This window comes from Lentilactobacillus parakefiri (genome assembly GCF_002157585.1).
Taxonomy (GTDB): domain Bacteria; phylum Bacillota; class Bacilli; order Lactobacillales; family Lactobacillaceae; genus Lentilactobacillus; species Lentilactobacillus parakefiri.
In genome coordinates this window covers 26,377-84,047 of the sequence record NZ_BDGB01000029.1, presented here as the reverse complement: position 1 = coordinate 84,047, position 57,671 = coordinate 26,377, and the positions used below count along the sequence as shown (strand labels likewise).

Annotated in this window: 35 protein-coding genes, 1 pseudogene and 1 other annotated feature (1 of these 37 running past the window's edge); of the genes and pseudogenes, 22 read left to right on the top strand and 14 right to left on the bottom strand. The window is 44.3% G+C overall.

Annotated features, from left to right (window positions below; all coding sequences use genetic code 11):
• From aroF to LPKJCM_RS02230, 3 genes are all read left to right on the top strand, one after another.
• Positions 1-540, top strand: the 3' portion of a protein-coding gene (gene aroF / locus LPKJCM_RS02240) for a 3-deoxy-7-phosphoheptulonate synthase (RefSeq protein ID WP_057961600.1). It extends 477 nt beyond the left edge of the window; only the last 540 of its 1,017 coding nucleotides appear in the window; its start codon lies beyond the left edge, outside the window; the stop codon is at positions 538-540.
• On the top strand, positions 537-1,616 hold the full coding sequence (gene aroB, locus LPKJCM_RS02235) for a 3-dehydroquinate synthase (protein ID WP_057961601.1): 1,080 nt from the start codon (positions 537-539) through the stop codon (positions 1,614-1,616). Before aroF ends, aroB begins: the two co-directional genes overlap by 4 nt.
• A gap of 145 nt (positions 1,617-1,761) precedes the next feature.
• The gene (locus LPKJCM_RS02230) at positions 1,762-2,544 is read left to right on the top strand and encodes a hypothetical protein (protein ID WP_057961602.1); all 783 of its coding nucleotides are present in this window, start codon (positions 1,762-1,764) and stop codon (positions 2,542-2,544) included.
• Positions 2,545-2,577: 33 nt separating this feature from the next.
• On the opposite strand, the gene LPKJCM_RS02225 is transcribed toward LPKJCM_RS02230, so the two are convergent.
• Positions 2,578-3,303 (bottom strand): winged helix-turn-helix transcriptional regulator, encoded by a 726-nt coding sequence (locus LPKJCM_RS02225; protein ID WP_225364088.1) that lies wholly within the window; start codon positions 3,301-3,303, stop codon positions 2,578-2,580.
• Between the two features lie 188 nt (positions 3,304-3,491).
• Between LPKJCM_RS02225 and LPKJCM_RS02220 the strand changes: the two genes are divergently transcribed.
• The 6 genes and pseudogenes from LPKJCM_RS02220 to phoU all read left to right on the top strand — a co-directional run bounded on the left by LPKJCM_RS02220 (position 3,492) and on the right by phoU (position 8,878).
• The gene (locus LPKJCM_RS02220; RefSeq protein WP_057961604.1) at positions 3,492-4,385 is read left to right on the top strand and encodes a phosphate ABC transporter substrate-binding protein PstS family protein; all 894 of its coding nucleotides are present in this window, start codon (positions 3,492-3,494) and stop codon (positions 4,383-4,385) included.
• Positions 4,386-4,747: 362 nt separating this feature from the next.
• Positions 4,748-5,671, top strand: a pseudogene (gene pstC / locus LPKJCM_RS02215) (phosphate ABC transporter permease subunit PstC).
• Positions 5,668-6,555, top strand: coding sequence for a phosphate ABC transporter permease PstA (gene pstA, locus LPKJCM_RS02210; RefSeq protein WP_057961605.1), 888 nt, complete (start codon positions 5,668-5,670; stop codon positions 6,553-6,555). Before pstC ends, pstA begins: the two are co-directional and overlap by 4 nt.
• 9 nt (positions 6,556-6,564) lie before the next feature.
• A complete protein-coding gene (pstB, locus tag LPKJCM_RS02205) occupies positions 6,565-7,359 on the top strand; it encodes a phosphate ABC transporter ATP-binding protein PstB (protein ID WP_057961606.1) in 795 nt (264 codons plus the stop codon).
• An 11-nt stretch (positions 7,360-7,370) separates the two neighbouring features.
• Positions 7,371-8,126, top strand: coding sequence for a phosphate ABC transporter ATP-binding protein PstB (gene pstB, locus LPKJCM_RS02200; RefSeq protein WP_057961607.1), 756 nt, complete (start codon positions 7,371-7,373; stop codon positions 8,124-8,126).
• Between the two features lie 14 nt (positions 8,127-8,140).
• Positions 8,141-8,878 (top strand): phosphate signaling complex protein PhoU, encoded by a 738-nt coding sequence (phoU, locus tag LPKJCM_RS02195; protein ID WP_057961608.1) that lies wholly within the window; start codon positions 8,141-8,143, stop codon positions 8,876-8,878.
• A gap of 75 nt (positions 8,879-8,953) precedes the next feature.
• Here phoU and LPKJCM_RS02190 read toward each other — a convergent pair whose 3' ends face one another.
• The 4 genes from LPKJCM_RS02190 to LPKJCM_RS02175 form a co-directional block, all read right to left on the bottom strand.
• Positions 8,954-9,868 carry an NADP-dependent oxidoreductase gene (locus LPKJCM_RS02190; RefSeq protein ID WP_057961609.1) on the bottom strand — a complete coding sequence of 305 codons (915 nt, stop codon included), beginning with the start codon at positions 9,866-9,868 and terminating at the stop codon, positions 8,954-8,956.
• Between the two features lie 258 nt (positions 9,869-10,126).
• A complete protein-coding gene (locus LPKJCM_RS02185) occupies positions 10,127-11,506 on the bottom strand; it encodes a hypothetical protein (protein ID WP_057961610.1) in 1,380 nt (459 codons plus the stop codon).
• Between the two features lie 208 nt (positions 11,507-11,714).
• On the bottom strand, positions 11,715-12,494 hold the full coding sequence (locus LPKJCM_RS02180; protein WP_057961611.1) for a hypothetical protein: 780 nt from the start codon (positions 12,492-12,494) through the stop codon (positions 11,715-11,717).
• 250 nt (positions 12,495-12,744) lie between these two features.
• The gene (locus tag LPKJCM_RS02175) at positions 12,745-13,926 is read right to left on the bottom strand and encodes an MFS transporter (protein WP_057961612.1); all 1,182 of its coding nucleotides are present in this window, start codon (positions 13,924-13,926) and stop codon (positions 12,745-12,747) included.
• 243 nt (positions 13,927-14,169) lie between these two features.
• Between LPKJCM_RS02175 and LPKJCM_RS02170 the strand changes: the two genes are divergently transcribed.
• The gene (locus LPKJCM_RS02170) at positions 14,170-15,375 is read left to right on the top strand and encodes a PTS transporter subunit EIIC (protein ID WP_057961613.1); all 1,206 of its coding nucleotides are present in this window, start codon (positions 14,170-14,172) and stop codon (positions 15,373-15,375) included.
• A 587-nt stretch (positions 15,376-15,962) separates the two neighbouring features.
• Positions 15,963-16,208, top strand: coding sequence for a hypothetical protein (locus LPKJCM_RS13015; RefSeq protein WP_165758558.1), 246 nt, complete (start codon positions 15,963-15,965; stop codon positions 16,206-16,208).
• 99 nt (positions 16,209-16,307) lie between these two features.
• Here LPKJCM_RS13015 and LPKJCM_RS02160 read toward each other — a convergent pair whose 3' ends face one another.
• Both LPKJCM_RS02160 and LPKJCM_RS02155 read right to left on the bottom strand, forming a co-directional pair.
• Positions 16,308-18,056 (bottom strand): thiamine pyrophosphate-dependent enzyme, encoded by a 1,749-nt coding sequence (locus LPKJCM_RS02160; RefSeq protein WP_057961615.1) that lies wholly within the window; start codon positions 18,054-18,056, stop codon positions 16,308-16,310.
• Positions 18,057-18,437: 381 nt separating this feature from the next.
• Entirely contained in the window at positions 18,438-19,139 is a 702-nt protein-coding gene (locus tag LPKJCM_RS02155) for a hypothetical protein (RefSeq protein WP_057961616.1), read from the bottom strand.
• Between the two features lie 622 nt (positions 19,140-19,761).
• Here LPKJCM_RS02155 and LPKJCM_RS02150 point away from each other — a divergent pair.
• From LPKJCM_RS02150 to LPKJCM_RS02120, 6 genes are all read left to right on the top strand, one after another.
• Positions 19,762-33,117 (top strand): hypothetical protein, encoded by a 13,356-nt coding sequence (locus tag LPKJCM_RS02150; RefSeq protein WP_057961617.1) that lies wholly within the window; start codon positions 19,762-19,764, stop codon positions 33,115-33,117.
• A 117-nt stretch (positions 33,118-33,234) separates the two neighbouring features.
• A complete protein-coding gene (locus LPKJCM_RS02145) occupies positions 33,235-37,464 on the top strand; it encodes a phage tail family protein (RefSeq protein WP_153188452.1) in 4,230 nt (1,409 codons plus the stop codon).
• A 224-nt stretch (positions 37,465-37,688) separates the two neighbouring features.
• Complete coding sequence (locus tag LPKJCM_RS02140; RefSeq protein WP_057961619.1) at positions 37,689-38,387, top strand: TetR/AcrR family transcriptional regulator; 699 nt, start codon at positions 37,689-37,691, stop codon at positions 38,385-38,387.
• Between the two features lie 350 nt (positions 38,388-38,737).
• Complete coding sequence (locus tag LPKJCM_RS02130) at positions 38,738-40,504, top strand: phosphatase PAP2 family protein (RefSeq protein WP_057961620.1); 1,767 nt, start codon at positions 38,738-38,740, stop codon at positions 40,502-40,504.
• A 56-nt stretch (positions 40,505-40,560) separates the two neighbouring features.
• Positions 40,561-40,810: a binding site (T-box leader), on the top strand.
• Between the two features lie 176 nt (positions 40,811-40,986).
• The gene (gene brnQ / locus LPKJCM_RS02125; RefSeq protein WP_057961621.1) at positions 40,987-42,369 is read left to right on the top strand and encodes a branched-chain amino acid transport system II carrier protein; all 1,383 of its coding nucleotides are present in this window, start codon (positions 40,987-40,989) and stop codon (positions 42,367-42,369) included.
• An 80-nt stretch (positions 42,370-42,449) separates the two neighbouring features.
• A complete protein-coding gene (locus LPKJCM_RS02120) occupies positions 42,450-43,664 on the top strand; it encodes a cation:proton antiporter (RefSeq protein ID WP_057961622.1) in 1,215 nt (404 codons plus the stop codon).
• A 92-nt stretch (positions 43,665-43,756) separates the two neighbouring features.
• Here the strand turns inward: LPKJCM_RS02120 and LPKJCM_RS13400 are convergent, their stop codons facing one another.
• The 3 genes from LPKJCM_RS13400 to LPKJCM_RS13390 form a co-directional block, all read right to left on the bottom strand.
• Complete coding sequence (locus tag LPKJCM_RS13400) at positions 43,757-44,467, bottom strand: ABC transporter permease (RefSeq protein WP_225364087.1); 711 nt, start codon at positions 44,465-44,467, stop codon at positions 43,757-43,759.
• An 18-nt stretch (positions 44,468-44,485) separates the two neighbouring features.
• Positions 44,486-45,586, bottom strand: coding sequence for an FtsX-like permease family protein (locus tag LPKJCM_RS13395; protein ID WP_225364086.1), 1,101 nt, complete (start codon positions 45,584-45,586; stop codon positions 44,486-44,488).
• Between the two features lie 80 nt (positions 45,587-45,666).
• Positions 45,667-46,506, bottom strand: a complete 840-nt coding sequence (locus LPKJCM_RS13390; protein ID WP_225364085.1) for a hypothetical protein — start codon at positions 46,504-46,506, stop codon at positions 45,667-45,669.
• Positions 46,507-46,557: 51 nt separating this feature from the next.
• Here LPKJCM_RS13390 and LPKJCM_RS02110 point away from each other — a divergent pair, with 51 nt between their 5' ends.
• The gene (locus tag LPKJCM_RS02110) at positions 46,558-47,130 is read left to right on the top strand and encodes a TetR-like C-terminal domain-containing protein (protein ID WP_420844006.1); all 573 of its coding nucleotides are present in this window, start codon (positions 46,558-46,560) and stop codon (positions 47,128-47,130) included.
• Positions 47,131-47,150: 20 nt separating this feature from the next.
• Here LPKJCM_RS02110 and LPKJCM_RS02105 read toward each other — a convergent pair whose 3' ends face one another.
• Positions 47,151-47,633: a nucleoside 2-deoxyribosyltransferase gene (locus LPKJCM_RS02105; protein WP_057961624.1), complete on the bottom strand. Its 483-nt coding sequence runs from the start codon at positions 47,631-47,633 to the stop codon at positions 47,151-47,153.
• A gap of 212 nt (positions 47,634-47,845) precedes the next feature.
• Between LPKJCM_RS02105 and LPKJCM_RS02100 the strand changes: the two genes are divergently transcribed.
• From LPKJCM_RS02100 to LPKJCM_RS02090, 3 genes are all read left to right on the top strand, one after another.
• Positions 47,846-50,356 (top strand): DUF5776 domain-containing protein, encoded by a 2,511-nt coding sequence (locus tag LPKJCM_RS02100; RefSeq protein ID WP_057961625.1) that lies wholly within the window; start codon positions 47,846-47,848, stop codon positions 50,354-50,356.
• An 88-nt stretch (positions 50,357-50,444) separates the two neighbouring features.
• On the top strand, positions 50,445-50,900 hold the full coding sequence (locus tag LPKJCM_RS02095) for a GNAT family N-acetyltransferase (protein ID WP_057961626.1): 456 nt from the start codon (positions 50,445-50,447) through the stop codon (positions 50,898-50,900).
• Positions 50,890-52,092 carry an MFS transporter gene (locus tag LPKJCM_RS02090; protein ID WP_057961627.1) on the top strand — a complete coding sequence of 401 codons (1,203 nt, stop codon included), beginning with the start codon at positions 50,890-50,892 and terminating at the stop codon, positions 52,090-52,092. The genes LPKJCM_RS02095 and LPKJCM_RS02090 overlap by 11 nt, the downstream gene beginning before the upstream one ends.
• Positions 52,093-52,201: 109 nt before the next feature.
• Here LPKJCM_RS02090 and LPKJCM_RS02085 read toward each other — a convergent pair whose 3' ends face one another.
• Entirely contained in the window at positions 52,202-53,362 is a 1,161-nt protein-coding gene (locus tag LPKJCM_RS02085) for a histidine phosphatase family protein (protein WP_057961628.1), read from the bottom strand.
• Positions 53,363-53,496: 134 nt separating this feature from the next.
• Between LPKJCM_RS02085 and LPKJCM_RS02080 the strand changes: the two genes are divergently transcribed.
• Positions 53,497-54,564 carry an exonuclease/endonuclease/phosphatase family protein gene (locus tag LPKJCM_RS02080; protein ID WP_057961629.1) on the top strand — a complete coding sequence of 356 codons (1,068 nt, stop codon included), beginning with the start codon at positions 53,497-53,499 and terminating at the stop codon, positions 54,562-54,564.
• 110 nt (positions 54,565-54,674) lie between these two features.
• Here the strand turns inward: LPKJCM_RS02080 and LPKJCM_RS02075 are convergent, their stop codons facing one another.
• Together LPKJCM_RS02075 and LPKJCM_RS02070 are read right to left on the bottom strand one after the other, a co-directional pair.
• Positions 54,675-56,027, bottom strand: coding sequence for an aspartate aminotransferase family protein (locus tag LPKJCM_RS02075; RefSeq protein WP_057961646.1), 1,353 nt, complete (start codon positions 56,025-56,027; stop codon positions 54,675-54,677).
• Positions 56,028-56,043: 16 nt separating this feature from the next.
• On the bottom strand, positions 56,044-57,498 hold the full coding sequence (locus LPKJCM_RS02070) for an APC family permease (RefSeq protein WP_057961630.1): 1,455 nt from the start codon (positions 57,496-57,498) through the stop codon (positions 56,044-56,046).
• Positions 57,499-57,671: the final 173 nt, after the last annotated feature.

Here is a 57,671-nt window from a genome sequence, read left to right as displayed (position 1 = left end):
CAAGACCATGTGGCAATGGTTGAACAATACACCGATATTTTCCAAATTGGTGCCAGAAACATGCAGAACTTCTCACTCTTGAAGGCGGTCGGCAAAACCCAGACTCCAGTAATGCTAAAACGGGGAATGTCTGCTACGATTGATGATATCTTAAATGCAGCTGAGTACATCGCCGCCGGTGGCAACCACAATATCATCATTACTGAACGGGGGATTCGGACATTTGATAACAAATACACCCGCAATACCTTAGACGTTGGTGCAGTTCCAGTGCTTCAAAAGCTGACTCACTACCCAGTCATTTTGGACCCAAGCCATGCCGCCGGCCACACAGAGTTTGTGACCCCTGAAGCATTAGCCGGAGTTGCCGTTGGTGCTAGTGGTTTGGTAGTTGAAATTCATGATGATCCTGCCCACGCTTTCTCAGATGGCGCTCAAGCACTCAAGCCGGATGAATACCTTGCGATGGCTCAGCAGGCATTTGCGATTCGAAAAGTGATCACAACCCCTACCCAAGAAAAAAGTGAGGTTAAATTATGAAAATAATCAAAGTTGCGTTACCGGATCATTCATACAATGTCGAAATTGCCCGCGGGATCCTTGGCTGCACCGGCCAACTGGTTTCCAGTGTTTGGAGCAAACGCAAAATTGCCCTAGTCAGTGATAGTAACGTTGCGCCGCTCTACCAGGCCCAAGTTGCTGAAGCACTTGAGGCAGTTGGCTTCACTGTCCACGAGTACCAATTTCCAGCCGGTGAAGAATCAAAATCCCTGGCCGTTTTGGCTGACCTTGCCCGGCAAATGGCCACTGATCGTTTTAATCGGGATGACGGCGTGATTGCCTTGGGCGGTGGTGTCACCGGTGACTTAGCCGGCTTTCTGGCAGCCACCTACATGCGTGGCATCAGTCTGATCCAGATGCCAACATCATTATTGGCCCAAGTTGATAGTTCAGTCGGCGGTAAAACGGCTGTGGACTTGGACACCACCAAAAATATCATCGGTTCATTCTACCAACCAGACTTGGTAATTATTGACCCGAATACTCTGAAAACCTTGAAGACCCGCGACCTAGTAGAGGGATACGGTGAAATCGTTAAGGTAGCTGCGCTGTCGGATGGTGACCTGTGGAACTTAGTGAAATCAATCGACTCACCTGACGATATTTTAACCAACGCCGAAGAATTGAGTATTCATTCGATTCAATACAAAACAGATATTGTCATGGGTGATGAAAAAGAAGGCGGCCTTCGCCAGCTGCTTAACTACGGCCATACCATTGGCCATGCGGTTGAAGCACTTTCAGACGGTGGCTTACGTCACGGGGAAGCTGTCAGCATTGGCATGATTGCCATGCAGCAGATTTTTGAAGATAAGGGTCTTGCCGTGACGGGGATTACCCAGGAATTACGTGAACGACTAGAGGCGGTTGGACTGCCGACTACCTCCGATTTATTGGATTCTGACCAGGTTTTTGAAAAAATCAAAAATGATAAGAAGAATCGCGACGGCCATTTGAGTTTGATTTACATTCATACCATTGGTGGACCGGTCATCAAGTCAATCCCGAGTGATCAGGTCAAAGACTTCTTGGCAATTAAAACTGTTAAGGTATAATGTTTCATGTGAAACAATTGAAATTTAGATTAATCCATAACTGAGCATCAGTGCTACTCAGGCGCTGGTGTTCTTTTTGTGCCCTTTTTCAAAAAAGCGTAAACTAGTACTAAGATGATTTCTAAATATAGGAGGAGTGATCACAATGGCTAAACCGCGTCCACGCGAACAAACATATGAATTTACGGACAAACCCTCCTACCGTGAATGGCTGATTGAGACTGTTCGGGCGGCGCTGCCCGATGGCCTGGAACTGGCTGCCAGCAACTATGCCCGCTCCACGGCCAGTTCATACTGGCTGATTAAAGGTTATGACGATCATGATCAAGTCTTTTGGTTGACACTTCGGATTGCCACTCATCGACTTTGGCTGCAGAATGCCCACCAGATCGAGGTATTGTGGGAAGAGCCAGGAACCTTTGGTGATTTGTTCAATGCGGTATCAGCTAGTCTTCACCCAGTGGCCGTCCAAAACGCAAAGTTTACGCTGAGTTCCAAAGACATCGCTGTGTTAAATCTACTGATTGCCCTTGAACACCATAAACTAATCTGGTTTATCAAAATGGTTCCAGACATCGCCAAGGCACATAAAGATAAGCTATTTGATTTAAAGAGCGATTTCCTTGATTGTCAGCTGCTGCTTGGTGATCGAAACAACGCGAACAACCTGCTGCTGCCAATTGAGGTTCCTGCATTTCAGCATCAGTTAGCTACATTTTTTGGCGAAAATCTTCTTTTCTCACAATTTACCAAACACTCCCTGCTCAAACTACTACCCACCAACCAATGGATTCAACCGATGCTTGATGAACAAGGAAATGATGGGCAATGGGCAGATGAAATCCAAAATGCCTATGGCCAAGATTTTGTGGAACAGTGCAAGCGTGAGTTGAAGCACCAAGCAAAGGTGTATAAGAAAACCACTTAGCCTCTGACTGGCTAAGTGGTTTTTGATATCAGATTAATGGACCTGTGATTTCTGTGTTCCCTTATTCTTAAATAAGTACCCAAATCCCCGGATGGTTGTTAACATCTGGGGATTTTTTGGCTCAATTTCGATCTTTTTTCGCAGATTACTGATATGGGTGTCGATAATCCGCAAGGTGGCACCGGTTGTGTTGCCCCACACGGCCGAAGCAATCTGGGTCCGGCTGAGAACAGTGTTGGAATTGCTGACAAAGAATAGAAGCAATTTATATTCGATTGGACTTAAATTGAGTTTCTTGTGACCATTATTGACCTCAAATTTGCTTAGATCAATCTTCAAGTGGCCAACGACCAGACTTTCCGATTCCTGACTCTGCTGAGTTAATTGGAGATTATCTTTGTTTTGATACACCCAGATCTTTTGGACAATTCTGGCAACAATTTCACTGGTTGGTTCACCGCAAATGTAATCGTCTAGGTGATAATCCAGAAAATAGGAACGAACCGTTTCAACCGACCGTGGCCGTTTATCCAATAACAGAATTGGGCCGGCAATTTGGCTTCGGAGAATTGCAAGTTCAGAATAGTTTACCGGCAGTTTAGTGGTTGTTAGGTCCCAGACGATACCGGAAACTTGTTGAAGCAGGTGGTCAAGTGGTTCAAATGAAATTCGGGTATTAATTTGGAAGGCGGCAAGTTGCTTCTCAAGCTTATCTGCCAGTTTTAAGTTTTGGCTGATCAATAAGATTTCCAATGGCATCTGGTTTTCCTCCATTATTAGCTAAATTGTTTACATCTTAAGTTATGCCATACTTTTGGATAAAAATGGTTAGTTTTACGTTACTTTTACATAAACGAAACTCGATATTTACATGCCGTTGTTATATTAACAATGTACTTAAATGAGTACGAAAAAAACTTGGGTTTTCATTAGGAGGAAATCGAATTATGAAAAAAAGATCCTTTTTTTCAACTATTGTAGCAGTAGCAGCTGTCGGGGTTTTACTTGCGGGGTGTGGTTCATCAAGCAGCTCAAAGTCAAAAAAGACCTCAGCTGATTCGAATGTCAAGATCACGGCTGTTGGGTCAACGGCTTTACAACCATTAGTTGAACAAGCGGCAAGCAATTATCAAAAAGCAAATAAGAGCGTTAACATTTCTGTTCAAGGTGGCGGTTCTGGAACTGGATTAAGTCAAGTTCAAACCGGCGCGGTCCAAATTGGGAATTCAGATATCTTCGCTGAACAGCAAGACGGTATTAAAGCCAAGGAATTGGTTGATCACCAGGTTGCTGTTGTCGGCATGACACCCGTTGTTAATAAAGATGTCAATGTCAGCAATTTGACCATGGCCCAATTAAAGGGCATCTTCACTGGTAAGTATACCAACTGGAAGCAGGTTGGCGGTAAGAATGAAAAGATCACCGTTGTCAACCGTGCTCAAGGTTCAGGTACCCGGGCCACATTTGAATCGGCTGTCCTTGAGGGTGCTAAAACAGTTAAGGCGCAAGAACAAGATTCAAACGGAACGGTTCAAAAAATTGTCTCAAGCACACCAGGAACCATCAGTTATTTGGCCTTCTCATACGTTAACAGCAAGCTCAAGGCATTGTCAGTTAACAACGTAAAGCCAACTGATGCCAACGTTACCACGAACAAATGGAAGATCTGGTCATATGAACATATGTACACTAAGGGCCAACCTAACAAGGCAACGAAGAAGTTTCTGAATTACATGGACTCAAGCAAAGTTCAAGACAGCTTAGTTCAAAAACTTGGTTACATTAGTATTCACGATATGAAAGTGACTAAGAATGCAAGTAACGCGGTGAGTGAAAAGTAAGAGCGCGACGAGGGCCGGGAGACCCGGTTTCCAAGGGGACTTTGATTGAAGTTCCTGGTTTTGGAACTTTAAGCAAAGTCCCCTTGGAAGTTAGGGTCTGGCCCGTCGGAGCGTATTTCAAAGGCAGAAGGGAGCACATAAGAATATAACAATCGTGCTTCTGGCCCATCGCGAAGTAGGATAGGCAAGGCTTCCCCAGCCGTCGGAGAGAAATTCACTAGGTAATCTTCCGCACAGCACCATCAACTCTACAAACTAAACAGAAAACCAACGAAGGCTGAAGGCAAATCAAATGCCTTCAGCCTTCCTCAAGTTAAAGTACTCATTTAAAATTCATTTGACTAAATTATAGGAGGTTAATCATGGATGAAATCAAACATGATCTTCAAAACCCATCAAAAGCAACGCATGAAGACCTATTCGGTCGGGGGATTACGTATTTCTGTATCGGCTTTGTCAGCTTGCTGGTTATCTCAATTCTGTACTTTATTACCACTCGTGGGTTAGCAACCTTCACCACCAACCATGTCAGTTTATGGAAGTTTTTGTCGGGCACCAACTGGAATCCTGCTATGCTCGACAAACACGGCAATCCACAAATCGGTGCGCTGCCAATGATTGTTACTTCCTTTAGTGTCACAGTGCTGGCGGCAGTGGTTGCAACCCCGTTTGCACTGGGCGTGGCCCTATTCATGACCGAGATTGCCCCAGAGAGAGGGACCAAAATTCTCCAACCGGTCATTGAACTGCTGGTTGGAATTCCTTCCGTTGTTTATGGCTTCATCGGGCTCTCGGTTATCGTGCCATTAATTCGTCATTCGTTTGGCGGCACAGGCTTCGGAATTCTCGCCGGAACCTTGGTATTGTTCGTGATGGTTCTGCCGACCATTACCTCACTGTCAGTTGATAGTATTAAAGCTGTACCGATGTTTTACCGTTCTGCCTCATTGGCATTAGGCGCCACCAGGTGGTAAACCATTTATAAAGTGGTGCTGCGATCGGCCACCCCGGGAATTTTGACGGCTGTGATCTTCGGGATGTCACGCGCCTTTGGTGAAGCCCTTGCCGTTCAAATGGTCATTGGTAACGCTGTTTTGATGCCCCATGGGTTATTGACGCCATCATCGACTTTGACCAGTCAATTAACGACTGGAATTGGGAATACTACGATGGGGACCCTGCCAAATAACGCTTTGTGGTCGTTAGCCTTGATTCTGCTGCTGATGTCATTAGTCTTTAACATCTTGGTCAGAGTGATTGGAAAGCGAGGGAGCCTGAAAAAATGAATTCTAAAACGAGTAATAACATTGCAACCGGCGTGATCTATTTTCTGGTTGCCGGTGTCTTGGCGATTCTGGTCTTTCTACTCGGCTATATTTTGATTACGGGAATTCCACATGTATCTTGGCATTTTCTAACCTCGGCTGCACAATCATTCGCAGCCGGCGGGGGGATTCGCGATCAGTTGTTTAATTCGCTGTACCTATTAGTCCTTACATTAATCATTTCGTTTCCAATTGCGCTGGGCTCTGGGATTTATCTGTCGGAATACGCCCCTGATAACTGGGTAACCGGCGTTATTCGAACTGCGGTTGAAGTCTTGAGTTCGTTGCCATCGGTTGTTGTCGGATTGTTTGGCTTCCTATTATTTGTGGTTAATTTCCACATGGGTTTCTCAATTTTAGCTGGTGCGATTGCTCTGACATTCTTCAACTTGCCGCTGTTGACTAGAAGTATTGAAGAATCGCTGCAGGATGTATCTGAATTACAACGTGAGGCCGGTTTATCACTTGGTTTATCACGTTGGAAAACCATCACTGGGATTGTCCTGCCAGCTGCGCTTCCTGGGATTTTAACACGGATTATCTTGAGTGCCGGCCGAGTATTCGGTGAAGCCGCTGCCTTGATTTATACCGCTGGACAAAGTGCACCGACGGTCAATTACGGCGATTGGAATCCGATGGACAGTGCCAGTTTCCTGAACTTTATGCGACCTGCTGAAACACTCGCAGTGCATATTTGGAAGGTTAACACTGAAGGGGTTACCCCTGATGCAGCGGTGATTTCAAGCGGCACATCGGCCGTATTGATTGTTGTGATCTTACTATTCAACTTATTGGCCCGAATGCTGGGACGTTGGTTGTACAAGCGCATGACAGCAACGAAGTAGGAGATTATTATGCAAGAATATGATTATAATCAAACGCACATTATCGATATTCCGTTAGAAAAGGCGATGACGACGGAAAATCTGCAGGTGTTTTATGGTGATAACCACGCCATGCATGACGCCAGCCTACAATTTCCCAGACATCGCATTACCGCTTTGATTGGGGCTTCCGGCTCCGGCAAATCAACGTATTTACGCTGCTTGAACCGAATGAACGACCGGATTGCTAACGTTCAGGGAAAAATTATGTATCGGGGCATAGATATTAACTCAAAAAAAATTAACGTCTACGAAGTTCGCAAGCATATCAGTATGGTATTTCAGCGCCCGAATCCGTTTGCCAAATCAATTCGTGAAAATATCACCTTTGCCCTTAAACGCAACGGTATTAAGGATAAGCAGGAACTAAACAAACGGGTTGAAGAAAGCCTAAAGGCCGCGGCACTTTGGGATGAGGTTAAAGACGATCTCGATAAAAGTGCCTTGGCTTTGTCAGGCGGACAGGCGCAGCGGCTTTGCATTGCCAGATGTGTAGCGATGAAGCCTGATATCCTCTTATTGGATGAGCCGGCCAGTGCGCTTGACCCAATTTCAACCGCTAAAATTGAAGACACCCTCATGGAACTCCGAAAGAATTATTCGATTATCATCGTGACCCATAATATGCAACAGGCTTCGCGGATCGCGGACTACACCGCATTTTTCCATATGGGGCATGTCTTGGAATACGACGTGACTGAAAAAATATTCACAACACCACAAATAAAAGCTACCGAAGATTATATCTCCGGGAACTTCGGTTAGGGGGCTGGACAATGCCAAAGATCATTACAAGTAAGGATGTCCATTTAAGTTATGGACCCAAAGAAGCGCTTCATGGCATCAGTTTGGACTTTGAGGAACACAATATCACGGCTTTAATCGGCCCATCCGGCTGCGGGAAATCCACCTATCTGCGCTGCCTTAATCGGATGAACGATTTGATTAAAGGAGTTAAGATTACCGGCTCAATGAAACTTGGCGATGAGGATATTTATGCGCCGGGAACCGACATTGTTGACCTGCGAAAACGGGTTGGCATGGTGTTCCAGCAACCTAATCCGTTTCCATTCAGCGTTTATGAAAATGTTGCTTACGGACTACGATTAGCTGGGGAAAAGGATAAGCACGTCTTGGATGAGCGGGTTGAAACCAGCTTGAAGCAAGCGGCAATCTGGGATGAGGTTAAGGACCATCTATATGAAAATGCCCTGTCCTTCTCAGGTGGTCAGCAGCAGCGAATCTGCGTTGCCAGAGTGCTGGCCGTCCAGCCGGAAGTGGTGCTGTTAGATGAACCAACCAGTGCGCTGGATCCAATTTCAAGTGCCAAAATTGAGGATACGTTGTTAAATATCCGCAACCAATACACGATTATTATCGTGACCCATAATATGCAGCAGGCCTCGCGAATTTCAGATAAGACCGCCTTTCTCTTGAACGGTGATCTGGTTGAATTCAGCAAGACCGAGAAGATGTTTATTCATCCCGATAGTGAAAAGACCAGTGATTATCTGAACGGAAAGTTTGGCTAGGAGGAATAGAGACGATGAGAGAATTATTTGACGACGAGTTAAAGAAGCTTCACGGCCGGTTCGTGGAAATGGGCCTGACCATTAGTGAACAAATTTATAAGTCCACCACCGCATTTATTGAGCACGATAAGAAAGCCGCTCAAGAGGTTATTGATGCTGATGAGGAGACCAATTCAGATGAAATGAAATTGGAAAAACAGGCCTTGAGTTTGATTGCCCTGCAACAGCCGGTTGCGACCGATTTTCGAGTTATTATCAGTATTTTAAAAGCCAGTTCTGATTTGGAACGAATCGGTGACCACGCGGTTAGTATGGCGCGGGAAACAATTCGAGTGAAGGGCAATTCACGGATCCCCAAGGTGGAAAAAGCGATTGCCAAGATGACCGAAGAGGTCCGGAGCATGCTGGAGAGCGCATTGGATGCCTACGTGAAGAGTGATGCCGATGCTGCAAAGAAGTTATCGGATAACGACGTCAAAGTCGATGAGCAGTATTTGCTGATTAGGGATGAAATCACTGAGGCAGTCCAGTCGGATACCGCTACAGTCACTGCCAGTTCCAGTTACTTCATGGTGATTAAGCTGCTTGAACGGATTGGTGACCATATCGTTAACTTGGCAGAGTGGATTGTCTATTCGGCTGCCGGCCAGATTGTCGAACTCAACCCCGGGAAATCAAATCCGGAGTTGGTTGATAAGCTTTATTCTGAAGCGATTGTGAAGGATAAAGATAGAGATAAAAATAGTAAATAACCTTGATAAGAGAACCAGCCCTTCATAACTGTGTCGTGCAGCTGTGAGGGGCTGGTTTTGTGTAACTATTACAATCTACTTGGCAATAATAATCCGCCCAGCATGCTTAGAATCCAGCAATTGATGGCCCTTAATGACGCCGTCCAGAGTAAATGGGAATTTGTAACCAATGCGAATCTCGAGCTTGCCTGCTGCCATCAGTTTCAACATGGCATTCAAAGCATCGTCATCCGAAATTTCCTGGGTGGGATGAATGTGATTGAAGTGGATCGTCTTATCGGTTGGGGCATCGTTATCAGCAACGCTAGCCACGATGCCGCCATCCTTGACGATCTTGACGTCACTTTCGGCACCATTGCCGTTTAATGCGGCATCAATGACAACGTCAGCGGTATTTGCCAAGACTTCTGCTGGATCGTCGTGATCATAAGCAACGTATTCATCAATTCCCAACGATTTGACATAGGCTTCATTCGCGCTGGAACCAATGCCGATTACCTTGGCACCCGCGTCCATGGCAATTTGGGCGGTAAGTGAACCAACACCACCGGAAGCGCCTTTCACGACGACGGTTTGGCCAGGCTGTACTTTGCCAAATAAGTGAACACCTTTATAGGCAGCCAGACCAGGGGTCACAATCCCAGCCGCAGCCATATAAGGCACGCCACTAGGAATTAAGACGGTGTTGGAATCCTCGCCAATGGAATATTCAGCGTAAGAATGGTGACCGTGAGCCACTACCCGATCGCCAATATCAAAGCCAGTGACGTCCTCGCCAACTTTTTCGACAAAGCCGGCAACGTCTCTTCCGGGGATGATTCGATGGTCGACTGGCTTGAATTGACCGGCCCGCTGTAATGCCTCAAAGTTATTTAAGTTGAAGGCTTCTGTTTTGATTAAGATCTGATTGGGTTTAATTTCGGGGGTTGGCACTTCATACTCCTGAAATACCTCAGGACCGCCATTTTTTTCGTAACCGAATGCTTTCATCAAAATCGCTCCTTTGTTTGTATTTATACAAACTTAGTGTAATTCATATGCATGTGAAAGCAATTAATTTGAATGTGGGTTGTCTGGTTTGGCTGTTAAATTTATTCACGATATGTTCCCCAACAATCAAATGGTTAATTGTGTGTGATAGTATATTGGGAACCTTGGGTGTTTTCACCCAAAAATCGGAACAACATAGTAAAAATAACACCTTCAGTTCAGCCTGGCGTTGAACGAAGGTGTTTCAATCCGAAAATGCTATTTAGTAAATGCATCATAATAACTAACTGGCTTATAAAGATAGGGTAGAACCGTTGCATCATTGCCAGAGAAGGTGTGGATATCATGTGGATTTTCAGGTGCTACCCAAGTGTCATAGGCATCTGATTTGGTGACCAGCTTAGCGAAGGTCAAGATCACTTGGCCATTTGGCGTGGGTTGGTTTGAAAAGAACATTGCTTGGTATTGACCATGCCACTTCCCATTTTCGTAGTGGTACTGGTAAAAGCCTAGGGTGGTGACGTAGCGGTAATATTGGGATTTGGATGGGTTCATTTGGCCCAACATCTTTTGATCGTATTTACCGTAACTGACATTATTTTGAAAAGTTGCCGGGTAATACCAGATGCCGTCCTTAAACGTCGGTTGGGTATTCGATAGCTTGAGTATGTTACTGGTCGGGACATAACGTAACCAGCGATCCTGATCGACTAATGATAGGTTATGGTCAGGGCCGAAGTCGTTGCCATAGATGTGGGTAATGGGCCCGTTTGCAGCGGCTGAGAACTCGGCGTTTGGATCTGGAAAGTCAAACTGGCGGCCGCCAAATGGGATGACCGAGGTTTTGTTGACATCGTATGTGGCAATCGGCTTGCCACCGTTAGGGAGTTTGGCCAGATCTAGGACTGAGGCAAATGAATTGATCTCTTCCCAATTATTGCCGGTTGCGCGGTCGTTTAAAATATCGATCATTGGAACGCGAACCGACTGACCGGCCTTGGTTTTGGTTCGGCGCATCACAATCCGTGCCCCGTTATGGTTGCCATAGTTCAACATTTTCGGCAGATATGGCCGGTCCTTTTCGAGGTAGGTTAGAACCTTCTTTTGGTCACTGAACGATGGTGTCTTGGTAAATGCTTGCAAGTGTTCCTTGTTGATGGTGCCATTAATCCGGTTAGCATAAGAATAAATCCCAGAAGCGTCCCAGTAACCGGGCTTGTTCCCCTTAACGTAACGCCGGTTGGCCAACAGGACGTTCAGGGTTGGGTAGCGGTAGAAGCCGCCCTTATAGTATTTTCCTTGGATTAGCTGGCCATGCCAGACGTAACCCTTAATCTTTTTGTTGGCACTTTGGACGTCGTAATAACTGCCAAAGTAGTTACGGGTCTTGATGGTGACCCGCTTGGTGGCATACAGATTTGTCCGCGGATAGTTCTTCAAATTATGTAACTTCCTGTTATATTTTGCATTCCACACGTAAACATTTTTATTGGTGTTCGGTAAAAATGACGTTTTTTTGAATGTCTTATTGGTAGTAATGGTAACTTTGGCGGCTGCCGATGGTGCGGTTTGGCTACAGAAAATTGACGCCGTCAACAAGGATGCGAGCGTGATGGCGAACGTTAGTGATTTGTACACGATAATCCCCCTCTCTTTATAGGTAGTGCCCAAAACCTCAAATTGTTCCAAGATTAGCTGAAAGTAATTGATTGTGGACTTTGAAAGCATAGAAACTTAGTGATTACTTTCCACACAATTATAAAGGCAGAAGTAAAATGTTTCAATGAGGCGTACGATTTCCGCTTCCCCTTCCGAAGAACCTAAGTGGGTGGGACAATCGTTAATTTTATTTGGTTCCAATCACAAATCCTTGATGCATATCGCCGGTATCATATTGATCGGACCACTGGAAGTTAGTGAGATAGATGCCAATGATGTATTCCCTTTGTCGATTAGCAGCAGTATAGCCGTTGGCCGCTAGAATTGCCTTAATTTTTGCTAACCGCTGCTGGTTGGTTAAACGGTTTTTGACATTCAAAAAGTCATCCATTGCTTTGAAAGTGGCTACATTGTTAACAACCTTATCCTTGGGTTCACGAAATAACGCATACCGACTCAATGGCTTGGAAACGGTACTATTGGGAAATAGTGCCAAAATATCACGGGTTAGCTGCTGGTATTTGGATTGCTTGATAAACTGAGTGTATTCTGCGTTAGTGGCGTTATCGAGGCTAATGCTTCTAACTTTGGTAAAATTAGGGTTGTACCCTGGTTTGAGGTAGCCTCGCCAAATCCAACCAGTAACTGATTTCTTGGTTTTAGTTGGGGAAACGGCACCAACTCGGTAGTAAACGGCATTCTTATGATTATGACGAAGCACAACCGTGCCGGTCGAATGCCAAGAAGTGTTTGGATAGTTCTTAATGTTTGCTAATTTTTTAGTGTGCTTAGTGGTCGTCCAAACGTAAGCGTTCTGTTTTGGATTAGCTGCATGATACATTTTACCAACCCCGGCAGGAAATGAGCTCTTGATAACCGTGTAACCAGAACTGGCATGAGTAGTTGGATTAGACAGCATAACTATCCCTAATCCTAGACTAAGTAACAACAAAGACCATTTTTTCATCTGTATCCTCCTCCCATTTACCTCAGTATACCTGATTAAGAGCTGAATTTGAAAATTATTGGTTATTATGGTTCAGACGTTTCAGTTCCATGTGGTAAATTAGGTTAATGGATAATTCAAGTTTAGATTAAAGCAGTCCCTGATATCTATCTGATAGATACGAGAGACTGCTTTAATGAGTTTTAGAGGATGTGATAAGTTAAATCCAGAAACATAATTATGATCAAGAACAGCCAGTACCAAGCCAGTGTCAGACCTTCATCGACGAATGCTTCCTGATAGCCCGGTTAATCAAAATTAGCGACCCGAGCGACAGAACAGCAAAAACGACCGATCCAATACTGATTCTATCAAGGCCAACGATGCCCACTAAACTTGAAGCCGTGGCGGACCCCAGTGAAATACCGAAGTTAAAGAAAATCGAACTCAGGGATGAGGCAAAGACCAGCGACTGTGGGTATTCTGATTCTGCCAGATTCAAGAAATGGATCTGAACCGGTGAATTGATGATTGTCACAATCAACGTCAGGATGAGCATGATTGCTAGACCGGCAATTTTACTGTGCAGGGCAAATGGGAAGACTGCCAGCAAGAGGATATCGGCAACGTAAAAGAGCGGTACCTTTTGCAGGCTGTTGGGCTTTTCTGCCAGCATGCCAGATAGTCGATTACTGATGATACTCATAATCCCAATGATGAATAGCAGCCAGTTCAAGCTCTGGGTACTGAAGCCCATCGACGTGGTGAGCAGCGGACGAATATAGGTGTAGTAGCCGTACATGGTTGCGGCTGTGAACAAGACCAGGAAAACACCGTAGTAGATTCGGGGATCCAGCAGGATGGTCAGCTGGTTTTTAATGGTACTCTTAGTCTGCTTGACCTTTTTGGGCAGAATGTGTGCTAATAATAGGAAGGTTAAAATACTGATGACCGAAAGTCCCCAGAAGGTGTAACGCCAGCCAAAGCTCGTGCTGACGGCAACGCCAATCGGCACCCCAAACACAGACGCGATGCTAAAGCCGGCAAATATCCAGGAAACTAACGATGCTCGCTTATCCCGTGGGGCAATCGTGCTGGCGAAAGTCATGATCAGTGAAATAATGGAACCAGCTGTGGTTGCGGTGATAATTCTGGAGGCCATCATCGTCAAGTAGCCAATTGAAAGGGCGCTGAGGGTGTTGCCAATCAGAAAGATAATCATCAAAGTCAGCAGTGTCTTGTAGCGACTGTAACGACTGGTCAGAATGGTCACAAATGGCGTACTGATGGCGTAAACCATCGCAAAAATGGTGACCAAGTAGCCCATGGTCGAGATGGGCGTGTGAAATTGGGCCGATAAATCCGGCAGAATCCCGACGACAATGAATTCGTTGCACCCCAACATAAAGGCAACGAGGATGAATACTAATGATTGAACTTGATACTTAGTCACTTGCAAACCCTCCAACAGTTAAATTGTTTCATGTGAAACTTCCTCTCAAATCATAGCACAAGAACCCCTTGGATGTGGGCATAATCTTAAGTTAAGACAGATTTTTTGATCATGGTTATCTTCCCATGAAAATGGTGATGAAAACACTTGTGGAGACATGCTTAAGCAAGAAATCCCGGAAATATCCTTGCATCTGTGTTGAAAACCCGTAGAATGGTTCGAAGTGACTATTTTTAGGAGGATATGCATTTGTTTATTAGAATGATCAAAAAGACTCAAAAAGGATTTATCAGCTTTATCAATCTGTTGGCTGATATCTTTGTTCCAATTATTCCCGCAATCGTGGCGGCTGGCCTGTTTATGGCACTGCACAACGTTTTAGTAGCGCCCCACCTATTCATGAGTGCTTCTTTGGTTACAGCTTATCCTCAGTTTAAAGGATTTGCGGCGTTTATTAATGTCTTGGCCAACGCACCCTTTGCATTTTTACCGGTCCTAATTGGCTTTTCAGCCACCAAGCGCTTTGGTGGGAATCCGTATTTAGGAGCTGCCATGGGGATGATGATGGTATCGCCGGCGCTTGTGAGTGGCTATGATGTGAGTACCGCGGTGGCCAATCATTCACTTGAATACTGGCATATTTTAGGGATGCCGGTCGCGCAAGCAGGCTACCAGGGATCCGTGATTCCAATGCTGGCGGTGGCCTGGTTGTTGTCGGTCATTGAAAAACAGTGTCATAAACGGCTTCCAGAAGCACTTGACTATACATTTGCACCACTCATTACGATTCTATTGACTGGGCTTTTAACCTTTGTGATTGTTGGCCCGGTTATGCGGGATGTCAGCGATGGCTTAACCAACGGCTTGTTGTGGCTGTACCAGACTTCGGGGGCCTTTGGAACTGGCGTCTTAGGCTTGTTCTATGCACCTTTGGTCATCACTGGACTGCATCAGAGTTTTCCAGCAATTGAGACTCAATTAATTGCCAACGTGAAACAAACCGGCGGGAGTTTCATTTTTCCAATTGCGTCAGTATCCAATATTGCTCAGGGTGCTTCAGCACTAGCGGTTTTCTTTTTAACTAAGGATAAAAAACAGCGGGGACTGGCATCATCGGCTAGTATGTCCGCTTTACTGGGAATCACGGAACCGGCAATGTTTGGGATTAATCTTAAGTTAAAGTTCCCATTTATCGCCTCAATGATCGGTTCGGCTGTCGCCTCAGTATATTTGGGACTCACCCATGTTTTAGCAGTCTCACTGGGCTCTAATAGCGTTTTGGGATTCATTAGTATTGCAACCAACGCTATCCCGGCATTTCTGATCAGTTGCGTAATCGCATTTGTCGTCAGCTTTTCACTGACTTACGTTTATGGCCGCCGTCAAGAGGTTAGCGACCTGCTGCGACAGGATGACGTGGAAGCTGGTGAGGCGGTTGTGGCTCACTGATTAGTCAGAGATTAGCTGGAGTCAAATTAATCAATTTAATAAAGCCCCCCTCAATTTAAGTGGTTATCCATTGGCTTGATTCATCAGCCACTTAGTTGAAGGGGGTTATTTGTATCTATATTGAAATGTAAGACTCTTGACTGCATCTATATAACCGGAATAACGGTCTCTTGACATCCCTTTTTAGGGAATATTGCATTTAAAAATGAAGAGTGCAACAATGAGTATTGGATGTATAAATGATCGATTATTGTATATCCAGTGAACGACGAGGGGAAGGAAAAAAGATGAAAAAAGTTTGTAAGGTAATGATAGCCATGGGACTAATTTTTAGCTTTCTATACTTTAGTCCTGCGGTAGCAAATGCTGAAACTGTTGTAAATTATGGTACGATTGCTCGCTCAAGCAAGAATGATCATATCAACTTTCAGTTTAGATTCAATAAACGACTTAGTCATGTCTCAGATAAGTTGCATAAGACACTGTCAAGTGTGGCGGTGTATGACACAAGAATTCAAAACGAGAGTAATCATAACATCCGATTCTACTTTTCGAAGCTCTGGTTTGCTAATTTGACGGGGTATCGGTTGTATGATCGTCCCGTGTTTCATCCTGCAAAATCAGTGCTGGTTAAAGCACACACGACCAAGGTGGTAACGAATAGTTTTCGCGATACTTTGGATGCGTCATACAGTTACTTTGTTCCTAAAAAGAAGCAACAGTACGTAATTCAATACTTTAATAAGAACAATCATTATCTTGGTAAAATTAATGATCTCCATCATCAATTAACTCAAGTCGGTTGGGATCCAACTTGGGCATGGGCTAATTAATTACTGAAAATGATTAATCATCAACTAAAGCCACCAGTGGATTTATCGTCCACTGGTGGCCTTTTATGGTTAATGAGTCCTTATTGAATTCAAATGTTTTTAACGGTTGTTTTCTTCCTTAAGAAGGGTTGAAAAGGCTGGCTGATCAAATAGGTTCGATTGTTTGGTATACGTGTCGATGGTTGCTTGATCAAACTGGTCAGGATCGATTGGCATGAAGCTGGTATCAACCGGATCCTGGTTCTTAACCTTGGCATCAATCAAAATTGGTTTGGTATTGCCGCTAGCTTGTAATTTTTTAATTTTTTCGAAGGCTTCCTTCAGCGATTGCCGATCAGATACTTGAATGCCAATTGCACCCATGTCGTCGGCAAAACCGGCCCAGTTGGCACCAATGAAGTGGATACCGTACGGCTCTTGGTTGGCAGTAATCTTTTCATGTTGAATGTAACCGAATGCACCGTTTTCCAGAACGACGTTGATAATTGGCAGCTGGTACTGCACCTGAGTCAGCAGATCCTGCATCACCATTGAGAAGCCACCATCACCGGAGATGCTGAAGACTTGGCGATTTGGATAACTTAATTTGCCGGCGATACTGGCTGGTAGGGCATAACCCATGGTCCCGAACCAAGCGGACATACTGAACTTTTGGTCGTGGTTAAACGGCAGCTGGCGGATGGCCCACATTAAGTTGTTACCAACGTCGAGGCCGAACACCGCGTCATCAGAACTATTTTCCTTAATAGCGCGAATAACGGCTTCTGGTGCGAGGCCATCCTGATCGTCATCAGCGACCTGATTCAACCAGGCATCCCAGTTCTGCTTGTCCTTTTGAGCAGCTTTGAGGAATGGGGTTGAAGCGATTGGTGCTTTTTCATTTAATTTGGCGAGGAACGGCTTGGCATCGGCGAGGACAGTCAGGTCAATGTCATGTTGCTTCCCCAAATCTTCAACGTTGTTGTTAATTTGAACGAACTTAATGCCTTTTGGTAGGAAGCGGCTAAACGGGTAGTTGGTTCCTGCCAGGATGATTAGGTCGGCTGCCTGGGTTACCTCAAAGGCTGGCTTGGTTCCCAGGCGCCCCCGAGATCCCATGAAGTTTGGATGGTCTGTTGGCATGACGCCGGTTGCCGGAGCAGTGGTGAGCACCGGGACACTGAAGCGTTCAGAAAATTGGACGACTTCATCACGAGCATCTTTCAAGCCCAGTCCTGCCCATAAGACAGGGTGCTTGGCTTGTTTAAGCAACTCATAGATCTGGTCGACAGCGGCTTGGTCCACGCTGATGGTTGTCGCTGGCTTGAGCACTTTTGCCGTTTTGTAAGGTTCAAAATCAATCTCTTCGCCTGATAGGTTATCCGGAATAATCACAACGGCGGGACCCTTTGTCCGGTAGGCGTAGCGGATCGCTTCATACATCACGTAGGGAATTTGTTCCGGGTTGGTGACTTGTTTGTGGAAATCAGTCAGGTCAACGAACAGCGGATCCTGATCCATTTCTTGGAAGAAATAGGTGTTCATGATCGGGGTTGCCGACTGACCGACAATGGCGACAACCGGTGCGTGATCCATCTTGGCATCGTACAAGCCGTTGAACAGATGGGTTGCGCCAGGACCGGCGGAGCCAAAACTGATGCCGACCTTACCGGTTAATTTGGCGTCGGCGGTTGCGGCCAAGGAGCCGACTTCCTCATGGCGAACCTGAATGTATTTAATTTTGTCGCGTTCTTGATAGAGACCGTCAACCGTATTATTGATTGAGTCGGCTGTGATCCCATATAAATGATCAATATCCCAACTTACAAGTACTTTGGCCAACGCTTGGCCAGCTGTCATTTTTGCCATGAATGAATCACTCCTAAATCTAAAATGTAATGCTTACTTTTTATAAGTATGTTTAAAAATATAACGCAACTTGGAACTGAGTGCAACTGGTTAGTTCACAAGCTTAAAGCTTTGGCATCGGCTGTGGTCGGTACTGGTATTGAAATAGCGCCAGCTGCCAATAGTGATCCCGTTGCAATAAAACTGTTAAATGTTTGTTCATAGTTATCGCCTCTTGACGACATTACATTATAGAACAGAACAATGTCGGGAGCTAATGGAACAGAATGTTTCATGTGAAACATCGGTGTGAATTAAAGCTACCAGTGGATTGATCGTCCATTGGTAGCTTTTTATGGTCCTTATTCTGATTATGAAGCGAGCAGCCCACACTACTTTTAGTTACTTAACGTTGTAATTAAAGCCCTTAATAATCTGTTTAACACTCTTCTTAACGGCACTGTTAACCTTGTTGCGAATTCGTTTTTGAACCGTCTTATTGGTTTTTGGATTTGAGACATTCTTGCCGGCTGCCTTTTCCTTTTGGTACTGCTTTTGAACGGACTTTTCGAGCTCAGCCGTATACTGTTTTTTCAGGCTTTTAGCAGCGTACTTATTGGCATAGGATTTAGCCGGTGACTTGCTGGTCTTAGTAAATGTATAGGCTTTGCCATTGGCACTTGGAACCCGGGCACCGTTGTGGTAAGCCAGGTGAACGCGATAGGTGGTGTCACTCAGCTTAACGAGGGGGAAATAATAGACTTGTTTGAGCAGCTTTCCCTTAGTGCTGACGAATTTGTATTGGGAAGTGAAGGTTCGCCGGTCCTTACTAATGTTGTTAAGAGTCGGCATCCCAACCTGTAGCTGGGGCTTGTTAAAGTCACCGAATACCAGGACGGTTTGAACGCCCTTGCTGGTTTTGAGGTACTTCCAGTGAAAAGCAAATTGGGCTTTATCACTTTTAAAGTAGCCGGTAGGGCCGCTGATTTCGTCTTTAGAAAATGTGTCGGCTGCCCGTGCTGGGCTTGCTGCAGCCGATAGTGTGAATAGGATAGACGCCGCTGCCAGTGTGCCGGTTAGGCGTTTTAAATCATTGCGTTTCATAATGAGTTCCTTTCGTGTAATAAGTTAACTTCCTATTATAGTGTAAACTACTTTGTCATTTGCGAACACGGGTCGGAGATAAGTATTTTAACTTTGCACACTTTAATCAAATGTGTGTATTACAAAGCTAAAACCCAGGTGTTACGCTAATTATAGCTAGTAAAGCATCGTGGATTATAAATCTTCGACGCTTAATAGCTGTTCGACGCTCACCTAATTAGACATTACCGGACGTGGCAGTTCAGTAATGAATGGCTTGGCAGCCTGATCTAATGACGGCGAGGGATTGATCGTAATCGCTGAATGATTGAAGTTACTTGGAGCGGGCGGCACCGTTTCAGCCAATGCACGTTGCGTCTATGTGGGCGGCACCACATAGACAGCACCAAAGGGGATCTGTTGTGGGCGGCACCACAGTGGATAAGCACCGTTTGATCTACAGTGGCCGGCAGCCACAATAGATCGTCAAGGTGAATCAATTTGCAGATTTCAATCATGCAACAGGCAGAGTTACATAAAGGGGGCATGATAATTAAGTATTGATGATTCGATACAAAATTGTCACATGAATTTTCAAGTTACAGGTTCTGATTTAGAGGAAAGGATGTGAAACATATCCGCCATGAAAAAGAACAGCAAGCGTGGCTTACGTTTGGTGGCTGGCATTTCGACAGTCATCTTGATGTCACCGCTGTTTGCTAATTCTTCTGTTCAGGTGATGTTAGGCAATGAGTTAAATGCTCACGCTGCTACTAACGCGAAGAAACCCGAGGGAGACAAGTCAGTTCATCAGGCATTTACGCCAAAACGTAAGAGCCAACGTGCAATTGATGCTTCCGTCAAGTATTCGCACAAAGTACCAGTGTTGAAAGTTTCCTTAAAGCCTACCAGCGCCAACTACTTCAAGAAGGGTGATCAGATTCACTTCAAATTTAGTAGTAAGAATGTTAACTTGAAGAATTTGAGAGCAAGTTATCAAAAGTCGTTACCATTCTCTTATAAACGGGTGAGTGATCACGAATTGATTCTGACTTTCAAGAAGTCATTAAATTCCGGGTTGTACGGACAAGCATATGCGATCCCAACCAAGAATAAGAAAATGACGACCAAAGTCAAAGGATTCTTCGATAACCATAAAGTGGCTATTAGCAATGATCAGATTCATTCATTTAAATTAGCCGCTCGAGCTCACAAGACTGGTTCTTCAAATACTGGCACTCAACAGAATGCTACCAACCAGCAAAGTACCAATAATACTTCGACTCAGCAACAAGCAACAACCAGTCAAAGTACGCAAGGTACCACAGCTAACACGCAGCAGGCTGCAACGAGTCAAACAGCATCTAACAACTATGCGGCTACAAGTCAGCAAAGCAGTACTAAGAGCCAAGAAGCTCAAAGAGGTGACAGTACCGCGACAACTGCAAGTCGACAAAGTTATACCAGCTCTTCAGCAAACAACTCTGGTCACCAGAGTTACGTAAGTACACAAGGCAAAGCTGTTGCAAAATCGTCCACTGCGGGCACGGTTTCAACTACTTCGACTGAAGCAAATCAGCCGCAAGCAAGTAAAGCTTCTGAGTCATCAACGACTCAGACGACCACTCCTGCACAGACGACCACAACTGATACCAATTCTTCGTCTGATCAAGCACAAACTGCTCAATCAACTTCTACGAATTCCAATCAGACGACGACTCAGGCATCAGATGCAACAACGACTTCTTCTGCAGATACGCAAGCTGCTGCCAATGATCAATCGAACGTCACCACGAATAGTGATGGTTCAATTTCTCAATCTCAGCAGCAAAATGTCAATGCTTCAGATGCATACAACGCCGTTTTATCACGGACCCAAATCAAGCAGGGTTCAACGACAAAAGGTTATGTTTCAACCCCAGTTCCAGCTGCCAGTGATCCACAGACGACATATAACAAGTACGCTAGTCAACAGACCACGACAACTTCAACCAATGGGCAGGCATCTGAAACCGCAACAAATAGTGGGGTTCAAACGACCACTACAACTTCTTCAAATAACCAAAGTAGTCAATCGAGCACAACACCAACAACTGCTCAAGCTAATTCCACTGGAACGGTGAACGCAGCTGCTGATGATCAGACGACTTCGACTACCACAGATTCGAATACAACTACTTCTAACCAAAGTAGTCAATCGAGTACGACACCAACAACTGCCCAAGCCAATTCCACTGGAACGGTGAATGCAGCTGCTGATGATCAAACTACTTCGACTGCAGCCAATACCTCAGATCAAAACTCTCAAGGTGAGGCCATTTACAACGCAGTCAAGAATAATGTTTCAGATCAAACATCCGCTTGGGCTACGACCAACGAACAGGGCGAAATCATCAAATCCTATCCTTGGATTCTTAAAGATATCGCCTCAAAGATGGCAGCTAACCAAGATACTAAAGGTCAAGTTTGGAAGTATGCGGTTCCTTTGACTTCCGGCAAGACGGCACTCGTCACAATTGACGGCCGCTCGAGCACTGCGAAGGCTGATGAGGGAACATTACTTGCATCCATGCCAGCATTGTTGAAATCCTTGGGGAGTTCATCGAAGACCGGGATGTTTGATGAAGCAGTTGATGTTGATATTTTGAAGCAGTCACAATACTACAAGGATCTTCAAACTGAGCAGAACAATTTAAAAAATGCTTCTACCAGTGATGCTTATAAGACCGTTGTAGACTCAACCATTTTCAGTAAAGATAATGGTTCTGTGGATACTTCATCATACACAACCGCACCGACTCCAACCGCAAGCGATCCAGAAGCAACTTATGCAAAGCTTGCAGCTGACCAGTCAAACGGCAGTGATCAAACATCTTCGACAACTTCTGAAGATTCACAAGGAACTCAGATTTTTGATAATATCAAATCTCAAGTTGCAGACCAGACTGGCTCATGGGCCAACACCACTGAACAAGGCGAAATCGTCAAGGATTATCCTTGGATTTTGAATGACATCGCCAAGAAGATGGCAGTTGCCGGAGCAAACGACAATCAGGTATGGAACTACAAGATTCCTTTGACTACAGGTAACACAGCGTTGGTAACAATCAATGGTCAAGCGGATGCAACTAATCCAGCATCGTTGACCGCGACAATGCCACAATTACTTAAGTCACTTGGATCATCAGCAACACCAGGAATGTTCGATGATGCTGTTGATTCAGATATTCTTCAAAATTCTGATTACTATAAGAATCTTCAAGAATCCAGCAAGGAACAACAAAGTCAAAGTACCGCTTCAAATACCGGCAGTTCATCAATGTTCAGTCTTGCCAATATCTTCAACATTGGCGGAAATCCGATTACGAACGTTGTGAATGTCTTTAATCCATTGTCAGTTCTCCCTGGATTAATTGGTACTTTTATTGCTATTTCAACGATTGGTGCTCTAGCTGCCATTCCGGTTGTTGGTTCGATCGTCGCTTCAACTGTTTCAACAGTTTCAAACATTGTTAAAGTTACTAAGTCAATTGTTAACGTTGCCTTGAAAGCAGTTCCGTTTATCGTGCCATTAATCGTTATCCCAGCCATGCTAACTGTTACTGGAATGATCATTAACGCACCACTGATTATTGGTGGTTTACTGATTGCCAAGCCAGTCATTGATGCTGTCGCAACCATCGGAACTGTTGTCACTATTGGAAACATTATTGGAACAATCGGTACTTTAGGAACCCTTGGAACCATTGGCGGTGCAATCGCCCTTGGAACCACGATGTTTGGTACCGCAGTTGCTGCCGGTGTTATCGCCGCTGCAGTTCTTCCAACAATTCTCAAGACGATTAGTAACATTGCGAATGCCGTTTCTGCCATTGCAAATCTTGGAACCTTGATTACTGGCTTCATCATCGGCTCAATTACGGCAACCGCTGTAACAATGTCTGTTCTTGGTCATCTAGCCTTTGCTGCGCCATTACTGGGAATCGTTTCAGCAGTCGTTAGCCCTGTTGCTAACCTGTTGAATACCATTTTCTCGGCTGTATCAGCACTGGCTGTCTCAGTTCTCACAGGAAATCTTTTGAACCTTGGCACTGGTTTAGCAAACGTGCCGTTTTTGGCCGGATTTGCGATTGGCGCTTCGCTTGTCACTTTGATTTTGACAATCCTTGGTCGTCAGTTGTTTAGTTCCGCCACATCAGCGATTAACAAATTTATTCAGGGTGCAAAAAACGTCATTCAAGCACTTGCTTTGGGAGCAATCATCCCAGCGTTCATTATTGCACCAACCCTGATTAAGATTGCCATGGCTTTCTTAGCACTCATTCCACTTGCTGGTTGGGCCTTGAAGAAATTCTTTGACAATATTAAAGCAGGCCTGAATACCTTGAAACAATTTATTAATGTGATCTTCATTGCTGCTCCATTAACAGCAATTGCTACTACAGTAGCTACAACAGTTACAAAGGCTATTAATAAAACAGGTAGCCTGGTTTCGACAACTCTTGGACCACTGTTCGTTCGTCTGGTAGTTGGTGCTTTGACACTGGTTACGTTACCAGTGACGATCGCTTTAGGTGGCCTCCCATTCGTTGTTATCAACATTGCTAACCGTTTGTTCCGCGACTTGGTTACGGGAACGGCTGAACTCGTCGCTAAAGTTAGTTCTTTAGCCGCTAATGTTGTTACTAATATTGAAAGTCAAATTCAACAGGTCATTAAGACCGTTGTCAGCCCCGTTGTTAACGGTGCGGCACTCCTTAACGGATTGTTGTTTATAATACCAGCGATTACTGGTATTAAGATTTTGACGTCACCAATATTGGCAATATTGAGTTTACCGCTCACTATTTTGACGAACATCTTAGTACCAAGTATCGCAAATTTACTGTTACCTGCAATTGCCGTAATTGGTACCGGTCTGGCATTACCTGTCATAACTGGATTGCTTGGCCTGCCAATTGCGATGTTGTTAGGAACAGGATTGAATAACATCGTTTCATCGATTATTAACTTGCCACTGCTTCTTTTGGGGAACAGTTTACTCAGCTGGGTTCCGGCATTATTGGCTGGTTCAGTTGCAGTTATCGGTTCACTTTTGAAGAATGCTTTGTCAACGCTCTTTAATGGCTTGATCTCATTCGGATTGCCACTGTTGCTTTTGCCACTTGAATTGATTGGTTCTGCTATCTTAGGACTGATCTTGCCATTTGGTTTGAAGTGGCTGGCACTCACACCAGTTGTTCTCCCAGTCATTATTGCACTGGGCTCACAACTCAAATGGGTATTTGATGCGATTAAAAATGTCCTTGGAACAATTGTTTCAGCTGTTAAATCAGTTATTAACACTCATTTGTTATTAGTTGCCTTGACCATTATCCCAACTTTGCTTAGTTCGATCTTCAACACCTTATTTGGGTTTGGTCCACTGAGTGTCATTGGTGATTTGATCAAGACCGTCAACAAGATGTTTGTGAACAACTTTATGCTGCCACAATTTGTTGCGTTCGTGGTTAAACTAATTGCAAAAGGATTCAACAACCTTATTAAATTAATTAATAATGGTCTCTTTAATACTATCTCGAACTTGTTGAAAGGGTTGTTCCACTTCAAGGGAATTACCGGCTTACTTGGTTTGTTACTGGATATTCCGGCTATGATCTTTAGTGGAATCCTTAACAATATCGTTCCTGATATCATCGGCACTTTGGCCGGACTTGCAGTCTTGGCATTCAATCTGCTGATTGCAACACCATTAATCTTCTTGGGCGGGCTCACTGGGTCGATTGGCCGGTTGATTTTGCTGTTCTTCTTGAACCCAATCGTTCAGATTGCAAATGATTTGATCAGCTGGTTGCCAGCACTTGCTATTGGAACATTAATGAACATCGTCAGTTTACTTAACGGCGTGATTACTCAGGGCCCAATTGGCTTATTCTTGTTTGGTGTTCCACTGTTGTTGAACGCCGGATTGTTGCTTGCCAATTTGCTGGCAATTCCAGCATTCCTGATTAATTTAGCCGGTAACTTGTTCGGTCTTACCAACTTAATGTCATTAATCTTCCCATTGATTGCTGCATTATTGTTAGGTGCCGGACTTAGATTGACGTCATTTATCACCACCATCTTGAACACAATTGCCATCGTCGGCCAATTGATATTGAGTGGATTAACCTTACCACTTTGGCTTGGAATCCCTGCTCTTAACATCGTTCGCAAGCTGGCACTCTTCTCAACTATTTTATTAGCATTGCCACAAGCGATCTTTGGCTTACTTGGTAAACTTGGTTCAGGACTCATCAAGACGATCTGGAATGCTTTGACTTCCTTACCGTCAACCTTACTGAAGGCATTACTGTCATTTGGTGCAAACGCCATCTCAACGTTCATCAAAGATACACTGTTTGCCCTTGGGACTGGTCTTCTTGGCTTACTGGTTCTTGGTGGATTCAACCTTGCCGGTAGCGTCATCAAGACACTTCTTCAATTAGCGAAGTTCTTCTTGGTAACCTTACCGCTGACAATCGGTGGTTTGATTTTATCAATCATCGGTCTGTTGGTTATTAACGGTTTGTTGGGACTGGGTCTGACACTTATTTCCAGCATTTTGTTAAACGGTTTGGTATCAATTATTACGATTGCTTTGATTGCTTTGCCCGCCGTGGTATCACAATTTGTTACCCTTGGCGTTCAAGCATTCTCATTGGCTGCCGTCTTAACCTTAAACTTCTTTGTTGGGTTACTTAAGATTGGTAACCGCTTAGTGATGGACTTTATCCTCGGATTCTTGAATATCTTGAATTTTGCGGTTAAAGCTATCGCAGCACTGCCGACATTGCTGAATGCGTTGGCAACCATTGTCACCGCAATTCTGCCTGTCCCCGGCCACTTGTTGCTTGCTGGTCTTCTGCTTGCATTAACTGTGGGCTCATTGCTTGCTAAGTTAATTGCACTGCCACTGGATCTTTTGACTAACGTTTTGAACATTGTGAAGATTGCTCAATTGTTATTAACAATTCCAACAATCATTGCTAAGTTCATTGGGGCGGTCATTATTAGCTTACTTGCAGGTGGATTAGCCCAATTATTATTACTTCCGCTTGTATTGTTGCAACAAATGATTACAGGAATTCTTGGACTGGGTCTCAAAGCTTTGAACAACCTGGCTTTGCCACTTATCTTCGGTGCGATTGGCTTGATTCTTTCAATTGCGATTCCGAATATTTTGCTAGGAATTCGTGTGTTGGGTGACTTGTTGAAGAACAACCCACTTCTTGGATTGATCTTATTGGCATTACCCGGGCTTATCCCAGGATTGAATCTGATTCTTGGCATTGCTGGAATCCTTTCAGTCTTTGGATTAGCTAACAATGTTCTTAAATTACTACTTTCTCCAATCACTGCAGTTTTGAACTTCCTTAAGAACGGAATTATCACCTTATTGGCATTTGGTGCTTTAGCTTTGATCGGCGGCGGCATCAGTCTGCTAGTTGGTCTTCCATTGCTTGGTCTTATTAACCTAGCTATTAAAGGGTTATTGGACTTAGCTAAATTACCTTTGAAGATCTTTAACGGCATTGCCCTTAACTTAATTCCAGCCCTTATTGGCGGTGCAATTACTGGATTGATTAGATTATTAACCAATGGCGGTTTGTTTGGCGCCCTCAAGTTGTTGGGAATTATTCCAGCAATCTTGATTGGGTTGTTGACTGCGTTAATTCCAGTTATTAACGGAATTACCGTACCGCTGGCGTTACTTGCTGCTTTTGTTGAATTACCACTTACGTTAGTTGAAGGTCTCATTAACAATGTCAACTCCGTGCTACTCGGTTTGTTGGCCGGTCAAGTAGTTAAGGGAATTCTCAACTTCATCGGTGGAATTATCAAAGCACTTGCACCAATCTTAGGTGGTTTATTGGCCATTATGCTGCCAACACTTTTGATTGGTTTGACAGCCAATATTGTTTGGATTTGGTTCTTAGCACCGATTCTTTTGAACCTTGCTGTTGATCCAATGACTGACTTCGTTGGCTTCATCATCATGATTTACACCATGTTTGTTCAACCAGCTCTATACATTGTCTTCGGAGTGATAACCGTTCCATTGACGTTATTCTTCTTTGTTGGCATGTTTGCAAACTGGTTGAATCCACTACGATTTATTTTCCAAACCATTTCTGACTTTGGTATCTGGTCCCTGATCGGACTGGGACTTGGTAGCTTTATTGCCATCGAGCTTTTGAAGTTATCAGTCGTTGTAAGCTTAATTCCAGGCTCAGGCTTAATTGCCTGGCTTGCATTAACCGCTGCTGAGATTGGTTTGGTTGCATTAGTTGCTCAGTTTGTCTTAAATACAGTTCCATCGATTATCTATGGATGGTTAATTGTCGTTGGGCTTGTTGCAGTTGGGGCAGTTGTTATCTTCCTCCAAGAATTCTTAAATCTTGGTATTGGCGTACCTTCTTATTTGAGTTATTGGATCTTATTGCCATTAGCTGCAATCCTTGGTGTTGCTGGCATCCTGATGTTCTTGACACTGATGCTTGCCTTTGATGCAATTGCTGTCTTAACTCAGTTACCATTGATTGTCGGTAACCTATCAGTTGGCTTATTAGCTGCATTTGTTGCCAACCCAATTGCCGGTCTATTAGGTAACATTGTCTTCGGAGTGATCGGTGCAGCGTCCATTGTTGCATTTATCGCCGGAGCATTCATGGTTGGGCAAACCTGGCTGGCTGATATTTTCCCATTTAGTTTGTTCCTCTACTATCTCATTATGGAAAATCCTATCTGGGAACTTGGTCAATGGGCTGGGTTATTCCCGATTATCGGTTGGCTTGCTGCATTAGTTGACGATATTCTCTGGATGGCTGTTGGAACCTGGATTCCTGGAATCTTTGCGATCTTGAACTATACACTCTTCATTTTGACCGCAGTTCCGTTGGACTTCTCGGCGATCATCGGCGTGTCATTGCTCTTAGCAACGGGGATTAATGGCTTATTATTATTGCCGATTCTCCTCATTGGTGCTGCAGTGGTTCTTGGACTAATCGCACTTCCAATCGTCATTCGTTACGGTTTGCAAATGCTGCCTGACTTGTTATATGGCGTTGGTGTCAATATTGTCTTCAACTGGTTCTTAGGACCGTTGGCTCTTAAGTTAGCGGTTGATTCACTTGCTGACTTTGTTGGATTTATCATCATGCTGTACACCATGTTCACCCAACCAGTTCTCTACTACGCATTTGGGATTTTCTTAATCCCCGCAACTATCCTGCTGTTTAACGGGATGTTTATCAATTGGCTCAATCCACTGAAGGATATCTTTAGCGGAATCTCAGCCTTTGCCAAATTGGCATTGCCAGTCCTTGCAGTACTTGGAATTTTGGCAATTGATGGGCTTCAGTTATCAGCTGGTCTTATCAGCATCATTCCAGGAGTTGGATTGATCTCCGTTCTGACTTTAGGTCTTGCTAAATTAGCCTTAATTGGCCTAGTTGTTGCGTACGTTATCAACACGATTCCGTCAATGCTCGCCGGAGCCGCAATTGTCTTTATCGTTGTTGGCATTGGTGCGATTGTCATCGTGCTTCAAGAAGTATTAAATATTGGTATTAACGTACCATCATACCTTAGCTACTGGGTATTGCTACCAATGGCAGTTATCTTAGCAGTTACTGCGATTTTGGTTACATTATCACTGATGCTTCGGGATGACTTCAATATCACTTGGTTGGCATTACCATTTATTGTTAACAATTTGGGACTTGGACTATTAACTGCCTTTGTTGCAAATCCACTTGCCGCAGCAATTGCTGCATTTAACTTCGGCATTCTTGGAGCTGCTTCAATTCCAGCATTCCTTGCCGGATCATTTATGATTGCTCAAACTTGGCTTTCATCAGTGTTCCCAGCTGAATTGTTTATTTACTACCTGATTATGCAGAACCCAATTTGGGAAATGGCTAACTGGATTGGCCTGTTCCCAATCATTGGTTGGATTGTTGCCTTAATCGTTGATGTAATCTGGATGATCGTGGGTACTTGGGTACCTGGTATGTTTGCTCTCCTGAATTACGCAATCTTTATCGCAACAGCCGTTCCAACGACGTTCTCTGCGATTGTTGGGGTTTCACTCATGTTGTCGTTAGGGCTTACTGGATTACTCTTCCTGCCTATCAATTTAATTGGCGGTGCAATTCTACTTGGTGTACTTGCAATTCCAAGTATTATCAAGACGGTTGCCGGTTTAATTGGTAGCCTAATTTATGGAATTGCTGTTAACATCATCTTCGTTTGGTTCTTAGGACCGATCGCACTTGATTTAGCAGTTAATCCAATTGCCGACTTCATGGGGTACGTCATTCAAGTTTACACGATGTTTGAACAACCACTTCTTTACTGGGTATTCGGTGCAATTAGTATTCCAGTTACTGGATTACTCTTTGCTGGAATGTTCTTGAATTGGTTGAACCCACTGAGAATCTTGTTCCAAGGCTTAACTGCTTTTGCCAAATTTGCATTGCCAGCAATCTTACTCCTCAGTTTCGGAGCGGTTATTGGCCTTCAAATTTCGGATCTCCTCGTCAGTGTGATACCTGGCATGGGATTATTAGCTGGTCTTGGTCTGTTTAATGGGATTGTTGGACTGATTGCCTTAATCGCGATCTACGTGATTAACGTCATTCCTTCAATTCTTGCATTAGGTGCGATTGTCTTCTTGCTTGTGGGAATTGGTGCAATTGTCATCGTCCTTCAAGAAGTCTTGAACATTGGCATTAACGTTCCGTCATTCTTGAGTTACTGGGTACTCTTACCAATGGCTGCTGTGCTAGGGGTTGTTATTACTCTTATCACACTGCCGTCGATGTTGGTAGGCGACTTGTTGGCAACTCTCATTGGATTACCATTCATTGTTGGCAACCTTGGTCTTGGACTACTTGAATCATTCTTAGCAAATCCACTGGCTGCAGTCTTAGCTGCTTTGACCTTCGGAATTCTCGGAGTTGCTGCCATCCCGGCATTCTTCATTGGAACCTTTATGATTGCCCAAAGCTGGCTTTCATCAGTCTTCCCAATGGCGGAATTCCTCTATTATCTCGTTATGAACAATCCAATTTGGGCAATGGCTAACTGGATTGGCCTGATTCCAATAATTGGTTGGATTGTTGCTTTGATCGTTGACATCTTATGGATGATCGTGGGCGTTTGGGTACCAGGAATGATGTCATTCTTGAACTACTCGATCTGGGCTCTAACAACCATTCCGATGGTATTTTCAATGATTACCGGCGTTTCCTTATTGCTTTCCCTTGGACTTTTGGGAATCTTGGCTGCTCCAATTTTGCTGATTGGCGGCGCAATTCTTCTTGGATTGTTAGCTATACCAAGCATTATTCAATCAGTCGGTAAAGCAATCTTTGGACTCGTTCACGGGATCGCTGCTCTTATCATCTTTACTTGGTTCCTTGGACCAATTGCTTTAGACCTTATGGTTAATCCAACTGCTGATGCAATCGGATTTATCATCATGCTCTATACCATGTTTACTCAGCCAGCGTTCTACATTGCATTTGCAGGCCTGACCGTTCCGGTAACGTTCTTATTCTTTGCTGGTGCGTTCATGAACTGGTTGAATCCATTAAGATATCTCTATCAAGGAATTACCTTCTTTGCTAAATTTGCATTACCAATTCTTGCATTACTTGGTCTTGCTGCCATCGATGGCCTCCGTCTTTCAATGCTTTCGTTGAACTTGTTCCCAGGCCTTGGATTGATCGGCTTCATCGCTTTGACACTTGCCAAGTTAGGGTTAATCGGCTTGATTGCACTGTTTGTCATCAACGCCATTCCATCCGTCCTCGCGGGAGCATTCATTGTCTTCATCGTCGTCGGAATTGGTGCGATTGTCATTGTGCTTCAAGAAGTTCTTAACCTTGGAATTAACGTTCCATCATTCTTGAGCTACTGGGTACTCTTACCAATGGCTGCGATGCTGGCTGTCGGGATTATCCTGATTACCTTGCCATCCATGCTCGTTGCTGACTTCCTGGCAGTTCTGATCGGATTGCCGTTTATCGTTAACAACTTGGGGCTTGGCTTGATTAGTGGATTGCTCGTCAACCCGCTGGCCGCCATCTTAGCTGCCTTTAACTTTGGTGTCATTGGGTTAGCATCGCTTCCAGCATTCCTTGCCGGAACCTTCATGATTGCCCAAAGCTGGTTAAAGTCAGTATTCCCAATTGAATTAGCGATTTACTACGTGATTATGGAAAACCCAATCTGGGGTCTCGCTAACTGGATTGGCCTGTTCCCAATCATTGGTTGGATTGTTGCCTTAATCGTTGATGTGATTTGGATGATCGTTGGTACCTGGGTACCGGGAATGTTTGCGCTACTGAACTACGCCATCTTTATCATGACGCAGGTTCCACTGACATTCTCAACGGTTATCGGAGCGGCAGAATTCTTGTCACTTGGTCTAATCGGCTTGCTTGGTTTGCCAATTCTTCTAATCGGTGGTGCTGTTTTGCTGGGGATCCTTGCATTACCAGCCATTGCACTAGGAATTGCCAGACTTGTGCTTGGCACCATCTATGGTATCGGAGTCAACATTGTTTGGACCTGGTTCTTAGGCCCAATCGGATTATCACTTGCTGTTAACCCAATTGCTGATTTCGAAGGATTTATCATCATGGTTTACACCATGTTTGTTCAACCAATCTTGTACTGGGAATTAAGCGGCATCTTCATTCCTGCCACATTGTTCTTCTTCCAAGGTTCGTTCACAAACTGGTTGAACCCACTGAATAGTCTGTTCCAGAACATCACGAATTACGCTTATCTGGCACTTCCATTGCTTGCACTGCTTAGTTTTGGGGTGATGGATCTGTTCAGACTCAACGTTAATGTTATCAGCCTGATTCCAGGTGTCGGATTATTAGCCGGTCTTGCATTGTTTAACGCAAAATGGCTGTTAATCGGATTAATTGGATTGTATGTCCTCAATGCAATTCCATCCATCCTTGCTTTGGCATTTGTTGTCTTCATCGTGGTCGGAATTGGCGCCATCGTCATCTTCCTCCAAGAAGTCTTGAATATTGGTATTAACGTACCATCATTCTTAAGCTACTGGGTACTCTTACCAATGGCTGCCTTCCTTGGGGTGGGAATTACCTTGATTACACTTCCATTGATGTTATCAGGTGACTTAATTGCTACCTTGCTTGCATTACCTGGAATTGTTGGTAGTTTACGCTTTGCCTTGATTGCCGGATTTATTGCAAATCCACTGGCTGCTATTTTAGCCGCCATTAGCTTTGACGTATTGGGTGTTGCTTATATTCCAGCCTTCCTTGCCGGAATCTTTATGATTGCACAAAGTTGGTTAGGATCAGTATTCCCAATTGAATTGTTTATTTACTACCTGATCATGGAGAATCCAATTTGGGCGATGGCAAATTGGATTGGCTTGATTCCAATTATCGGCTGGATTGTCGCCTTGATTGTCGACATTATTTGGATGATTGTTGGGACCTGGGTTCCGGGAATGTTTGCATTGCTGAACTACGCTATCTTTATCATGACAGCTGTTCCACTAACATTCTCAGCAGTGATTGGCTTGTCAATGCTCTTGTCACTTGGCCTGCCAGGCTTAATCTTGATCCCACTTGGAATTTTGATTAACCTGCTGCCAATTGGTTTGGTTGCATTGCCACTTGTCTTACCAGCATTGTTAATTGCTGGAATCATTAATCCATTGCTCAGTCTATTTAATCGAGCTGCATCCTTCCTAGCCGGGTTGGGTGTGACACTCTTCGAAAAATTCCTTGGAAATAACTTGCTTAACAGCTTGTTCAGACTTGTTGTGAACATCATTGTTGGGCTTCCGAAGGGGTTAATCGGCGGATTAGTCACATTGCCGGTATGGATCTTGCAACAAGTTTTGAAGCTTAATGATTTTCTTAACAAAGTATTAGCTGGGGTATGGTCATTGGTTTAAAATATCACCACAGGATTGTTATTCTCAATTCCTGGAACGATCATTAGTTCACTCGGTCGTTTACTTGTTTCACCAATTACCACGATTGCAAACCTCATCGGATTTGGAATTCTTGGATTGTTAAATCTGTTTAGTCCAATTACCGGTCTGATTATTCCGCTCATCGGCGCTGGAATTGTTGGCTTGATTCTCACCGTCAGCCAGCTTGCCAAGTTTATTGGCAACGTCATCAAAGCTGTCTTGAATTTAGTTAACTTAATTATTCCTGCACTGAATGTTTTACGAAGGGTTGGGGTTGTTAAGGAAGCACTTGCACTGCTTCGAAATACCTTTGATTTCTTAAATGATCTCAATCCATTGAAGCTGCTCGGTGACTTTATTAAGAACGTGGCTTTGCCATTCACAATATTTGCCACTCTTGCAAGTGCTGCTCAAACCGTTGTTCGTCTGCTCTTGATGCCGGTTGTTGGGCTTATCATCCCAATTATCGCTGCCGTTACTGGCTTAATTGCATCACTTTTGCTGAGTCCACTTACTTTGCTTGTTCTGCCGTTAATTGCTGGAATCACAATGTTAATTCCATTAATCATCGCACACATGAAGTCATTGGCTCAGGTCATTCCTGATTTAATTAGCTTAGTTGGACAGCTCTTACTCAACGGTATTCTTGACTTGACGAAATTGCTTCTCTTGCCGTTGGCACTGATTACTTGGCCTTTAATCGAATTGATCAATGTTTTAAAGGATCTCTTTAACGGTCAGCATCCACTGCTTAACGTGCTTGAGAAGATGGGAAATGTCTTGAAGGATCTCTTAGGTCCATTATCTACATTTGCGCTTGATGGTATCAAAGCACTTGTTGAAGGCATTTCTGCGGTTGCTTCACTTCTTAAGGGCCTTGGTGCATTGCTTCTGCCAATCTTCCCATTTAACTGGTTGTTAGCATTGAAGCAGGTTCCTAAGATGATTGCTTCACTGATTAATAGTCTCAACGGGCTTTCAAACATTGCCCAAGACTTGATGAACGATCTCGGTCGTTTGGCACTTGGTATTACTGCCGGTTTGCTTGGCAGCTTGTTAATGCCGCTGGCGCTCATTGGTCTTTTAACCAAAGGATTGACAGATTTGGCATTTAACTTGCTGAAGACAGGCTTATCAGGGGTATTCCAAGGCTTGAAACAGTTAGTGATCAATGGAATCAAGTCGGTATTCTCATTTGTTCCAAACCTGTTCAAGAACTTCTTCAATGGGTTCGGTCAATTGATTAAGCTCGCAGTTCTCGCCTTGCCGGATATTATCAATCCATTGGGTGGACTGTTCAGGGGCGCAATGCTTCTTGGTGGATTAATTCCAGCGGGCCTTGCAGTTCTGGGCTTGCCGTACAACTTATTCATCAAACCCGTTCTTGATTTATTAATTAACAATCTTGTACCAATTGTTGCCTTCTTTGGATTGAAGCTTCTGAATCTCCTGTTGAGTCCAATCACTGCACTTGTTGGTGGTTTGAAGACAGTCATTGATACAATTAAATCTCAAAACAAACTGAATGGCATATTGAAGAATATTGTCAATGCAGTTAACACCGTATTTAAAGGATTGCAGATCATTTGGGGGATTGGCCTTGCATTAGGCTCAATTGTATCCCACCTGATTTCTGGAGTAGTCATGATTATCACGCACTTGGTTTCAAGGTTGCTTGGTAAATTATTACTCAACATTGCCGGCTTATTATTCATCATAAACGGCAGCAATCCACTTAATGCCATTGGATCGTTTATTTCCAACGTAAGAAAGATGTGGAATGCGGGTCAAATCGTTCCTAAGGTTCTCAAGGGAATCGTTCAGGGATTAATGAAGATCGGTTCAACGTTTACCTTCTTTATTCGCGGAATTAAACATTTGGGCGATCTGCTTACTGGATTTGCCATTGTGCCTGGAGCACTTGGTGTTCTTGGGTTCTTACGACAAGTTAACCAGCAAGTTGTTGTCGGCCCGTTCAATTGGTTGATGAATAACATCGTTTTGCCGCTACTTGTCAATGGTCTTGTTGGCATCGGCTTGACGTTGCTTTTACCACTGAACTTCTTACCACTCCTGTTGTTGTCATTACCTGGTATTCGACTGGGTCGCTTAATCACTGCCGTTCCATTGGCATTGTTAGGCAACAGCCTGCTTCAATGGCTGCCAGCGATTATCTTATCTGGAATTGGCAACTTGTTAAGCAACGGTCGTTCACTCTTACAAAATCTATTTAAGACATTTATCTTATCTGGACTTGTGACAGTGATTGCCCGCGGCTTGATGAAAGGGTTAGGTCAGCTGTTCACATTCGGCTTGATTCTGCCGTTAATGTTATTTGGAATTAAACCACTTCAGTTTATCAACTTACTGGTTAAGAACGCATTGTTCTTTAAGGTATTTGACACAGTTGTTCCATTAATCATTGGTGGTCTCCTTCAAGCTGTCATGACGGTAAATTCACTTAAGAAATTTGTTGCTAACGCCATTAGCGGTATTAACGGCATGCTGAAGAACCTCCTAACATTTGCCGTCACTGCACCAATTTGGCTCATCGCCAATGGGCTTAAACAATTTGGTGAGCAGATTTCTAAGACAATTGGAAATGTGATTAACTTCTTCTTTAAGCTCGCTTCGTTCCCACTTCAAGTGATTTTCAAGGGATTGCCAACATTGATCGGTAATATCATTACCGGTTTGGGTAAGGGATTGACTTATCCACTGACAATTCTCAACGCGATCATCCTTGGTCTTCCAGGATGGCTTCTGGGTCGTTTGTTGACTCACATAGTCGATCTCGTTAGTCTCTTGAAGTTCATTCCAGGATTTATTTCTGGAATTGGATCTGTATTGTTTGCACTAATCACCACTTTGTTCAATATTGGTAAGAACATTGTTTCCGGATTATTTAACTTAATTCTCAAGAATGTTCTTGATGGCTTCAATACTGGTTTAATCCAGCTTATCAACGCAATTGAGTCCGCTATTTCAACGGTAAGTGATTCACTTAAGAGTGGTCTTTCACAGTTGATTAAGAACTTAATGGGTATCGTTTCATTTGGTGTTGTACTGGTTGGCTTATCACTATTAGCCAACTTGATTCCAACCATCAAAGTTCCTGCCTGGCTTGATAATCTGTTGAAGACAATTGGTGCAATTGCACAAACTATTCTCGTTTTAAATATTGGATTCTTACTGGGTTACAACCTGGTTAAGAATAGCGCTAACTCCCTAATTAAGGGCTTAGCCTTACCACTGATTATCTTCGGGTTGCTTCTTCAACTTGGCAACAAATTGTTGACAGGTGTGATTGGACAGTTCGGAAATATGCTGAAGAGCTTCTTGCTTCCATTTGTCGGTGGCTTACTCGGAAGCCTTCTCGGTGGATTATTGAACGGGAATAAGAATCATAATATTAACATCAATATTAACTTCAATGGCTTACCACTGTTGTTAGCATTGATTCCTCTAATGAGTATTCTAAATACGATTGGGAATGGCAATAATCTGCTTAAACTTCTCGGCTCAATCTTGCCAGGATTGATTCAGTTGTTGCTCGGCGGAAATAAAGTCATTATCGTACCAATAATTGTTCCAATTATCATGCCAATGATAATTCCACTATTATTAGCTGCGCTTCTCCCAATTCTGTTACCGATTTTATTGGTGGCATTACTTCCAGTAATCCTGCCAATCATAGTACCGAAGTTATTGGTTCTGCCAATTGTTCTGCTGGGACTGCCAATCCTTAATGGACTAATTGGATTACTACCAATCATCATTGGTATTCCATTGATTCTTTCGATTTTAATTCCACTACTGATTCCAATTATTGGAATTGGTGCGGTGGCTGGATTGATTCCCATCATTTTTGGTGGTAACCAGAAGACCGTGACCAATAAGTTCCCAGGATCTCCAGTTTCTCCAGTTTCACCGGTTAACCCCGGCGGAACGGTGACTGTTCCTGATGAACCAAATGGCTCGACGGGTTCTAATAACGGAGGAACTAACCAAGTCCCTTCAACAGGTAATCATGTTGGAGGGAACAGCCAATCCCCTTCAACGCCATCAAATAATAATGGCCAGTCCAATAACCAAACTGGAACTAACGAGAATCGTGGAAATGGTAATGGCTCTCGTCCGGTGATCACTCAACCAAATACTGCGGCTACGACTGGTTTGACAACGCCAACGTCAACCATGTCAAATCCACAGTCAATGGTAAGTGGTAACCAGGTTAATGCTCAAAAGAAGTTACCTCAAACGAATGAGAATACCGCTAATCAATTATTGATTGCAGTCTTAGGAATGATTCTAATGCTGCTTTAGACCCTTGGTTACGTCTGGATTTCTCGGCGTCGTAAGTTTTCGATCAATTAGTTGTTTTGTTAAGTAAATGGAAACTTACGATGTAATCCTCAGGTTGGCAACCACCGGTTTTTCCGGGGGCTGCTTTCCTGTATCTAATAAGATTAGTTGAAAACAGTTATAATAACTGTATACTAATGTCAAAGATAGGGTTGCGTTCGGGGTTTCTGACAGGGGGAGTTAACATGTTTCAAAACATCTCAATGAAGCAAACCATCTTTCGGGCGTTCATTACCGTGATGGAAGGTAAAGTTCCAGAAGCCAAGGCCGCAACCCGATTATCTAATGGCCGGGAAATGATTCGGTCGGTGAGTGTCACTGAAATCACGCGCCAAGCTCATATTAATCGGCGAACATTTTACACGTATTTTCACGATGTCTACGATCTTTTTGATCAGTTGGAAGATAAGTATGCCGACGATCTAGACCAGTTTATTCAGGGCTGGGAAGATCAATCGGATCCAATGAGGGCAATTAGTGAATCTGTCGGCAAAGTCGTTGATTATATGAGTCAGAATAGCCGAGGAATGAAGCTCGTTTCGACAATTGATACCACAATTTTCACCATGATGATTCAAAATAACGTGAAAAGGGCGATTACGATCTTCAACGATCTATTCGATCAAGGGCGTCTAGGCCCCAAAGTCACTCCAGATAGGAAATGGGAATTTGACTATACGGTCATTTTCCTGACGAGTGGATTTGCTTGGGTGTGCTATGATTGGCTGAAACACCCAGATGAATTTCCGAAAGAAAAGCTAAAGCAGCTGATTAGCTCAACGTTTATGGGGGCGTACAAACTGGTTCAAAGTGATGAACTGTTGAACCCGAGTCAGCTGCAGGAAGTCTTCCAAAAACAGCGGGCTGCCGTCAAATGTGATTAATTGACGTCTTGTGAACGCTCATTGCATTTGAAGTATTCAAGAAGGTCCAGATCAAACCTAAGAGAAATTCTTAGGCTTGGCCTGGGCCTTCTTTGCGTCGCAATCATTCAGCACTTTTACCCACTTTTTACAAATCCTTTGCAGTCATTTTACGTTGTCCAAGTATACTAAAGATGAATCAGGAATGGCTATCAGGGACTATCTAAAGGATGGTGTAAATATGTCAACAATGTTATACGAAATCAAGCATACGCCCAAGTTGGGTTGGGAGATATCGTTTGTGGTTTTGCTGATACTTGTTGTTCTGATAATCGTTTCATAGAAATCATTTCATCTTGGGAGGATTAAGCATGGGAAGTAGACATAGCAGTACGATTCTGAAAACGGTTCTGAAAAGCGCCTTTGTGCTGACGTTGACCGGAGCCGCTGTTTTGGGTGCTCAAAATAATGATGTGAAGGTCAACGCCAAGTCGGATACCAGTGTATCCAGTGACTTGAAGCCGGTGGCCGCTTCATACGGGTACTTTGTCGATCACTACAAGGAAAACGTGAAAACCAACGCCACGCCGGACACTAATCCGGCAATCGCGTTGTTTGACAACACCTTTTTGACTTATTGGAATCCAACTGACGATACCAAAACCAATCAAAAAGTGCTCCAGGACAACTTGGATAAATCAATTCAGATTACTAACGGTGCATCACAGGCAGAAATTGACCGTTCCTACTTAACCGATCGTCGAGACTTGCGATATAACCTAATCAGTGGTTTTGGTCCATATGCGCCGGCGTTTATCAAGGATACCAACGCGCAGACTGATTTTAATGCTGTGCCTAATGTGCCACTTCCTGCTGGTTCACCCTACAGCTCGATGCAGTGGGCGGATGAAAATTCACCCCTTGGTTCTGCGGTTAAGTTAGTTGATATTGCAGAAGATTCGGCCTGGTCTGGGACCGGGACACCAAAGGCTTACATCAAGTTTACCCGTCCTTATCGTCAAAGCGATCAAGTCAAAGTTAATCCATACCTGAAGAATGTGATGGCTTCGGCTGCCGCCAACGATTACGATTTCCCAAGTGGGCATACAACCGCTGCTTTTGAAACCGGTGAAACATTGGCCTATCTATTCCCAGAACGCTATCAACAACTGATCACCCGTTCCTCAGAAGTCGGTTACGACCGGGTTCTGGCTGGACGCCACTCACCATTAGCGGTTATGGGCGGCCGGGTAATCGGCACGGCAATGACGGCTGCTACCTTGAATGATCCGGATAATAAGCAGCTGATTAATCAAGCCTACCAGGACACGCAAAAAGATTTGGCCAAAGCCCAGGATCAATCGGCTAAAGATGACTTTAGCGATTATCAAACCAACCTGAAAAATTACACCTATCGATTGACGTACGGCTTCTCGCCGATTGGTGACACCACTAAACCGATGGTTGTACCAAAGGGCGCTGAAGTCCTCTTACAGACCAGATTACCTTACCTAAACGCCACTCAAAGACGCGAAGTCCTCTACACCACTGGCATTCCATCAGGCTATCCAATGACTGATGATACTGAAGGCTGGGGTCGCTTGAACCTCTTTAAGGCGGCTAACGGATTTGGTACCTTTGTGGATAACCAAACTGTTAACATGGACGCTTCAAAGGGCGGCTATAATGCGGCTGACACTTGGAAGAACGATATTTCAGGAAATGGTGGCTTGACCAAGGAAGGGTCCGGTTCATTAGGCCTACTTGGTAATAACAGCTACAAGGGTGGCACCACAGTTAAGGCTGGGACGTTGGTTGCTGAAAACAACAACGCGTTGGGTCACGGTAATTTCACTTTGGCTGGCGGTCATTTAACCCTCTCAGCCAAGAATGTGAAGGTCAACGGCACATACACGCAAAGTGACAAGGGTGCTTTAAACCTCACTGCAGGCGACAAAGTTTCAGTCTCCGGTACAGCCAAGCTTGGCGGCCAACTGGTGCTTAAGAATGTCAAGGGCATCAAATCAGGGGTCACGATCTTTAAGGCCAATCGACTATCGGGCAAATTTGCCAACCAGTCACTGCCAAAAGGCTGGCACTTAACTTACACCAAGCACGATGTGAAATTAGTTAGATAAAACCTGTTGACACCCGAGAAGAAATGGATTAGTATTTAGGGCAATCAGGAACATGAGAATTTGCTAAGACGAGGAGAGTAGTCTCTTAGAACTTTTTCAGGGAGAATCGGGTAAGTGAGAACGATTCAAAAGTCTAAGTGGTGAAAGTAGCCTTCGAGCGACAAATGCGAGCGAGTCTGCGAGTGTTTGTTGGGAGCGCCCATTACAGCGCCAGTGTATCGCTGAATCTATTTGGCCGTACATGGTGAGTCGATAGCTGTGAAGCTGTCGAGAATTTGGGTGGTAACACGTGCAAACGTCCCTTAAGATCATATCGATCTTAAAGGACGTTTTTTATTTGCAGTTAAGGAGGCTTTGAAAATGAGATTATTTTTAAATCAGACTAAGTCAGGCGGCATTAGTCGAGTCACGAATCGTGAATTTGATCAGATTGGGATGCAATTAGGAATTTTGATGAATTTAACTTATAAGGAGCGCTCAATATGGAAAGTCAATCAAAGAAATTATCATTTAAACATTATCTCATCATTGGTTCAATGCTCTTCGGGATGTTCTTCGGGGCCGGAAATTTAATCTTTCCCATTCATTTGGGGCAGCTCGCCGGGGCTCACTGGTTCACTGCCGGAATTGGATTTTTATTAACCGGGACACTCTTGCCGCTGCTGGCAATCATCGCCATCGCGGTGACCCACAGCAACGGGATTTACGATTTAGCTAAGCCAATTGGCAAGCGCTATGCGACTTTCTTCATGGTGATGGTTTGTGCAACTCTGGGGCCGCTGTTTGCTACTCCACGGACGGCAACAACGCCATTTCAGATTGGCTTTGCCAGCCACCTCAGTGCTTCTCAACAACCAATGTGGCTGTTCATCTACTCACTGATCTTTTTTGGAATCACTTACTGGGCTTCCCGCAAACCAGCAGGAATTATTAATTCGATTGGGAAGATTCTGAACCCAGCATTTTTAGCCTTATTAGCCATTATCTTTACCATTGCCTTTTTGAATCCGATCAGCAAAGCGAATAATGCGCCCATTACCAGCGCTGCTTACCAGCATGGGTCAATCCTAAATGGGTTTTTGCAGGGATATAACACAATGGATTGTATTGCCGGCCTATTATTTGGGATTGCGATCATTACCGCAATTCGTGGGCTTGGCCAAACCAATGCTAAGGATATTTCAATGACGACCATCAAGTCGGGGGCCCTGGGCATTGGGCTGGAAGCACTCATCTACATTGGCTTGATTTGGCTTGGCGCAACCAGCCTCGGCAAATTCAGCCTTTCAATTGATGGCGGGATTGCCTTTAACCAAATCGCCAACCACTTCCTCGGGATTTTCGGTGAAGTCATCCTAGCAACCATGGCGACTTTGACTTGCCTCACCACCTCAGTTGGCCTGTCAACCTCCTTTGCCGAAGCACTGAATGCCAAATTCCCATTCATCTCGTACCGGACTTGGTTAATCATTGCCACCGGGCTGTCATTTGGGATTGCCAATTTTGGCCTTGATACGATTATTGCCTGGTCGACACCAATGCTGATGTTCCTTTACCCACTGGCAATTACGTTGATTATTCTCTCAATTGCCTCACCATTATTTGGTCATGACAATCGGGTTTACATCTGGACAACCATCTTCACGATTATTCCTGCTATTTTGGACGCTATCGCTGCAGCACCAGCAATCATTTCAAAGTCTGCTTTGGCAACCAGCATTCTCAAATTGGATGACTTCTTACCTGGTGCGTCACTTGGCATGGACTGGTTATTGCCGGCTGCTATTGGATTGATTATTGGACTGACGGTTCACTTTATCAGTGTATTAAGCAGGGCTCGAACCACGCAGATTCAAAAGGATTAGTTTAGTAAGCCACACATATAAAGATTCATTACTGACACATAGTTGAGCAACACAGCATTTTAGTGAGGGGAGGTTATCATATGGCATTTATCGGTGCCCTGTGTCTGCTGCTGGTCTTGACTACACTTGCGGGGCATTTATCAAATCGGATTGGGATTCCAGCCGTTATTGGCCAGATTCTGGTGGGGATCCTTGTCGGCCCAGCAGTGCTCGGCTGGATTCACTTGGATTCAATGATTAATCTGTTTTCCCAAATCGGCGTGATTATCTTGATGTTCATCGGTGGGCTGGAAAGTAATTTAAAGCTGCTGCGGAAATATTTACGGCCGGCGATTATCGTTGCGATTATTGGCGTGATTTTTCCAGTCGTGATGATTGGGGCAGCCTGCTTAGAATTTTCCTTCTCGCCGCTTGAAGCAATCTTTATCGGCGTGGTCTTCAGTGCAACCAGTGTTTCGATTTCGGTTGAAGTTCTCCGGGATTATAAGTCGCTGGATACCAAAGAAGGCGCCACAATTCTTGGCGCGGCGGTTGCAGACGATATCATTGGGGTGATCCTGTTATCGATCATGATCAGCGTGATGGGGACTGCGGGCGTGAAAACCAGTGGCGCCTCAACCAGCTTGACGCTCATTTTTGCTGAACAGCTTGCCTTTTTCGCTTTAACCTACCTCATGGTTAAGTGGATTGTTCCCTATCTAATGCAGATTGGCGAACGCCTGCTGATGGCCTCCAGTGTCACGATTACCTCAATGGTGATTTGTCTGGGAATGGCCTACATTGCTGAAGCAGTTGGGCTCAGTGGGGCAGTTGGTGCCTTTTTTGCCGGGATTGCTGTTGCCCACACGCCTTATCGTGAAACGATTGAGAATCACATGGAGCCGATTGGTTACGCGGTCTTTGTCCCAATGTTTTTTGTCAGCATTGGCCTCAACATGTCGTTTGCAAACATCGGCCACTCCCTGGTATTTGTGGGCGTAGTGACCTTTCTCGCATGTATCAGCAAACTATTCGGCTGTGGGCTAGGAGCGCTTATTAATGGCTTTAACCTCAATAGCAGTTATATGATTGGTTCGGGGATGATTTCTCGAGGTGAAATGGGATTGATTACCGCCCAAATTGGTTTTTCTTCTGGCTTGTTATCAAGCTCGTACTACTCAGACCTCATTTTAGTCATTATTCTTTCCACCCTAATTGCGCCATTCTTGTTGAAGCACGCAATTCACCTGCTGCTTGCCGATGACAAGGCTGATTTGTCGTTGGGTGTGGAAGACGGGGTGCCAAGTGATCATTAGTTAAAATAATGAATAATGATCAAGTATCAAAGAAAAGCTAGAATGTCAGAATCAAATCGACATTCTAGCTTTTCATTTGCTGATAGAAGCTATTAATTAGTTGATTTCAAGGCTCCCAGCATATCAACTCGATTGATTTTTCGAGCCATAAATGCCATGACCACAATGGAGAAGAGCAGTGTCATGAGGCCTGATGTGCCAAGATTGGTCCACAGTAGTGTCAGGCTTGCCATCGCGGTATCGGGTGGTAGCGTCTGCATAATGTAGTAATGAAGCCAGGCACCCGCAACAAAGCCTAATAAGACACCCGCTAAACTTAAAATGAAGGTTTCTCGATAGACATACATCACCACTTCCATCGGGTAGAAACCAAGCACCTTAATCGTTGATAGTTCACGAATTCGTTCGGAAACGTTGATATTTGTCAGGGTGAATAGGACCACAAATTCCAGCATCGATGCGGCGCCAATGATAATTAAAACCAGGTGATTCAAACCGCTGAGAATGTTATTGATGGTCGTTTTGGCATCATCAGACTGGACAGTTGTTAAGGAAGCTTTCTGGCGTGCAAGCCGACGAGATACCTGATTAATATTTTTTGCTGACCGATTTTTCAACCTTAACATTTGCGCATTGTATTGGACGGCGTGGTGGAAGACCTTGTTGTAGTATGAAGCGTTCATATAAAGTGAATGACCGGCATACATCTCGGTGATCCCCGCAATCTTTACTTTATATTGCTGGCCATTGGACCGTTTAATTGATAAATAGTCACCAACTTTTAAGTTGCTTAACTGGGCCATTTTTTTGGTGATGATAGCTCAATTCGTAGAAAGGTGGAGGGCCTTTTTTGTATCCGGATTCCTTAGGTTGACAAAGTCGTGAAAATTGTTAGTTGACTTAGGAACCATCATTGAAATTGATTGGTTGCTGGAAGTGCCTTGTGGCCGTGAAGTAACCGTTTCATAATAAATGGATGCGTGCTGCTTCATGTCTGCCAAGTGGTCGACCTTCCGCTTATAATTAGCAATTGCTTGATCGCTGGAAACAGGATTGTAGACACCAATGATATCGTAGTGAATGATATCTTTATATTGGGTATCTACGATGCCATTTAGCGAATCACGGATGCCAAAGCCGGTAATTAGAAGTGCTGTGCAACCCAGTACACCCAGAATTGTCATGATCATTCGTGATTTATAGCGAGCTAAATTCCGAATAGTGACCTTGTAATTAAATGAAAGATGATGCCAGATGAATGGGAATCGTTCTAGGAAGACTTTTGAACCGGCCTTTGGTGGCTTAGGCAACATGAGGACGGCAGGCTGATCTTTCAACATAATGACGGTTGCCAAAATTGCTGGGATTAAGGTGCAGATAAGTGAAAGGATGATGGAGATACTAATCCAAAACGGCGAGGGTGGCGTCTGGAAATTGGGAATGGTGAAATTAGCCGCGTAAGCAGAAAATATTTTTCTGGGTAACAGGCTAGTCCCCAGAAAAGCGCCCAGTGTCGATCCGAGAACGCCAGCAAAAATTCCATAAACCAGAAAGACTTTCATAGTGTCAAACCGTGTGTATCCAAGGGCTCGTAAGACGCCAATAACCTCCCGCTTTTCAGTTGCCATCCGGGACATGGTAATTAGGCTGACCATAATTGCGACCGCAAAGAAGATAATGGGGAAGGTATTTGAGAGGACATCAATTCGCTTCGCATCCTCTCCGAATTGATTGTAGCCAGCGTTGTAATCATTTCGGCTTTGAATTTGATAGGTGATGTCTTGAAGGGCGGTAATCTTTGAACGACTCGTGTTAAGTTGCGATTGACCAGCGCTCAATCGACGGGTCGCGTAACTTAGTTTTGATTGAGATTGCTGAAGCTGACGTTGTTTGGTTTTCAGCTGTGCTTCTTGAATCGCCAACTGCTCAGTTGGGATGATTCCCGCTTGTTGGGCTTGGTTGAGAGACTGTTTAGATTTTGCGAGTTGGCGCTGTGCAACTGTTAGCTGTTTTTTTGCTGGTTCAGCCGTTTGGTTTTGGCATCCAGTTGCCTTTGGCGTTGATTAATATTGGTAAGTGCCGTTTGTTTGAGTTGTTGTTGGCGAAGTTTTGCACGGTTATCCAGCCGGTTTTCCACTTGGCTTACATTTTTGCGGACCGTATTTTCATATTGGTTTGAGTAGCTCTCACCATGAACATTATTGTAGGTGAATTTGGCAAAGGTTGGCTGATGACTGGTAAAGGCCGCCTTGTCAAGTACGCCGAAAGTATCCACTTGACCTACTCCTGCAGAGGTGACGCCTAGATTCTGCTTCATTAAATAATCACTGGAAGTGATAAATCCAACAACTCGATAAGTCGTCTTTTTCAAACCACTAACACTTGCTTGATCCTGGTTGTTTACCAGCTTAATGTGTTGACCGAGTTTGTAGTGATGATTTTCGTGATTACTTATGGCAGTTTCAGATGATCGCTTAGGTAATCTTCCGCTGACTACCTGACTAATTGAGACCTGGCTGGTAGAAGAAGACAGGCGAATCACCTGATTGGTGTCCTTGATAACGGCGTCTTTAGTCGTGCCGAATTGAATATCTTTGATATGTGGGAGATTGCGCATATATGGCTGATCGGCGGCTGAAATACCAACATTACTGGAAATCATAGCGTCTGCCATCTTGTGCGTTGTGTAATAATGATCGCCAGTTGTCCGCATGTCAGGCCCGGTCATTTTTAAGCCAACCAAAACGAATACACCCAGCCCCAGTAAGGTCGTAATTGACACAAACCTGGCAAAGGAAAATTTAAACTCTCTGAAAATGTTCCGCCATAAAGTTGTTTTCATGTTAATCACCTACCATTCGATTTGTTCAATCGGCGTTGGGTGGGCGTTGAGTTGATCTTGAACAACCTTGCCATCACTAATTTCAATGACGTGGTCCGCCATCGGAGTACATTTTACGCCCACTATCAAGATAAAGACGCAATGGTTGACCATTTTGAAAATCAGATTTTAACCGATATTCGTGGGCTAATGAACGATCATTTAGAAGAGACAATGAAATTTCAGAGTATTTCCGATCATTCATTTCAGACATATCCCGTGGTCGATCAAATTATTGAATACATCAATCATGAATTTGATCTGATTCGCGTACTTTTGGGACCTAAGGGGGATCATCACCTTGAAGAAAAGGTTGAGAGTCTGTTAATGGAAATTATTGACGCCGACCTGTTTAGGCTTAAAGGAAAAATGGGAATGACTCGCGAAATCCCCGATAACTTTGCCCACAAAATTATTGTTTCTGGGTTAATGAGTATTATTAAGGTCTGGTTGTTGGAAGGCAATCCTGAGTCTCCAGAAGAGATTTCCAAGATTATCATGAAAACCCGTTATATGAGTCCCTATGACTTGTTAGGAATTGATGAAAAGCCGACTAAAAAAGCCATCAGTCAGCGGAAAGGCTAGACTGATGGCACGCTATAAAACTATAGGACCTTTTTGTCGGTGTATTTCTGCTCTAAGTTGTTGAAGTTATAACTCTTGAGATTTTGAATATCGTCTTTGCCATTAAAGAATGCGGTGTAGCTTCTGGCCAACATCAAATTCAGCTGACTGTTCTCGCCAAACTGAACCATAATAACCGGGATGTTGGCTTCGTGAGCTGAACCAATTTCAAAGATGGTGCCTGAATCTGGTTCGGTTAAGCCTTCTTCCAATTGATAATCCAAGATAGCAACGACGACATCTGCTTTATGTACTTGGCGCATATCTGACGCGAAGACTGCGTCCTGCCATTTGAAGCTGCCAAAAGGTTCTGATTCAAATTGGTGATCCTGTGGGATGAAGATGCCGTCAGCGTCGATAGTTGGGTTTTGTTTGAGTAAGGCAACCACTTGGGCGATGCGGTCTTTTTGACCATCACTGAAAAATGGGGATGCAAGGTAGACTTTGTTTTTGTAGGTTGACATGGGTGACTCCTCCTTATTTAATTATATTGTACATGAAACCTTGGGAAAAAGCTGATGAAATCACGATTTTGGACTGATGCCGATGCTAACCATTAGATTTTGGCCTCTATTCACCCTGATTACTTTCAGTTTAGGCCTTTGAGCCATCTTCATGATTGAAATGACCTAACTGGACTATTACAATGGAAGTAGACATATGGGGGGAAGTTAATATGGTTAAACAGCAAAATAATTTATTAAGGGGTTCAGAGCATTTAAATGCAACCGTTTTAAAACTAATGATGGTAGTCGTCGTTGGACTATTTAGTTTTCTAATGGGTGCCAGTTTATTAATAAGTCAAGTTAGGGCTGATGACACAACGTTTAAGAGCCCGTTTAATTACTCGACGACTCTGAGCCCGAATGCTACGTATAGTGGTAATCAAGCAATTAACATGAAGTTTTTGCTTGGTAAGCCCGCTGGGATTCAGGCGGGGGATCAAATTAAAATTTCTATGAAGAAAGTTAATGGAACGGCTGGATTTGATATGAATTCGCTGCAGATTAATGCCGTTTCATCGGGGAACTTCTTCAATGTGTCGACGGATCCAAACAGTGATCCAGCCACAGTTGTTTTGACTGCCAAAGCCGGAGTTGATTACGGCAGCTTAGCTAAAGCTGGCGTTTCAATTTATATGAAGCCGTCAGTTGATGATGCCAACAAAAAAGCGACCGTTCAGTACCCGGTTGAAGTGACCTATAATCGCGGTAATCAGTCCGCAAAGATTGATCAGTTTAACCTAAACGTCAATAACATCCCCGGAGATTCAGGCGGGGGTGCCAATACGCTCAGTCAAGAAATTTTTGGCGGGCTAGGCGGCCTAACTGCGCCATCGGGTTTTAATGCAAAGGGTGAAAGCCCATGGGACGGGAATTTCTATGCGTATACAGCTCAGGGATCGGACGTCCAAGCGGATGAAAACTTGCTTTACTGGTATAGTCAAAATGCTACGGTTGCATGGGCCCAGATTACTTTACCAAGCAAGCCTGAGAAAGTGCCAAAGTCTTTTACTTGGACGCTATCTTCCTCTAAACCAGAAAGCAATCCAATCAGTGATCCAAAGAGCCTTAAGGTATACGAAAATCCTAATAATACAACCCCACTTCCGAATACGCCCACTGTGAAGTGGACCGTATCTAGCGTGGACGGCAAAGTCGTCTTTAAAATTGACAATTTGGGTGCTGCTGACGCTGGCAGGAGTTTAAACATCCCATTTGCTGTTAAAACGAGTTCAGTTAATGATAAGTTGATTATTACTTCGAAAGTTTCTGACATCAGCAACCACACAACCGTTAATGATAAGACAGCTCAGATGATGTATAACAGCACAATTGGTGCGGGCTTTATACCACTGTTACAGGTAAACGATGTTAAAGTAACGTTGTCTAATGCCCGTAAATTGTTATTCAATAATAATAGCCAGACGTTGAAGCCGGCCGCAAACATCTTAAGTCAGTTTGCTAGCACAAGCGATAATAATGACCCGCAAACGACTGATACTTTAAATTTTGGCTACGGGTACGATTACCAATCTACACTGGCCTATAACCAAATTAAGGCCGGCCAAACCTACACGATTCCAATCTATGCAAGCAATGAAAATGGGGATACACAAACCAAGTATGCCAAGCTAACGGTTACCCCTGACACCGATCAGTTGACCAATTTAAATGCCAGCTTTGTGGATGTCGATGGTCAAACCAGTTTTCCAAACAATAACTTCACTCTGACGCCAACAGCTGACACAAAATTGGGTGATACTTGGAATCTGACTAAGATTTTGACCTATGGGACAATACCAGCCGGATATCACCTAGCTTCCGGCAGTGAATTGAATGGCAAGGTTCAGCCAACGGTGGTTTGGGGGACGACTGGGTCACCAGTACAGATTTATGTTAAAAAGAATTCAGTGACGCCGACGCCCAATCCGAGTCCGACACCAAATCCAACTCCAAGCCCAACGCCAACTCCAAGTCCGTCCCCAACCCCGGCGCCAAAAGGAACCGTTGTGTACGCGTTAAAGAAAATTTTTCTCTACCAAAATACAACCTTTAGTACCCAGGAGCGGCGGGCAGGCTACGTTTCCAAGCCGCGAGTCTACCGGCCAATGTTTGTCGTAACTGGATATGGCCACTCCACAAATGGTCGTTTACGTTACCAAGTTCGCGATGTGAACCATTTGACCAAGAACCGCGGCAAGACCGGCTATATCACTGCGCAGTGGGCATATGTTCGCCCGGTCTATTATCAAACGGATCATAGCACCGTGACGGTTATCAATCCAAGGGGCGTGAATGCCTATATGTACAAGAATTTAACTGCGAAGGTTAGAAATTATCGACAAGGAACGGTGCTTCACGTCACGAAGATTGTTCATCATAATCTCACCACCCGTTATGTTCTGACAAATGGCCAATACATTACCGCAAACCGGAAACTGGTCACGATGAATCAGCAAGCACAACCGCGTTATATCAAAGTTAAAAAAGCAATCTACCGGTATCAAGATGTTAACCTGAGTAAGCGTAACCGCCACACTCACTTCAAGAAAGGCACCAGGATTAAGATCAAAAACTATGATTATTCTCACGCAAACAGCGTGTCTAATCACTGTGCCCTGAGGTATCACATTGCTGGTGGTTACATTACCGGAAACGCTAAATATGTGAAGATTGTAAAGTAACTTGAATTGAAAAATGGTATTCCACCTCGGAATACCATTTTTGTTTTACAATAGGGGCTAAAAGAATGTTCAAAGGAGTGGACCAACTATGATCGAGCACGTTCATGGAATAAAAGGCGACAAGCTAAATCAAATTGCACAAATCTGGTTGGATGCCAACCTGGATGCCCACTCTTTTATCAATCCGACTTACTGGATTGATTATTATGACGGGGTGAAAAAAGAACTTGCCAAAGCCGAACTGTTTCTTTATACAGAAGATAGCCGGATTGAGGGATTTCTGGGTATAGAAGGGAACTATATTGCCGGACTGTTTGTTGCCAAGCAAGCTCGTGGTCATGGAATCGGTTCCCAATTATTAAATGCTGCAAAACAAACCCGAACTGAATTAACCTTATCAGTGTACGAAAAAAATTCACAAGCTTACCATTTTTATGTTGAACAAGGCTTCCAAGAAGAGAACCACGAACTTGATCAGGTTACCGATGAGTTCGCGGTTAATATGAAATGGGCAAAGGATGGAGGTGTCAGAGATGGCAGATAGTAAAGTGCAACCAAAAATGGGGAATACCGGCTTTATCATCTTTTTGGCCTTTTTGAGTGCATTTGTGCCCCTTTCGACTGACTTGTATTTACCGGCACTTCCTGAGATGACGACCTTTTTTGCGGTTCCCGAAATTGTCATGAACCTGACGTTGATTCTGTTTTTCGTGTTTTATTCAATTGCTACGCTGTTCTGGGGGCCATTAAGTGATCGGTACGGTCGACGGCCCATTTTATTGGTTGGTCTAACATTGTACATGTTAGCCAGCATTCTCTGCGAAATTGCAGCAAACGCCTATGAAATCATCATTTTCCGGATCTTTCAGGCAATTGGCGGTGGGGTAGCCACCACGGTTGCGACGGCGGTCATTAAAGATGTTTTCGTCGGTCGAAAACAGGAAACAACCTTGGCGATTGTTCAGTCGATGGTCGTGATTTCACCCGCTGTTGTACCGGTAATTGGCTCACTGCTGCTGACGTTTATCTCTTGGCGCGGGATCTTTTTTGCTCAGGCATTGCTTGGACTATCGGTGATTTATGGAGCGGTTATCTTTAAGGAAACCCACGCTTCACAACGTGGGACCATTAGTGTGATGAAATCGTTTGGCCGTCTTGGCGCATTATTGACCAATCCAGGCTTTACCGCGCTTTTGGTGAATTTTTCACTCATCTCGATTGTGTCGTTATCATATATTTCATCATCTTCCTACATTTTTCAAAATACGTTCCATCTTAGTAGCCGTGTGTTCAGCCTATTCTTCTCGTTTAATGCAATTGGGATGCTGCTTGGGCCCCTAGTCTATATTCCACTTTCAAAGTATATTGACCGGTTTACAATTATTTATGCTTCCTTTGGGATTACAATAATTGCTGGAATCCTGGTTCTGGTTTTCGGTCAAATGACGCCAGTGGCCTTTGCGTTGACCCAATTTCCAGCAACCCTGGCCAGCAGTGCGGTTCGACCACCAGGAACTTACTTAGTATTGAAGCAGGAGGAAAACGACAACGGTTCTGCCTCTGCCCTGTATAGCGCCGGCGGAACCATCTTTGGCAGCATTGGTATGGTAATCGTGTCGGTGGCCGAGGCAACCCCGGTAGCGGCCATTGCTTGGATTAATATCGTGATGGGCGCGATCTGTGCACTACTACTGTTGGTGTCAATGACGTTTTTGAGAAAGAAGATTGTGGTGTAGAATCAACTATTTCCATGAGATGGGTGAGGGTGTCATCAAAAAAACGGCGTCCGGGACAATTGTCCTAGACGCCGTTTTGAGAATTGTTTGAATTTTTGTTCGTGTTGGGTTACTTCAATACTTTAACCGTTGTGGACTTATTGCCAAAGACGGTCTGGCTAATTTGATCTGAATTCATGTTCAATGACTTGGAAGCGTCCCTTGGGGTTGAAGTCAATTTAAGATTCATACCCTTTTTGAGTTTGTTTAAAGTGCCTTTACTTAATTTAAACGCAAAGTTTCCGTTTAAGTTTGCGTTAGCCTTCTTTAAAGTTGAGCCCTTGGTGTTTTGCAGTACCAGCGAGGCACCAGTTGAAGTCGAACCGGAAACCTTATTCTTATTTAAGTAGAACTTGTTAACCTTAAGGGTGTTCTTTGGCAGCTGCTGCAACGCTGCTCCTTTGTTGATGGTATACAGGATCGTCTTGTCGGTAACGTTTGATGGGAAATAGAACTGGCCGTTCTTGTAGGTGACCTTCATGGTTGCTTCGTTGCCCCAATTAACGAACCCAGGGACTGTATAGTTCTTTTGAGTTGATAGCCATTCTGGAATCGACATGCCTGAACTGACCACTAAGACGTTACCACTTGTTTTCGCTGCTTTTTGGGCGATATAAGTTAGTTCGGTGTTCATCCGATCAATCACTTGAGTTGAGCTTTCCGCTTTTAGTGATTCCGGAAGCGTCGGGTCACTGTATTGGCCAAAGTCAACCGTTTCGGCAGCATGATAAGCGTCTTGAAGTGCAGGCCAGAAGTCCTTACCCAGTGCTTGCTGGGCCTTACCGAAGTCTTGTGGACCGGAGTAAGTGCCGGCTGGTCTTAATAGTGGCATCGTGACCTTGTTGACATCATCGTATTTCTGACCTTCAAAACTACCATAGCCGCCTTCGCGTAAATTAGCGTTCCAGTTAACCTTCAAGTTGCCGTTACCGGATGACTGTAAGGCATAAGTTGCCGTTCGGAAAGTCCGCATGTTGTCTGCTGAATAGGCAGCCTTGAATTTCAAGCCATACAGGCCATAACCAAGTTGATGAGCAACGGAAACCCCGGTATCAGTTAACGGACTGTCTGCCCAGCCTTGGCCGCGACCGTTAACATTAAACATTGTTTGACCGTGACGGGTTAAGTAAATGTTAACCGTCTTGGCGGAAACCGTTTGCGATGACGTTTCCACACCAATACTCAGTGCCCCAGCAAATAAAAGTGCAAACCCAAAATGTGATTTCTTCATGATGACCCCTCCTAAAGGATGAACAAATATACCTAAAGTTTATCATTAAAGCCTTGTAAACGATACCAATATTTCGAAATATTTTTAGATTGTTCGGCCGTTGATTTGATATGATATTAGGTATGGAGGGTCCTATGAAAAAATTCTGGAAAGCACTTTTACTCATTGGTTCTGGTCTACTAATTCTCGTGGGTGGCTACGCGGCTTACGTTTATTTGACATATCACCGCGTGCCTGACAATGTTAAATTAAAACCGGTTAATCGAAACTCGCAAATACTACGGACAAACCACCCCTACAAAGCGATGACCTTTAATATTGGTTATGCCGCCTATCCGGATAACTATTCCTTTTTCATGGATGGTGGCAAATACTCGCGAGCATTTAGCAAGTTATCTGTCTTGGATGATCTCAATGGCATTTATCAAGCTGTCGAACAAGTTGATCCAACATTGATGTTCTTCCAAGAGGTCGATACCAACGGTGACCGCTCATTTCATGTCAATGAGGTCCAGTGGCTAAAAGACCGGATGAGCAGCTATTCGAGCGTCTATGCCCAAAACTATGATTCTGCCTACCTGTTTTACCCACTCACCCGGCCAATTGGCAAGGCGCGATCGGGATTGCTGACCCTTGCCAAAGCTACAATTGAGGATAGTACCAGATATCAGCTGCCGATTGATACCGATTTTAATAAATTCATGGATTTGGACCGGGCAATTTCAGTCACCCACATCCCGGTCAATAACGGGCGTCAGTTAGCGGTTATCAACCTGCATTTATCGGCCTTTACAAAAAATGCGAAGGTGAGAAAGGCCCAGGTTCGTAAGCTGTTTGCTAAAATGACCACGGAACAGCAGGCAGGAAATTACGTGATTGTCGCAGGTGATTATAACCATGATATGTTGGGCAACAGTCCGGCAGTCTTTCACACGACTAGCAAGCCAATGAATTGGACTCATCCGTTTCCGGCTGATCAGCTGCCAAAGGGGTTCAGAATTGCCAAACAGGGATTAGCCGAGGCGAAGATGCCTTCAGTACGGGCGAATGGGACACCGTATCAGCCGGAAAAGACCTTTACGTCGGTCATTGATGGTTTTATTCTTTCAGACAATGTTCAGGTTAACCGTGTTCATGTCAAGTCGTTAGGATTTAAAAACTCTGATCATAATCCGGAAATACTGGACTTTGAACTGAAGTGATCAAGCATAAAAAATAAGTAAAATATGTGCTATAAGTGAGCTGAGGATAAATGAAAAGGCACGAATCTCAAATTGGGATTCGTGCCTTTGATTGTATCGAATTATGTTATTTACCAGCCAATCTTGCCAGTATTCTTGGGGATCGTAACCTCACCATTTTCAACGGCGGTAAACGCGTCGTCAAGCACTTGGAGCGCTCGGTCAAGTTGTTCTCTTGGAATGACCAATGGCGGCTGAAAACGCAGGATATTGCCTGCTAAGGTGATAATAACGACGCCGTGAGCAAAGGCATAGTAGATGACTTTAGTGGCAGCATCACTGTCGGGTTCCTTAGTCTTTGGATCTTTAACCAATTCGATCCCGCCATTGAGTCCCCACATCCGGACATCACCAATCATTGGGTGACGTTGCTGCATCTCTAAGAAGCGTTGTTTGGCGTATGCACCATCCGTGGCGGATTTTTCAACTAAGTGCTCATCTTCAATCACATCCAAGGTTGCTAAAGAGGCGGCAGAACAAACCGGGTTGCCGGCAGTGGTAAACAGATGAGCGGGCGCATCGAGACTCTGCATGACTTCTTCTTTACCGATAACCGCACTTAACGGCATTCCGGATGCCAGTGACTTGCCAACAGACATCAAATCGGGTTCGATGTCTTTGAATTGTTGAATTGACCACATCTTCCCGGTTCGACCAAGTCCTTGATTAACCTCGTCAATTGCAAACAAAATTCCGTGCTCATGACAGAATTTGTAGACCAACTGCATGTATTCTTCAGGGGCTTTAATGATGCCGCCGTCACCTTGAATTGGTTCGATCAAGACACAGGCAGTTTCGTCAGCTGGTAAGAAGGATTCAAAGGGTTTCTTGAATTCGTTGAAATACCGCAGTGAAACATCGTGTTCGGATTCTCCCGGATAAGTTCGATAAGAATCAGGGTACGGGACGTGCACCACGCTAGGCAGCATTGGCCCAATCTTACGGGTTATGTTCAGGCTGCTTCCCGATAGGGTTTGCGAACCATAGGTCGATCCATGATAGGAACCCATATAAGAAACGATGTATTGCCGGCCAGTGTAAGCTCTCGCAAACTTGATAATTGCGTCGTTTGCATCTGAGCCAGAGTTACCGAAGCTCACCATTTTTGGTGAATTTCCCGGCGCAATTTTCGCTAATTTTTCAGAAAGTTCCATTCCGGGAACATGGTGGAAATAAGCAGGCGTATAATGGATCAGTTTTTGAGCTTGATCGGCAATCGCTTTGACGACTCTTTCATGGGTGTGGCCAACGTTGATTGCCGAGGCGCTTGCCAGCAAATCAATGTATTGGTTGCCGTCGACGTCCACTAAAGTTGCACCGTGGGCGTGATCAATGACCAAGTTATAGTAATTGATACGTGCCGAACGGGCATAATACTTGTTTTCTTCATTAATTAATTTAGACGCTTTGCCTAATTTGCCCATGAAATCACCAGCCTTATTAATCTTTTTCGTGTTCAGCCATTTTATCAAGCGTTGCCGTGGAGTGATTCATCCCATATGCGAAGTAAATAATCATGCCTAAAATGAACCAGCCCAGTGCGTATGTCTTTGCTTGAATATCCAAGCCCCAGAAAATACCCAGTGCGCCTAAAAATCCAAGTGCTGGCAATACCGGGTAAAGCGGCATCTTGAAACTTGGCATTGGAATGTCCTTTCCTTCACGTGGTCGCAGGGCATAGACACCCAAAGAAACGAACATGAAAGCAATCAAGGTCCCAGCGGAAATCAGTTGAGCCAAGAAAGTGAACGGGAAGAAGGCACCTAACGCAATTGCGATGATGGTCAAAACAATTAATGCCCGGTTAGGTAAGTTGTTATCCAGTTTGCCAAGCCACTTAGGCAGCAAGCCGTCACGGCCAAATGAGTAGATTAGACGTGATCCGGCAAGCATCATCCCGATGAGGGCGGTAAACATCCCGACAACCGCGATAGCCTGCACCACTGTGGCAACGAGCGCGTGACCACTTTGACGAAGGGCCCAGCCAACTGGTTCAGCGTTGTTGGCATAATCGGAGTATTTGAACATGCCGACAAGCACTAAGGCAACGGAGATAAATAGGATAACGGCGATAACCAGCGAACCAAGGATTCCACGTGGCATGGTCTTTTGCGGATTCTTCGCTTCAGCTGAGTTGGCAGCGATGGAGTCAAAACCGATGTAAGCCAGGAAGATCTCAGAAACTCCAGCATAGATTCCTTGCCAGCCACCAAATGCGGAACCATCAGCGTTAACGTGATACTTGGGAATAAACGGTGTGTAATTAGCGGATTTGATTGCAGTGGCGCCGACGAAAATAAAGACTAAAATAGCAATCACTTTTAAAATCACGAGCGTGTTTTCGACTCGGGCAGTTTGAGAAGCACCACGGGAGAGTAAAGTTGTAACTAAGATAATAACAATAATAGCAACAAGATCCATCAAGCCACCGTTATTTCCGGTTGAAGCAGTTGAGAGTGCCTTGGGGAGGTCGAATCCTAACGGCGAAATTAACCCTTGGAAGTTGGCGGAAAGCCCGGAAGCCACGAAGGCCACGGCAATGAAATACTCAGCGAGCAGTGCCCAACCGGCAATCCAGCCCCAGAATTCACCGAAAACAACGTTAATCCATGAATAGGCAGATCCGGCAAACGGCATTGCTGCAGCCATTTCAGCGTAGGCGAAGGCGACAATTCCGGCAACAATTGCGGCTGCTAAAAATGAAAGGGCAACGGCGGGACCGGCATGTTGAGCGGCAACAACGCCGGGCAACGTAAAGATGGACGTGGAAACGATCGTCCCAACACCAAGTGCCAGGAAATCTTTGGTGGTTAAGCTTCGAATTAAATGAGAATCCTTATCTTGATAGACAAGCGGATCTTCTTTTCGAAACATTTTTTCAGTTAAACTGCTCATATCATCACTCCTAATCTTTCTATAGAAATATCCGCTAAACGAAAACTTTGCGTAATAACAAACCAGGTCCTTTGGAAACCCCAGAAACCACAGTTTGTAAATACGAAAACGATCGCGGGTTTCTTCCTCGATCAACAAATATGTAGATAAATCGGCGAATTCGCATTCAGCAT

Bases quoted from the DNA above. Each gene is read 5' to 3' on its own strand.
- pstB (WP_057961607.1), top strand. From the start codon at position 7,371: ATGCCAAAGATCATTACAAGTAAGGATGTCCATTTAAGTTATGGACCC.
- LPKJCM_RS02170 (WP_057961613.1), top strand. From the start codon at position 14,170: ATGCATTTGTTTATTAGAATGATCAAAAAGACTCAAAAAGGATTTATC.
- LPKJCM_RS02070 (WP_057961630.1), bottom strand. From the start codon at position 57,498: ATGAGCAGTTTAACTGAAAAAATGTTTCGAAAAGAAGATCCGCTTGTC.
- pstA (WP_057961605.1), top strand. From the start codon at position 5,668: ATGAATTCTAAAACGAGTAATAACATTGCAACCGGCGTGATCTATTTT.
- LPKJCM_RS13390 (WP_225364085.1), bottom strand. From the start codon at position 46,506: ATGAAAACAACTTTATGGCGGAACATTTTCAGAGAGTTTAAATTTTCC.
- aroB (WP_057961601.1), top strand. From the start codon at position 537: ATGAAAATAATCAAAGTTGCGTTACCGGATCATTCATACAATGTCGAA.
- LPKJCM_RS13400 (WP_225364087.1), bottom strand. From the start codon at position 44,467: ATGGCCCAGTTAAGCAACTTAAAAGTTGGTGACTATTTATCAATTAAA.
- LPKJCM_RS02220 (WP_057961604.1), top strand. From the start codon at position 3,492: ATGAAAAAAAGATCCTTTTTTTCAACTATTGTAGCAGTAGCAGCTGTC.
- LPKJCM_RS02100 (WP_057961625.1), top strand. From the start codon at position 47,846: ATGGTTAAACAGCAAAATAATTTATTAAGGGGTTCAGAGCATTTAAAT.
- LPKJCM_RS02090 (WP_057961627.1), top strand. From the start codon at position 50,890: ATGGCAGATAGTAAAGTGCAACCAAAAATGGGGAATACCGGCTTTATC.
- LPKJCM_RS02190 (WP_057961609.1), bottom strand. From the start codon at position 9,868: ATGAAAGCATTCGGTTACGAAAAAAATGGCGGTCCTGAGGTATTTCAG.
- pstB (WP_057961606.1), top strand. From the start codon at position 6,565: ATGCAAGAATATGATTATAATCAAACGCACATTATCGATATTCCGTTA.
- LPKJCM_RS02105 (WP_057961624.1), bottom strand. From the start codon at position 47,633: ATGTCAACCTACAAAAACAAAGTCTACCTTGCATCCCCATTTTTCAGT.
- LPKJCM_RS02150 (WP_057961617.1), top strand. From the start codon at position 19,762: ATGAAAAAGAACAGCAAGCGTGGCTTACGTTTGGTGGCTGGCATTTCG.
- LPKJCM_RS02080 (WP_057961629.1), top strand. From the start codon at position 53,497: ATGAAAAAATTCTGGAAAGCACTTTTACTCATTGGTTCTGGTCTACTA.
- LPKJCM_RS02130 (WP_057961620.1), top strand. From the start codon at position 38,738: ATGGGAAGTAGACATAGCAGTACGATTCTGAAAACGGTTCTGAAAAGC.
- LPKJCM_RS02085 (WP_057961628.1), bottom strand. From the start codon at position 53,362: ATGAAGAAATCACATTTTGGGTTTGCACTTTTATTTGCTGGGGCACTG.
- LPKJCM_RS02140 (WP_057961619.1), top strand. From the start codon at position 37,689: ATGTTTCAAAACATCTCAATGAAGCAAACCATCTTTCGGGCGTTCATT.
- phoU (WP_057961608.1), top strand. From the start codon at position 8,141: ATGAGAGAATTATTTGACGACGAGTTAAAGAAGCTTCACGGCCGGTTC.
- LPKJCM_RS02180 (WP_057961611.1), bottom strand. From the start codon at position 12,494: ATGAAAAAATGGTCTTTGTTGTTACTTAGTCTAGGATTAGGGATAGTT.
- LPKJCM_RS02120 (WP_057961622.1), top strand. From the start codon at position 42,450: ATGGCATTTATCGGTGCCCTGTGTCTGCTGCTGGTCTTGACTACACTT.
- LPKJCM_RS02160 (WP_057961615.1), bottom strand. From the start codon at position 18,056: ATGGCAAAAATGACAGCTGGCCAAGCGTTGGCCAAAGTACTTGTAAGT.
- LPKJCM_RS02230 (WP_057961602.1), top strand. From the start codon at position 1,762: ATGGCTAAACCGCGTCCACGCGAACAAACATATGAATTTACGGACAAA.
- LPKJCM_RS02225 (WP_225364088.1), bottom strand. From the start codon at position 3,303: ATGCCATTGGAAATCTTATTGATCAGCCAAAACTTAAAACTGGCAGAT.
- brnQ (WP_057961621.1), top strand. From the start codon at position 40,987: ATGGAAAGTCAATCAAAGAAATTATCATTTAAACATTATCTCATCATT.
- LPKJCM_RS02095 (WP_057961626.1), top strand. From the start codon at position 50,445: ATGATCGAGCACGTTCATGGAATAAAAGGCGACAAGCTAAATCAAATT.
- LPKJCM_RS02155 (WP_057961616.1), bottom strand. From the start codon at position 19,139: ATGAAACGCAATGATTTAAAACGCCTAACCGGCACACTGGCAGCGGCG.
- LPKJCM_RS02075 (WP_057961646.1), bottom strand. From the start codon at position 56,027: ATGGGCAAATTAGGCAAAGCGTCTAAATTAATTAATGAAGAAAACAAG.